This is a genomic window from uncultured Fibrobacter sp., assembly GCF_937877005.1.
Lineage (GTDB): Bacteria > Fibrobacterota > Fibrobacteria > Fibrobacterales > Fibrobacteraceae > Fibrobacter.
Window position 1 is genome coordinate 1 of sequence record NZ_CALEFV010000035.1, and the last position, 45,153, is coordinate 45,153.

General features: G+C 47.5%; 46 protein-coding genes. 14 read left to right on the forward strand and 32 right to left on the reverse strand.

Going from position 1 to position 45,153, the window contains the following annotated elements:
- From Q0628_RS01740 to Q0628_RS01850, 22 genes are all read right to left on the reverse strand, one after another.
- Window positions 1–619, reverse strand: a 619-nt coding sequence (locus tag Q0628_RS01740; RefSeq protein ID WP_298767855.1) for a hypothetical protein, incomplete at its 3' end; no start/stop codon positions are given.
- A gap of 261 nt (window positions 620–880) precedes the next feature.
- Complete coding sequence (locus Q0628_RS01745) at window positions 881–1,183, reverse strand: DDE-type integrase/transposase/recombinase (protein WP_366979019.1); 303 nt, start codon at window positions 1,181–1,183, stop codon at window positions 881–883.
- Window positions 1,180–1,401 (reverse strand): hypothetical protein, encoded by a 222-nt coding sequence (locus Q0628_RS01750; protein ID WP_298767856.1) that lies wholly within the window; start codon window positions 1,399–1,401, stop codon window positions 1,180–1,182. The genes Q0628_RS01745 and Q0628_RS01750 overlap by 4 nt, the downstream gene beginning before the upstream one ends.
- A 150-nt stretch (window positions 1,402–1,551) precedes the next feature.
- A complete protein-coding gene (locus tag Q0628_RS01755; RefSeq protein ID WP_298767857.1) occupies window positions 1,552–2,700 on the reverse strand; it encodes an acyltransferase in 1,149 nt (382 codons plus the stop codon).
- Between the two features lie 9 nt (window positions 2,701–2,709).
- Window positions 2,710–3,981, reverse strand: a complete 1,272-nt coding sequence (locus Q0628_RS01760; RefSeq protein ID WP_298767858.1) for a CotH kinase family protein — start codon at window positions 3,979–3,981, stop codon at window positions 2,710–2,712.
- 9 nt (window positions 3,982–3,990) lie between these two features.
- Window positions 3,991–5,274 (reverse strand): polysaccharide pyruvyl transferase family protein, encoded by a 1,284-nt coding sequence (locus tag Q0628_RS01765; protein WP_298767894.1) that lies wholly within the window; start codon window positions 5,272–5,274, stop codon window positions 3,991–3,993.
- Window positions 5,160–6,377: a Coenzyme F420 hydrogenase/dehydrogenase, beta subunit C-terminal domain gene (locus Q0628_RS01770; RefSeq protein WP_298767859.1), complete on the reverse strand. Its 1,218-nt coding sequence runs from the start codon at window positions 6,375–6,377 to the stop codon at window positions 5,160–5,162. The genes Q0628_RS01765 and Q0628_RS01770 overlap by 115 nt, the downstream gene beginning before the upstream one ends.
- A gap of 13 nt (window positions 6,378–6,390) precedes the next feature.
- A complete protein-coding gene (locus tag Q0628_RS01775) occupies window positions 6,391–7,464 on the reverse strand; it encodes an aminotransferase class V-fold PLP-dependent enzyme (protein ID WP_298767860.1) in 1,074 nt (357 codons plus the stop codon).
- A 14-nt stretch (window positions 7,465–7,478) separates the two neighbouring features.
- The gene (locus Q0628_RS01780) at window positions 7,479–8,822 is read right to left on the reverse strand and encodes a Gfo/Idh/MocA family oxidoreductase (protein WP_366979016.1); all 1,344 of its coding nucleotides are present in this window, start codon (window positions 8,820–8,822) and stop codon (window positions 7,479–7,481) included.
- Window positions 8,823–8,840: 18 nt separating this feature from the next.
- The gene (locus tag Q0628_RS01790; protein WP_298767861.1) at window positions 8,841–9,665 is read right to left on the reverse strand and encodes a phosphorylcholine transferase LicD; all 825 of its coding nucleotides are present in this window, start codon (window positions 9,663–9,665) and stop codon (window positions 8,841–8,843) included.
- A complete protein-coding gene (locus Q0628_RS01795) occupies window positions 9,665–10,615 on the reverse strand; it encodes a capsular polysaccharide synthesis protein (RefSeq protein ID WP_298767862.1) in 951 nt (316 codons plus the stop codon). The genes Q0628_RS01790 and Q0628_RS01795 overlap by 1 nt, the downstream gene beginning before the upstream one ends.
- A 46-nt stretch (window positions 10,616–10,661) precedes the next feature.
- On the reverse strand, window positions 10,662–12,188 hold the full coding sequence (locus Q0628_RS01800) for an oligosaccharide flippase family protein (protein WP_298767863.1): 1,527 nt from the start codon (window positions 12,186–12,188) through the stop codon (window positions 10,662–10,664).
- 6 nt (window positions 12,189–12,194) lie between these two features.
- Window positions 12,195–13,244 (reverse strand): polysaccharide pyruvyl transferase family protein, encoded by a 1,050-nt coding sequence (locus tag Q0628_RS01805; RefSeq protein WP_298767864.1) that lies wholly within the window; start codon window positions 13,242–13,244, stop codon window positions 12,195–12,197.
- Between the two features lie 15 nt (window positions 13,245–13,259).
- Window positions 13,260–14,330: an EpsG family protein gene (locus tag Q0628_RS01810; protein ID WP_366979017.1), complete on the reverse strand. Its 1,071-nt coding sequence runs from the start codon at window positions 14,328–14,330 to the stop codon at window positions 13,260–13,262.
- Complete coding sequence (locus Q0628_RS01815; protein WP_298767865.1) at window positions 14,324–15,331, reverse strand: glycosyltransferase family 2 protein; 1,008 nt, start codon at window positions 15,329–15,331, stop codon at window positions 14,324–14,326. The genes Q0628_RS01810 and Q0628_RS01815 overlap by 7 nt, the downstream gene beginning before the upstream one ends.
- 53 nt (window positions 15,332–15,384) lie before the next feature.
- A complete protein-coding gene (gene cps2T / locus Q0628_RS01820) occupies window positions 15,385–16,548 on the reverse strand; it encodes a beta 1-4 rhamnosyltransferase Cps2T (RefSeq protein ID WP_298767866.1) in 1,164 nt (387 codons plus the stop codon).
- Between the two features lie 267 nt (window positions 16,549–16,815).
- On the reverse strand, window positions 16,816–17,016 hold the full coding sequence (locus Q0628_RS01825; protein WP_298767867.1) for a hypothetical protein: 201 nt from the start codon (window positions 17,014–17,016) through the stop codon (window positions 16,816–16,818).
- Window positions 17,017–17,047: 31 nt separating this feature from the next.
- Window positions 17,048–17,845, reverse strand: a complete 798-nt coding sequence (locus tag Q0628_RS01830) for a PD-(D/E)XK nuclease family transposase (protein ID WP_298767868.1) — start codon at window positions 17,843–17,845, stop codon at window positions 17,048–17,050.
- 180 nt (window positions 17,846–18,025) lie between these two features.
- Window positions 18,026–19,525: an NADPH-dependent glutamate synthase gene (gene gltA, locus Q0628_RS01835; RefSeq protein WP_072809078.1), complete on the reverse strand. Its 1,500-nt coding sequence runs from the start codon at window positions 19,523–19,525 to the stop codon at window positions 18,026–18,028.
- Complete coding sequence (locus Q0628_RS01840) at window positions 19,525–20,412, reverse strand: sulfide/dihydroorotate dehydrogenase-like FAD/NAD-binding protein (protein ID WP_073113492.1); 888 nt, start codon at window positions 20,410–20,412, stop codon at window positions 19,525–19,527. Before Q0628_RS01840 ends, gltA begins: the two co-directional genes overlap by 1 nt.
- 95 nt (window positions 20,413–20,507) lie before the next feature.
- Window positions 20,508–21,632, reverse strand: a complete 1,125-nt coding sequence (locus tag Q0628_RS01845; protein ID WP_298767869.1) for an adenosylhomocysteinase — start codon at window positions 21,630–21,632, stop codon at window positions 20,508–20,510.
- A gap of 19 nt (window positions 21,633–21,651) precedes the next feature.
- Entirely contained in the window at window positions 21,652–22,500 is an 849-nt protein-coding gene (locus Q0628_RS01850; protein ID WP_298767870.1) for a flavodoxin, read from the reverse strand.
- Between the two features lie 148 nt (window positions 22,501–22,648).
- Between Q0628_RS01850 and cysS the strand changes: the two genes are divergently transcribed.
- The 3 genes from cysS to Q0628_RS01865 all read left to right on the forward strand — a co-directional run bounded on the left by cysS (window position 22,649) and on the right by Q0628_RS01865 (window position 26,130).
- Window positions 22,649–24,103, forward strand: a complete 1,455-nt coding sequence (cysS, locus tag Q0628_RS01855; protein WP_298767871.1) for a cysteine--tRNA ligase — start codon at window positions 22,649–22,651, stop codon at window positions 24,101–24,103.
- A 153-nt stretch (window positions 24,104–24,256) separates the two neighbouring features.
- The gene (locus tag Q0628_RS01860) at window positions 24,257–24,913 is read left to right on the forward strand and encodes an MBL fold metallo-hydrolase (protein WP_298767872.1); all 657 of its coding nucleotides are present in this window, start codon (window positions 24,257–24,259) and stop codon (window positions 24,911–24,913) included.
- 53 nt (window positions 24,914–24,966) lie between these two features.
- The gene (locus Q0628_RS01865) at window positions 24,967–26,130 is read left to right on the forward strand and encodes an acyltransferase (RefSeq protein ID WP_298767873.1); all 1,164 of its coding nucleotides are present in this window, start codon (window positions 24,967–24,969) and stop codon (window positions 26,128–26,130) included.
- On the opposite strand, the gene Q0628_RS01870 is transcribed toward Q0628_RS01865, so the two are convergent.
- The 8 genes from Q0628_RS01870 to Q0628_RS01905 all read right to left on the reverse strand — a co-directional run bounded on the left by Q0628_RS01870 (window position 26,127) and on the right by Q0628_RS01905 (window position 33,260).
- On the reverse strand, window positions 26,127–26,972 hold the full coding sequence (locus tag Q0628_RS01870) for a patatin family protein (RefSeq protein ID WP_298767874.1): 846 nt from the start codon (window positions 26,970–26,972) through the stop codon (window positions 26,127–26,129). The genes Q0628_RS01865 and Q0628_RS01870 overlap by 4 nt on opposite strands.
- Complete coding sequence (locus tag Q0628_RS01875; protein WP_298767875.1) at window positions 26,969–27,667, reverse strand: lysophospholipid acyltransferase family protein; 699 nt, start codon at window positions 27,665–27,667, stop codon at window positions 26,969–26,971. The genes Q0628_RS01870 and Q0628_RS01875 overlap by 4 nt, the downstream gene beginning before the upstream one ends.
- Window positions 27,667–28,113: a 3-hydroxyacyl-ACP dehydratase FabZ gene (gene fabZ, locus Q0628_RS01880; protein ID WP_073054460.1), complete on the reverse strand. Its 447-nt coding sequence runs from the start codon at window positions 28,111–28,113 to the stop codon at window positions 27,667–27,669. Before fabZ ends, Q0628_RS01875 begins: the two co-directional genes overlap by 1 nt.
- The gene (locus Q0628_RS01885) at window positions 28,110–28,841 is read right to left on the reverse strand and encodes a glucose 1-dehydrogenase (RefSeq protein ID WP_298767876.1); all 732 of its coding nucleotides are present in this window, start codon (window positions 28,839–28,841) and stop codon (window positions 28,110–28,112) included. The genes fabZ and Q0628_RS01885 overlap by 4 nt, the downstream gene beginning before the upstream one ends.
- Window positions 28,842–28,865: 24 nt before the next feature.
- On the reverse strand, window positions 28,866–31,262 hold the full coding sequence (locus tag Q0628_RS01890; RefSeq protein WP_298767877.1) for a beta-ketoacyl-[acyl-carrier-protein] synthase family protein: 2,397 nt from the start codon (window positions 31,260–31,262) through the stop codon (window positions 28,866–28,868).
- A 91-nt stretch (window positions 31,263–31,353) separates the two neighbouring features.
- The gene (locus tag Q0628_RS01895) at window positions 31,354–31,599 is read right to left on the reverse strand and encodes an acyl carrier protein (RefSeq protein ID WP_298767878.1); all 246 of its coding nucleotides are present in this window, start codon (window positions 31,597–31,599) and stop codon (window positions 31,354–31,356) included.
- Between the two features lie 114 nt (window positions 31,600–31,713).
- Window positions 31,714–32,127 carry a thioesterase family protein gene (locus tag Q0628_RS01900; protein ID WP_298767879.1) on the reverse strand — a complete coding sequence of 138 codons (414 nt, stop codon included), beginning with the start codon at window positions 32,125–32,127 and terminating at the stop codon, window positions 31,714–31,716.
- The gene (locus Q0628_RS01905) at window positions 32,127–33,260 is read right to left on the reverse strand and encodes a hypothetical protein (protein ID WP_298767880.1); all 1,134 of its coding nucleotides are present in this window, start codon (window positions 33,258–33,260) and stop codon (window positions 32,127–32,129) included. The genes Q0628_RS01900 and Q0628_RS01905 overlap by 1 nt, the downstream gene beginning before the upstream one ends.
- 146 nt (window positions 33,261–33,406) lie before the next feature.
- On the opposite strand from Q0628_RS01905, the gene Q0628_RS01910 reads away from it, so the two are divergent.
- From Q0628_RS01910 to Q0628_RS01950, 9 genes are all read left to right on the forward strand, one after another.
- Window positions 33,407–34,252, forward strand: coding sequence for a type II secretion system protein (locus tag Q0628_RS01910; protein ID WP_298767881.1), 846 nt, complete (start codon window positions 33,407–33,409; stop codon window positions 34,250–34,252).
- Between the two features lie 55 nt (window positions 34,253–34,307).
- Window positions 34,308–34,664: a histidine triad nucleotide-binding protein gene (locus Q0628_RS01915; RefSeq protein WP_298767882.1), complete on the forward strand. Its 357-nt coding sequence runs from the start codon at window positions 34,308–34,310 to the stop codon at window positions 34,662–34,664.
- Window position 34,665: 1 nt separating this feature from the next.
- The gene (gene recO, locus Q0628_RS01920; protein ID WP_298767883.1) at window positions 34,666–35,415 is read left to right on the forward strand and encodes a DNA repair protein RecO; all 750 of its coding nucleotides are present in this window, start codon (window positions 34,666–34,668) and stop codon (window positions 35,413–35,415) included.
- A complete protein-coding gene (gene panB, locus Q0628_RS01925; RefSeq protein ID WP_298767884.1) occupies window positions 35,394–36,143 on the forward strand; it encodes a 3-methyl-2-oxobutanoate hydroxymethyltransferase in 750 nt (249 codons plus the stop codon). The genes recO and panB overlap by 22 nt, the downstream gene beginning before the upstream one ends.
- Window positions 36,144–36,445: 302 nt before the next feature.
- On the forward strand, window positions 36,446–36,763 hold the full coding sequence (locus Q0628_RS01930) for a hypothetical protein (RefSeq protein WP_298767885.1): 318 nt from the start codon (window positions 36,446–36,448) through the stop codon (window positions 36,761–36,763).
- A gap of 67 nt (window positions 36,764–36,830) precedes the next feature.
- Window positions 36,831–37,193, forward strand: coding sequence for a hypothetical protein (locus tag Q0628_RS01935; protein ID WP_298767886.1), 363 nt, complete (start codon window positions 36,831–36,833; stop codon window positions 37,191–37,193).
- The gene (locus tag Q0628_RS01940) at window positions 37,186–38,088 is read left to right on the forward strand and encodes a phosphatase (protein WP_298767887.1); all 903 of its coding nucleotides are present in this window, start codon (window positions 37,186–37,188) and stop codon (window positions 38,086–38,088) included. The genes Q0628_RS01935 and Q0628_RS01940 overlap by 8 nt, the downstream gene beginning before the upstream one ends.
- Window positions 38,075–38,794, forward strand: coding sequence for a pseudouridine synthase (locus Q0628_RS01945; protein WP_298767888.1), 720 nt, complete (start codon window positions 38,075–38,077; stop codon window positions 38,792–38,794). Before Q0628_RS01940 ends, Q0628_RS01945 begins: the two co-directional genes overlap by 14 nt.
- A 7-nt stretch (window positions 38,795–38,801) precedes the next feature.
- On the forward strand, window positions 38,802–39,635 hold the full coding sequence (locus tag Q0628_RS01950) for a metallophosphoesterase (RefSeq protein ID WP_298767889.1): 834 nt from the start codon (window positions 38,802–38,804) through the stop codon (window positions 39,633–39,635).
- A 57-nt stretch (window positions 39,636–39,692) separates the two neighbouring features.
- On the opposite strand, the gene Q0628_RS01955 is transcribed toward Q0628_RS01950, so the two are convergent.
- Both Q0628_RS01955 and Q0628_RS01960 read right to left on the reverse strand, forming a co-directional pair.
- A complete protein-coding gene (locus Q0628_RS01955) occupies window positions 39,693–41,885 on the reverse strand; it encodes an NADP-dependent isocitrate dehydrogenase (RefSeq protein WP_298767890.1) in 2,193 nt (730 codons plus the stop codon).
- 87 nt (window positions 41,886–41,972) lie between these two features.
- Window positions 41,973–42,281 carry a hypothetical protein gene (locus Q0628_RS01960; RefSeq protein ID WP_294113549.1) on the reverse strand — a complete coding sequence of 103 codons (309 nt, stop codon included), beginning with the start codon at window positions 42,279–42,281 and terminating at the stop codon, window positions 41,973–41,975.
- A gap of 104 nt (window positions 42,282–42,385) precedes the next feature.
- Here Q0628_RS01960 and Q0628_RS01965 point away from each other — a divergent pair, with 104 nt between their 5' ends.
- Both Q0628_RS01965 and pelA read left to right on the forward strand, forming a co-directional pair.
- Complete coding sequence (locus Q0628_RS01965) at window positions 42,386–43,165, forward strand: hypothetical protein (RefSeq protein ID WP_298767891.1); 780 nt, start codon at window positions 42,386–42,388, stop codon at window positions 43,163–43,165.
- 258 nt (window positions 43,166–43,423) lie between these two features.
- A partial coding sequence (gene pelA / locus Q0628_RS01970) for a pectate lyase (protein WP_298767892.1) occupies window positions 43,424–45,153 on the forward strand: 1,730 nt, incomplete at its 3' end.

Sequence of the window (45,153 nt, forward strand, 5' to 3'; positions counted from 1 at the left end):
AATGGCATATAAATCCCTTTATCGGGATATCAAACTCCAAAGTCTGACGAGCCGATTCGCTCACGACCTTCGCCTTGAGCACCTTGGACTTGGGCCTCGCATAGATTGGCACAACCAGCAGGTTGGAAACGCCGCGAGTTTCACTTGCGGTCGCCTCGCTGTCGCGTACAGTCTTCGAGAAGATAGGAGTCTTGCCCTTGTCGTAAACGGAATAGGTCAATTCACGCACAAAGCCGGGCTTGATCTGCTTGGTCGGTACCTGGAAATAGATAATTCCACCCTTGGGAACCTTGCGCAGACTGTCTCGAATTTCCTCTTCCGTCGCAAAGTCGGCATCCATCGCCATGCGGACATCCTTCTTGATCTTGTCTACGCTTTCGTAATCAATCGTTATCTGGAACTTGGCATCTTCGGGAATGGCGCCCGGGCGCACATCGCGAATCTTGGCATTGTTCTGGTAGTATTCCCAGCGGCCATTGTCGTGCAAAATTACAGTCGAACCGTTCGAAGTCGTCGCAATGATGTCATCGGCAAAAGAATTCGTCGCAGACAGCAGCAAAACAACCGCCAGAAGCCACAAGACGCCAACCGAACCGCACACCCAAACATTCAATTTCATTAAAACCTCATCCGTTTTTTCCAAATATAAGCCATAATTGCCGAAAAGAAATCAAAAAAATGAAAATCTTAATAAATATTTTTGAAATTTTTGCCAAATTCTAGAATAGTCTATAAAAATCTATATTTGTATAAATGCGTCGTCACACTAATAGACCATTCCTCCTACTTCTAGGCGTAAGCTTCCCATTTTTAGGACTGGTTTAAAGTATACAAAATCACCCAGTTCTCATCAACCGATACTCCATTGGAGCGAGGTTGTTTAAGGAGTCGTGTCCTGAAAAATGTAGGCGTCAAGAACAGCCCTTCGGTACGATCCGTTAAATCGTTCGATGTAGCTGTTCTGAGTCGGACACCCGGGCTGCGTGTACAAAATTTTGATTCCGTTTCCATCGCACCAATCTTGAAATTCATGCGAAATGAATTCCGGACCGTTATCGCAGCGAATGTTGGTCGGCTTGCCTTTCTCCCAAATGATTTCCTCCATGAACCGAATCAAGCGGGATGCCGGTATGGAATGCGCAACAGCTTTCGCTTGTTGAAATGAATCGCCAATTCGCCTCAGTCATATTGGCTCATGCAAGCATGGCCAATACGACGTTCGTCTCTAGAGTTTTTTTCGATGACCTCGCGGAGAATCTCGTTGTCTAGGGCGAGATTGGCGTACATCTTCTTGAGCTTGGCGTTTTCTTCTTCGAGTTCCTTGAGCTTTTTTAGCTGGCTGGCATCAAGTTCGTTTACGCTTTTGACGATTTCCGATTCGGAATGAGTCAGTTTCTTCATGGCTGTTCCTTTGCTACCAAAGGTAGCATTTTGACGCAGGCAGAATTGCCTTTTGTCTAGTTATGAACAGTCCTAATTATGGGGAAGCTTACAGGCCCAATTGGCCACCAACACCTGTAACGAAGAATTTCATACGAAAATTACTCCTTCTTATTTACTAATACTCTTACATGCTTCTATAAGTTTTCCACATTTCGGGAAAATCATTTTTGTGACAACATAAGAAAATACAATTGCCATTAAAATGCCTAAAACGCAAGTTGTCCAATAAAATAAATGCGCATTATGCAGATATTTTTCCAAATGGACCTTTTCAACTATTCTAAACATAACCATATGACATAAATATATTTCCATGGAAAGTCCTCCCAAAAAAGAAGCAACTTTATTATCCAATAGTTTAAATCCTTTTATAGCAATTCCACCGGACATCGCATAAATTACCCAAAAAACAAAAATAACACCCACCCAAAGAATACTTTCTCCAAAGGGTTCTGGACAATAAGGAGTAAAATATACGCCAGTAACCACAAATGACGCTATCAACAAAACTATACGAGAAAGTATGTTTTCAAGCAATTTTGTGATATACTGGCGATACAAATAAAGCAATCCACCGACTACAAAGAAGGGAAAACTAAAAATTATATTATGTCGAAAATTACTAATCTGGCTTGCCGTACAAAATTCACTTGTTAAAAAATAACGGACCAGAATAACATGAAATAAAATTGACACTACAAATGCAAACCACGCTCTTCTTTTATTCTGTAGTAAATATGCGAACCAAGGAAAAATCATATAAAATAAAAACACCACCCCCAAAAACCAGCCTACCCCGATTACAGAAATATCTGGATTAGGCAGCAAATTGAAAGCAAGAGTAAGATCAGCAAAAGCCTGGTAGAGCTCACTAAGAGAAGGTTTCATTATAAAATCTATACAGACCAGCAAAGCAAAAAAAGGCCAAATACGAGCATAGCGTTTAGAATAAAATTTCTCCGTATCAAATTTTGAGTAGAGATTGGTTTGTTCTTCTTTCTCTATTCTAGTCATCGTAAACTTATCAAAATAGCCACAGCACATGGAAAATGCAGACACCGTAAAGAACATATATACGAACATTGTAAAAAACGGTATTATATTCCCATACAATATAGGAGCAGCATTTTTTAAAACATTAACCGTACTTGAATTAGTGTTGGCAAAATAATGCATCAATAAAATGCCTATGGCAGCATACCCTCGAAGGCCATTAAATGAGTCATATCGTTTTGATTTAGGGCGGGAAAATTGCATTTTTACTCCTTAAAAAAGGCGAAATAAAATATCAAGTTCATCGCAACGGCTAACCAATGCGGTTTTCAACATTTCAATAGCCACATTATAATCAACGTCTTCATCGCCAATAAGATCATAATTGAATGTTCTTGGCCATAAAAGACGATTCATTCTATTAGATTCTTCAAGATACACCGCCAGCGAATCAATATAAGGGATAACAAGTAACAAGGAATCTTTGTTTTTTTCCCAAACTTTTCTTACCTCTTTTTTAAAAGCACTATCTTTTTTTAAATCCTTATACAAGAAACCATACACATTTCGCAAGCCTTTCTTTTTTATATTGAATGTAGCATAATCATAATCCCAGACAGGGCCTGCCTTCAATTTTTCTTTACTATTTTTATAAGCAAAAAAGCTCTTCGGCGTTTGAATTTCAGAATTCTGTGTAACTTCATTTATAATAAAATACGTAGCAAAAGATTCCATATCAATATATTCATTCAATCGTTCAAACTCATATGACTGATGAACAATCCGGACAATTTCATTTATGTAATTGAAAATATAATTGAACAGACTATCCTCAGGCTCCTTCGGATATTTCAAATTTACCGGATAATCTCCCACAATTGTTTTAAACTTGTAGTTTGCATCAAAATGCGTGTCAAATTCAAGCAAAAAAGATTCCTCGTTCAATGCCAACCGATTTCTTTTTACTTCAATTTTTTCACAAAAAAAATAATTTCCAATAAAAGTCCCGTTAAGGAAAACATCAACAAATCTACCTTGTGGCGTCCACTCTTGGCCCATTTTTCTTGCTATTTCAAACGCAACCGCATTCCTAATCAATGTTCGATCTCTGTAATTTGCAAGCAACACCCATTTTTTTGATTCTGGCATCCCAAGGATAGACTGTTTTTTTTTGAATTCTATTGCATATGGTTTTTTGGGATACCCCCAAGTATTATTCCCCCTCCCCCTTATAGTCAAATTCATCACATCACTCTCAGGGGCATTTCGTCCCCATACTTGCAATTGCGCCGGAACATCAGTCTCTCTATCTTTTATTTTGCGAAAGTTATTCGTTTTAATTACAATTCTTGGTATCCCAGCATAAGGATATTCGGAGTCATCTAACGGAAGATAATCTTGTTGCATTTCAGAAGTATCTAGAACGCAATACATGCCGCTATCAGATGCGTCAGCAGAATCCACCATTTCCGCATACTCACTATTGCTGCACGCAACAATGATTAAAACAAAAAAGAATATAGCGAAAAGATAGTTCCTACTCATTTTATTTGGCTAAATGTTTAGCGATTGCTTTAGTAGACTTAACGATTTTTCCCTTTCTCGATTCAAGACCTCGTTTGTTTCTAAATAATCGATTTTTGTGATCATTTGAGGCAAGTTGCCTTTTTCCCAAAATACCCTATCCTGAAGATTACACAAGCTAATCAAAGTCAACATGCGACTATTTTCTTCGTCAGAATTATCTAAGTAAAGATAAAAATCCTTATTAAAGTTTATCGAGAAAAGCATTGCATGATAACTATTGGTAATGACACACTTTGCTTTTTTTATCAACCCCAAAAAACCTTCTGGCGACACAGCGTAAAATTCCTCTGCCCCAGGATATTTTTTTATTGATGGGGGACAAAAATATCTTTTCAAAACAATCATCTTGCAATTATTTCTTTTGGCAAACTTATATGCTTGATTATATATTTTATATGAAAAGTTCAACGAGTAAACCAATATATAATCACCATCCACTATATTTTTTTCTCCCAAAAACTGTTCATATTCATTTGATGGCAATAACAACGTCGGATCCAAAACAAACTCTGCATCTTTTCGCCCCAGCCGACAACACAATTCTAGTCCCTCTTTTTCTCGAATTAACAATGTCGAAAAATTATTGAGTCTTCGCTTGTAGTCTTCAAACATCTTTGGAGGAATCGAAGTCATCCCAAAACTTGCAGCATAAGACAGTCCCTTTTTCTTAAAATAATCTAACATATAAACATCTTGATGTCCAACCTTTATTCCATTCCAAACCTGGTCACTACCAACAATTATTTCATCATAATCATTCAAAGCGCCTTTACGAATATCATCAAAAGTCAGTTTTTGTTTTGCATAAGGTATTTTTGAATTGAAATTGAAAAAAGCCAAATCCCTTTTTTCTAAATCCCCAGAATGATCTTCCTTTTTTATTTTCCTCCTCTCCATTACCCAACGAAATATATTATACATATATCCGACGAAACGTATTCCATACGCACGAAAACTTCTATACGCAATATTTTTTATACCAAGAGCACGATGTGACCACTCTGTGTCAAGGTCAACAACCTCTACTGAAACATTATCACCAAGAATTTGCTTTAGCACGCGACACAGCGCATAAGATTGAAGTCTTGTGCCATAATTTTGAAGAACCAATGTCAAAATTCCATATTTTTTCATTTTTACCCCATTTTCATAAATTTGCGAAGCATCTTTTCGCCACATATTAACATCAGCAAATTTTTTATTTTTCTTTTCCTTGTTAAAGGAAAAAATTTCTGTTGTGTCGCATGCCAACCATGACATTCCAAATAGTTCTTCGCGACAGCATCATCAGCATTTTTTTTACTTGAATAGAGCCCTCCATTTGTAGAAAATTCATTCCACGATCTTTCAAGAGTTTCAATTTTGCCAACACACCGTTCTAACAAAAGACGCCCTTTTTCAGTATTAACAACAACAGCGGATATACCCCTTGTATAGTTCTTTTCAACTTCTTTGGGCAAGGGAATCTTATTGCCGATACGCCAAAAATCACCAAGTGTAATATCAGAACTATATCCCAAACTGTCTACTTTGAATTTACACTTATAACAGGAATCTCTCAAAAAAAACTCATTAAAAAACGCATTATAATACTCGTTTCGATCCAATATGCGACGAACATTCTTCCCGTTTTCAAGAGTCATATTCAAAGACAAACCGCATCTCCACCCCTTATCCTTGTGTCTAAAATTGCAATCAACAACTCTTGACGCAAATTCCTGCTCAATTTCATCCAAATAAGATCTAAACATAGCCGGAGAAGGAACTCCCTGACACAAGACATCGACAAGATACAGATTGTCAAAATCCTTACCTATAAAACTTCTTAACCCAGCAATTTGGCAATGTACACCACAGTATAAAACAGCTCTTCCCGTCTTTAGATACTGCAAAACCTGGTTAAATGTTTCTCCGACATCACTTTGGACATATTTAGACCTACGAATAGATTCTAAATCTTCAAGGCGTTCAACAGCCTTGTGTTTCAAAACCATATTAGAATCCCAAGCCGCACCAAAAACAACGCCCCCTTTTAGGAGAACTTGTTCCGCCAGCGCCGAAAAAACGCCCCCAGAGGAGCTCTTCATTCGCACATCAACAGATTTGTTCCAAGCAGCTAAACAAGTCTGCGTATTTTTATGGCATACTCCCTTCTGTCCCTTCAGATTCAAAACAGGACATACATTCATACATAATCCGCATGCCTTACAGACGCCCTTATTTATATCAGGATATAAAAAACCACCTATTTTTTTCGTCGAAATCGCTCCAACCTTGCAAATCTGCCTACAGGCCATGCATCCGGTACATAACGATTGATCGCAAAGATGTATTTCTTCAGGGGATAAAGCCATATTCACCTACGACTTAAATAAAGCCCTTGTTCTTCAAATCACTAAATGCGGCAATAAGTTTATCATAATCTTCCGTAGTCAGAGCCCCGATATGACCCACGCGAAAAACAGAATCTTTCATGTCACCGCCGTTGGGGCAAATCCACATACCATATTCATCCTTAATTTTGAGGAAGATATCGTAGGCAGATGCCGTGGTCGGGTGGAGCGGAGTCACCGCGTTCGAAAGCGATTCGGAAACGACTTCGAAGGGAAGTCCCTTGATGCGCTCGCGGAAGTAGTTGGCGAGCGCCGCCGTGCGAGTAATTTCCGCCTCTACGCCACCGTTCGCGTCAATTTCCTTGAGGCGCGCATTGATTTGGCGAAGAATGCCCACTGCAGGGGTCCACGGAGTCTGCCCACGCTCAGCATTCTTCAAGGCGAGTTTCAGATCTAGGTACTGGCACTTGCACTTGACTTTTTCGATACGGGTGAGCGCCTTGGGAGAAAGCACCATCACCGAAATGCCCGGCGGGCAGGCGAGCGCCTTCTGGGAGCCCGTAATCATCACATCGGCACCGAGAGCCGCCATGTCAAAGGGGTCGGCCAGAAAGGTACTGATGCTGTCAACGATTAGGAACAAGTTGTTACGCTTGCAAAAATCGCTGATGAGTTGCATGTCGTAATGCACGCCGGTAGAGGTCTCGTGCTTGTTCACGATAAAGGTGGTGTAGCCCTTACCTTCGTAATCTTTCAGGTGCTCAGCCTTGAGCGCCTTGCCCGGCTGAAGCTTGATTTCGGCGAAGGGGATCTCATGCAGTTCGCAGAGTTCCACGAAACGGTGACCGAAGCTTCCACCATTCACGATAATCGCCTTGTCGGCGGGGGTCAGGGTATTCATGATGGCGGTTTCCATGCCTGCCGAACCCGAGCCCGTAATGAAGACGACCCTGGAGTCGTCGGAGGCCTTTGCGAACTTCTTGACCAGACGTTCGTTCTCAAGCATCAGCTCAGAAAACTCTGCCGTGCGGAAATAAGGAACCTGTTCTGCGCCAATCGCGCGCACAGCGTCACTGGATTGTACCGGACCTACAGTAAAGTTGATCATAGATTTACCCTCAGTTAAATTTGATGAAAATTTTTTCTTTCCTTAAACTGCTGCATAACATAAGCCATTTGAATGCTTTCTCGGCGTCTCAGACGAGCCGAAGAAAACCTTTTGTTTAAAACGCAACTGATAAATTCTTGGATTTCATAGCGCAAACCATAACCATCCCATTTATAGAAGAATTTTTTATTCTCATTCTGGTCTTCATAACGCAACTCAAAGTAGTCAGTCTTCCACCAGGGAGCAGGAACATACGCATACCCCTTTGTCCCCGAAATAACAAGGTTTCCTTCTGTTTTAACCCCTAACCCAACCTTGAACGAACATGTAGCATTCGAATAACGGAAAACACCCCTCGAATATGTATCTACACCATTTTCCATTCTACTATAGATATTCAATTCATCATAATTGATTCCCATCAACTTAAAAATAGGAAGCAACGGATAGCTGCCCTGCTCGTAAAGAGCACCTCCGGCCTGATCCGGGTCAAACTCTCTACCATTTTTATCAAGCAATTGAGAAAGTGATACATCAATATCGACAACATCACCTATCAGACCAGATTTGACCAAAACCACCAAATGATTAAATGCAGGGCAATGAGCGGTTTTATTCGCTTCCATGAGAATAAGTCCATGAGACTCAGCATACCCGTATAATTCTTTAGCCTCATCCCCATTAAGGGCCATTGGGGTTTCACATAGCACATGTTTTCCCGCCTGCAAAGCGGATTTTATGCACCCGTAATGCGCCATATGGGGTGTAGCAATATAAACCGCATCAGAATCGGCATACAACTCATCAATGGATTTGCAAGCAACAACATTGTCGAGTTCCGAAACAAACTTGCTTGACTTTTGTTCGTCGATGTCAAAAGCCGCCGTTACCGACACCCCATTGACAATTCCCGCTTCCGATGGGAACCTATTCGCAACACGTCCACAGCCAATAATACCAACCTTTACAATCTCCTGGCTTTCCTCGCGGAGCATCGTGGATGATATTCCTTCAGTCCTCGGTAAATAAACAACCTTGCAAAATTCGTTCAAATAATCAAACTTGCCTTCCCAGTCAGAACCAATCGCAAATATATCAACATCATATTTTTGAATATCATCAATTTTTTGTCCGACATAATCCTCGATGATTATTTTGTCGGCAAGGCCAGTCGCCTTGACAGTCTCCACTCGTTCAAGAACATTGTTTCTAACATTTAATTTACCACGATCGCGATCAAAGTTGTCGTTAGTCACGCCAACAATAAGATAGTCGCCAAGAGCCTTAGCGCGCTTGAGTAAATTAATATGACCTTGATGCAAAAGGTCATATGTTCCATATGTGATAACGCGTGTCATTTTTCTATTTCCATATAATTATTTCAAATAGGCATCGTAATAATGATGCGCTATACGTTTATTTTCTGGAGGCAGTTCCATATATTTTCCATAGCCATGGGTAAGGACCTTATCAAACTCTTTGGGAGCTTTAAACAAGTAGCCTTCAAATTCGACATCAATCATTTCATCAAACCATTCTTTCGGGAAAATGCCCCTAACACCATCATCAGAAGCCCAAATCATACATCCTATATATTTGCTTTTTTCGTAATCGCATCCTTTTTCAATTTCATCAAGTTTGCGCATAAAGAAATCCCTACCAAGGAATTTTGCCAAACAAAAAGCAGGAAACTTAATTAGGTACTTAAAAAATGACGCAGTATTTTCTCTTTTTATTGTTTTTCGTGTCGACAAAAAGCACATCGACGCATATCGAGATGACCGATTCTTTCTTTTTGTATACTCTTCAACTGAATTTCCCGCCCCATCAAGAGGATAAACATCAACAAACAAGCCAATACCATAAGGTTCCTCGTTATCCACATCTAGCATATAACGGCTATCACTTATTCGGCTTATCATAAACGGGTAATTCTTGTTCGTCCCTTTGTTCAATATCTCAAAAGGCTTCAACTCTTCCTTGTGATCAATAAAATATTGGACCAAGCGATTATAATCATTCCTTGGCATCATAATATCAATATCGTCATCCCACGGAATAAAGCCCTTATGGCGAATTGCACCTATAAGTGTGCCATAAGCTAAGCAATACTTCAAATTTTGTTCTTTGCAAATCTCATCTATTTTTTTTAGAATTTCAAGCGCACCTTGTTGCACTTCTTTCATTGTCAATTTCTTCATTATTGTTCCCCATTGTTTTTTAAAATCCGCTCATAATATGTCCCACACAAAGATTCTGATTCCGCATCAAATTTATATGTAAGCTTATGAAAACAGGTTTGTTGCTTTATCGCATTCCAAGTTCGTTCATCATAAGAATCGAAAAGTCTCAATAAAAGCATATGCGGCAATGAATTGCAAAAGGGAATAACCTTTTTCCACTCATCAGGATATGCTTCTATAGCCAATTGTAGAAAATAGTGGATTAAGAAATAATCAATCATTGAATTATGCCCTTTCCAATAATTATAAAGCAACTCTTTTGTTAAGGAAATGATTGGATGGTTTGTCGTTGATGAAATGAACCAACTCGAGAAAGGAATGCAAGAGCCATTCTGTCCAGGCATTAAACACTGATAGATAAACAATTCTGAATCAAATATATAATCTGGATAATTGCTGCCTGAACAAAAAACTGTTGCATCAATCCATGTTCCCCCATAATGTTCTAGAAGTTCCAACCGAAGTAAATCTGAAAAATGTGTTTTCGAAATTACACCAGAATCTATCTTGTTTTGGATAAAATCTGGAAATGTCACATAATTATGAAAATTATTCTCTGTCAGTAAAACAATCTCTCTATCGCGAAGATGTTTTTTCAAAGACGCATAACATTTTTTCACAACAATCGGAGCAGAATCCAACCCCTGCAACCACAAGAACCACACTTTATTTGACTGCGCTCGTTCTTTCACATTACTTTTTAATAGATAGCTTGATATAAATTTTCTATTTCCCTTTCGCATCTTCTGAAGACGACGATTATTTATAGCTAATCTCACTATTTCTAGGGATTTCCGTTCAAAGCCCAAAAGAATTAAAGTAAAAAAAGAAAAGGAAAGCAAATGAGACGAAGCCAACCTCCTGACAAAGGAAAAACCTCCCATTTTTTTATATATAGTCACAAGCATAGCTGAGAACTCCTTTTTTACAAAAATATACAATGAAATATGTTCATCAAATTCGTCTCGTAATTTCTATAATTTTTTTTACCGGATTCACCACCAAACCCCGTTCATATGAATTCATTGAAAATACAAAAAACAAAGGTAAATACAAAATCAAATACAAACCAATTCCAACAACAAGTTCAGCAGGAGACTGAAAATTTACATTTCGCAAAATAGCATATGTCATCACTGTCATTGCTAATGGAACTACAGACATTTTTGCAATCTCAAACCAAAATTTCATAATATTGATTTTTTGCCGAACTTGGTAATAGACATTCATCGTTATAACCTGCCCTAACACAAGCGCACCAGAAATCGCACAAGCACATCCAATTCCACCATATTTTTTCGACAATGGAATTTGAAAGCCTAAACTTAGCAATGATATAAAAATATACAACAACGATCGAAATTTCATTTGGTTTCGAGCTTGCAAAATAGTGATCCCCAAGGTTTGAATCAAGGGTATCATTAACGGCACAAAGAAAATCATCGCAATGATATAAGATTCCGCATAATCAGGTCCCGCCCATATAGTCACAAACGAGCGGCCGAAAAGAAAGAACCCAGATAAAATCAGAGCCATTACACAATATTGTATTCGCCCTGTTTTTATAAACAGTTCGCTAACTTCATATTCACTATTAACATTCTTTGTCACAATAGACGTCACCTTTGGCAAGAAAACGCTTGTTACCGCCGTAGAAAAAGACATATACATATGTTCTAATTGTATAGAAACCGCAAAAATTGCCACAGAAGCGGTTCCCGCAACAGCTCCTAAAACGAATTGGCCCGTACTCCAATAAATACGATCGATAATCGCGTTCAAAAACATCCAAAAAGAATACATCACTATTTCTTTTATTACAGAGTATTCTATTCTAGCGAAATACAATTTTATTTTCAACTTCACAAAGCAATAAATACAATTAGAAACCAATGTTGCTATGTTAAAAATAGATGCAACAACAGCCAATGCAATAGCTTTATAGCCAAATTGTAAAAGAACAACCATTGTAAGCGTGTTTAGTAAAACTCTGACAATGATTATCACCTTCTGAAAAACAAATCGTTCGTACGCAGAAATAATTGAAGTAAAAAGGCTTAAAGGGAAGGTCACCGCCAAATTAGCTAACATCAAAAAAATAATAATCTTTAATCTGGAAACCTCCATCATCGTCATTGATTTGTCAAAGAAAACATTTGTGTGAAATGCGACACAAAGGCCCAGCACTAAAGCAATAACACCAATAGCACAATACAAAATGAAGAAAAAACCAAACGCTTTATATTGCTCCTTCTTTTTTCCTTCAGCCCTGTACTTCGCCGTATAGCGAACAATTGCGTTACCAAAACCAAAATCAAGAATTGTCAAATATGCAATTATGGAAGCGGATATTGAATACAATCCGTATTCCGACTTTCCTAGCATCCGCAACAAAAATGGAGTATACAGCAGTCCCACCAAATTATTTAACAGCAGAACTACGTAGGACAAAAATGCTCCCCATTTAAGTTCAGATTTCATAACAAGTCAACTACCCCAGAGAGTCGTTAAAAATGAAAATTGTTCTTGCGATGATAAAACCAATTTTTCTCTTTGCGGAACAAACAAATAGTTGCCCAATGAGATTTTTTTTAACGAAGCAATATTATAAAACGAAGCATCAAATCCCAAATCATCCAGAACATTAGAAAACTTTTCATTGTACGAGAGTGGATGAACCTTACAGCCACACAAAAAGCCTATAATCATCGCATGAAAACGAGATGCAACAACATATTTAGATTTCTCAAATAAGTCTAGGACAGCATTTACATTTCCGTCATAACTAAAAATCTGAACTTTCTGACTATTCCCTATTACTTGTCGCAACTCCTCACACACCTTACGATCACCTTGTTCAGCACAAAGAGACAACAACGTAACGTCCAGCCCCTCACGAAGAAACTCAGAAATCGCAGTTTTCAACATATCCATATATTGGCCTTCGTAGGAAAGCAAATCACGCTCTTTCTTTACATCAATAACCGAGACAATAACACCATTCCTTTTGTCCACATCCTTGTAGGCACACGATGCAGAGAACGCAATATCAAAAGCATATCTTGCATTTTTATTTCCAACGAAATCACGATATGATTTCATATCGCGAAAGCAGCAATCATCTATGGATCCCAAAAATTCTTGATAAGATTTAAGATATTCAGCATTGTAAAACGGTCCAAAATTACATCCCAATATACAGAAATGCTTCGACCATGATTTGATAACTTTTAATCGTTCTAGTTTTTTGCGCCAATTATCGCTCTGAATGAACATCGACCCACCAATTAGAACAGTTGCTGAACTTTTTTTTATTACGTCACCAAAAGGCACATAAGAAGAACAAATTTTTCTTTTTATTTTCTGAAAAAAAGACTCCTTCAAAGCAACTAAATTCGGAATTCTTGACAGGCCCTCTTCTTCCTGTGAGACTTCTACATAAAATTTTACCTGCGGAAACCGACTACACAAAAGATGAACAAAAAGATCATCACCAAAATTTTTATGGCAGTACGCAATCAAATACGCAGTTTTCACAATATTTTCCTTTTTTCACAATACGCTCTTATATGGGAACGTTTCTCCCACTCCAGCGACATAAAAATAATAAAACCAAAAACCAGCAAAAAAAATCACTAAACTCCACTTAAAAACATTTCGCATCAATCTATGTTTTATCCCTGCTATTACATTGGGAAGCAAAACAATCTCAACAGGAATAAACATAAAAGCAACCCTGTTGCCATTCGGCAAATTCAACAGCAAAAAATACAGAGCGAAAAAAATAAAATACATCATAAATATATTCTGTTTAAAATCCTTTGCCGACGGCGAGGAAAAGATAAATGAAAAGATAAGCACAGCTAAAGTTGTCACTATAACAATCCGGCTGGAGCCCGTATCTCTAATTGACCCATAATAATTAATGTACTTTATCCCCAAAAAAAACATAACCGAATACGCATATTTATAAGCAACTCCTGACAAGCAAATACACACCGCAAAAAACAATCCAGTCCATTTCTTTTTAAATATGGAACTCCGCTTATACAAAAAATACATCGGCAAGAAAATCGCACTCATACTATGAAAGAGTGAAGCGACAACAACATAAAACAAATACCTCTTAAAATCACTAGTGTATACATATTTTAAAGCATATAAACAAATTGCAACACCAAGCATTTGCCTCATCAAATTTTCAGACAAAGAAAAAAATCCAGAAAAAAGAAAAAGAAGGCAACTCATCCCCACATCCTTAGAATTTTCAACAATAAAACGATACGAAAAAAACGAAAAAATAGCCGCGATGATAAAAAAGACCATCTGTTCAGATGAAAAGAAACGGCCTATTTCCGCAACTACACGAAACAGAGGTTCCATTTTTACAGGTTGCCCTGCAAAAACACTACCTATATAGTGATACCTTCCTAAGTATACCAAATAATCGGTGCCAACCTGGAATCGTAAGCCAGATATAAGTACAGAGGGCAGTATCAAAAAAAGAAAAATAATATTTTTTTTCTTTAGGGTAAATATGGGGTAAACACTAAAACACGGCCGATCCTTTATGAAGCTCGCCATCAAAAAAGTCAATAACGCCATCCCTAAATAAACTAGCATTTATTTCTTTTTTTCCTTGAGTATAGCAAAGGATACACATTTGGAGCATACATAGACAAAAAGCACAATAGCATATATTTCAAAGATAATTTGGACACAATTTTTTTATTGTTCCGGAGTTCATTCCTTAACGCGTCAATCCTTTTCATATATTTAATATGCGGATCCAAGTAAAACGCCTTAATCACCTTGGCATTTGCAGTTGCACAATTCATTTTTGCATACTCAACCATATTCTTTGTAGCAGACACATCCCGATCTAGCCAAGAAACGGCTTCTTTTGCCAAGTCTGGAGTATTAAAAAAAGAACTATCAAAAGCCTCTTTTTGAGTTACAGAATCTTTTCGTCGAAAATAGTTGTATTTTTTTTGCGGAATATAATACAAAGCAGTCATCTTTTGAAAGAACGAAAAACAGTAAAAAAAATCCTCCGCCCTTATATAGCCTACTTTAAATTGAATCGTCTTTGCAATATCAGCTTTGAATAATTTATCGAAAGGACTCCAAAATATAAATTGATTCGAAAGTACAAAAAAGTGACGATATACTTCTTCACGTTCCATTAATTTGGATTTAGTCGGATATAGAGACTCTTTCCTAGAAAAATGAGGAACCTCATTCCCGTTTTCTTCTATCTCTCGAGTTCTACAACAAACCACATCTGCGTTACTTTCTTTGACTCCTTGAAGCAATGTTTCATAAAAATCCAAGTCTAAAAAATCATCCGAATCTACAAAACTAATCCATTCTCCTTTTGCTATTCTCAGCCCATCATTTCTTGCAGCAGAAACCCCTTCATTTTTTTTATCAACAAGAACAATCCTTCCATCTCGCGCCTCATATACTTTACATACTTCTAAACTTTCATCGGTTGACCCATCATTAACAAGAATTATTTCTAATTCACGATAAGTCTGATTAACAATACTATCTATACACCGCTTTAAATACGACGAAGTATTATAAATGGGGACAATCACACTAATCAGCATTTTATCCATAACAAACCTTTTTTTCCACGACCAAATACAAAAAAACTTCTTCTATAGCATCTCTACTTCTTCCACACCCCAGCATACTCATTGCAAATAAAAGCCCAACTATATGCATTGGCAATCCTTCCGGTGCTCGCATTCGCAAGAGCCTTGATCTCTTCTGCAGGGAGGGCATCGGCGCGTTCGATGGTTGCTGCGAGGTTGCCCTTTTCCTTGTTCCAGTAGATGGCGGTATCTTCACCGACTTCCCTGTTGAAGCCCACATCAAGGAGCAGGTTCAGGTCGCTGCTGGCAAGCGCTTCCAAAAGGCTCGGGTTCGTGCCTCCGACTTCGTGCCCGTGGAAGTATCCGTAAGCCTGCTCGCGGATTTTCATGAGCAGTTCCTGGTCGTAAACGGTGCCCACGAACTTAATTCGCGGATCCTTGTCGAACCCGGTCTTTTTCTTGAGTTCGTCGAGGAACGACTCGTTTACGTTGGTTATGAGCGCGAAGTTCTTGGGCGTCTTGCTCAGCATGAGCTCGCGGATCATGGTCTCGTAGTTGTTCTCGGGCACAAAGCGGCCCACCACCAGGTAGTATTCCTTGGGCTTCAGGCCCTTTTCGGCGAGCCAGTTCGTGAACTTTTCGTCGTTGTCGGCCAGGCGGCTACGACGGATTTCGGCACCATAGGCGATGAACGTCGTCTGCGGGTTATACTTGGCGTAGCTTTCGCGGATATACTTCTCAATATTCTTGCTGTCGCAAACGAGCAGGTCTGCATACTTGACCATGCGTTTTTCGGAATACTTCCAGTACTTGCGTACGGGCAGGGGCCACTTGGCACGGAGCCATTCATGACCATCGGGGTTCACATAGAACTTGCCACCCAGCTTGTGGATTTGACTCTGGAACTTCCGCGCAAACGGCCCGATTCGGCAAGCCAGGCAATAAACGATAGGGTGCGGAATCTCGTATTTCTTGATATAGGCTATACACCGCCTAATTGACAGAACATCGTAAACGATAGCTGCTGCCGCACCGATTTTCGGGACCTTCACCTTGAAACAGCGGGCGTTGTGATACTCGAATTCGCTGTTTTCGTCGGCCTTGCATGCCACATGGTATTTGAAGCGGGCATCGTCCTGGTGATATTCCGTCAATTTGTCGACAAAGGTTTCGTATCCACCATACGCCCCGGGGATACCCTTACTACCAACTATGAAAATATGTTGAATATCTGCCATAGAAAGAAGCCAGGCCCCTACGCAAGAACTCCGCACCGAGGTCCGTTCAAGTCAAAAAAACGATTACAAAACATCATTGCATGCACACCAAATCTCAAATAAATTTAAAAAACAATTTAACAAATTACATATATCTTACAAGGTATTGTCAGAAGAAATACATGGATATATTGTATAGACTACAGATTGCGGTCTAGGGAGCTTTTTGAAGACTTCGGTCTTTTTAACAAAAAAGCCTCTTTCGAGGCTAGAAATCGAGTAACTTACTTAAGAAACCAATGCTTCGGCAATAATCTCTTCCGAAACACCTTTTGAGCGAAAAAAAGCCGTCAATTTTTCTCGTTCTTTTTCCATGCCTTGTGCCATGCCCTGCGCCAAGCCTTTTTCCATGCCACTGGCAAGGCCCCTCGCTTCACCCTTCAGGTAGGCTTCGGCCTCTAGAGCTTCGTATTCATGATGGTCGAACATGTTTGCCTCCAAAGCTTTCAATACAGATATTTTACCTCTGAATTCGGCGTTTCTGGATTTCTTCTAGCGGCATACCCGAGATAACAGAGATGTCTTCGTCCGTTAATTTTGGATTAGCAATCATGGCGTCAACCATTTCTAGTCTAGCCTCCGCTTTTCCCTCTTCCTTGCTTTCATAAAGGTCATATTCGTAAGTCATATATTTGTTCCTTATGAGAGTGTCGGCTTTGTAATAAGACACCTGGTTGTTGATGTTTACGGTTTCACGAGAATCCGCATTCTGGGTCGCAAAATACTTCATGTAAGCCCTGACAACCGGGTCCGGAAAATCCTCGTACCTTGTAAATATATAATAATTCTTATAAGTGAGGTCGTTCAATCTGACGCTAGAGTCCTCACTTGCTCTGTTTTCAAAATGATAAGCAGGAAATCCGCGCCCAAAAATATCCATGGGACAAAGAAAGATAATGTATTGCTCCTTAAGTCTGATATAGTGGTCGCCCTTCGAAAGAGCCATGCCATCGCCCACACTCTGGTAGTATCTAGCACGCTGCGGTAGTTCCTTGGTATCGACCATCTGCATTTCTAGATCAAAGGAACGGATTGTTTCACCATTTTCATTGGTCTCCCGCGCAAATACATCATAGCGAACGCCTTTATGCTCAGCGTCGTAGCTCAAGACCGCCTCCGGAACCGGAGTTTCCAGGTGGTCAATTTCGACGCCCAGCAAGTGCTCTATGAAGGGCTTCGCGATATGCTTGTTGCTGAAAACGAGCCCAAACATAATCGGATCAGTAATGTCAAGGTCGTCAAAAGACTTGATATTCATTTGCATTTTCCTTTCGTGTTTAGTTGGAATTCACTCTATTACTTAACACGCTTATCTCTTGGAATTAGCGCCTATTCGTTTCGTAAAATTTTTACAAAAAAAACACCCCGGCTCTTGCGAGTCGGGGTTGTTTTAGATCCTTCGACTTCGGCGTTTCACGCCTCCGCTCAGGATGACACCTTACTTCTTCAAGAACTCGTTGATGCCAGCGGCTGCGCGGCGCCCCTCACCCATAGCGAGGATCACGGTTGCAGCGCCGAGCACGATGTCACCACCGGCGTAGACCTTCTCCATGAAGGTCTTGTTGGCAGCAGCATCTTCAAGAAGGATGTGACCCTTCTTGTCGACAGAGAGTTCCGGCGTGGTGTTGCTGATAAGCGGGTTGGAACCGTTACCGATAGCAACGAGCACGGTGTCGCATTCGATTTCGAAGCTTGCACCTTCGACCTTGACCGGACGCGGACGGCCCTTTTCGTCGGGTTCGCCGAGTTCGTACTTGTCGACGAGCATGCCGCGCACGTGGCCGGCTTCGTCGCCAAGAATCTTGGCCGGGTTCTGCAGAACGCAGAATTCGACACCCTCTTCCTGGGCATGGAGAACTTCTTCCTTACGGGCCGGGAGTTCGTTCATGCTGCGGCGGTAAACGATGCGGACCTTTTCGGCACCCAAGCGGAGAGCCATACGGGCAGCGTCCATAGCGACGTTACCGCCACCGAGAACGACCACGTTCTTGCCGGGCCACATCGGAGTATCGGCATGTTCCTTGTCGTAGGCGCGCATGAGGTTGGCGCGGGTCAGGTATTCGTTAGCGGCGAACACACCGACGAGGTTTTCACCTTCGATGTTCATGAAGAGCGGGAGGCCAGCACCGGTACCGACGAACACGGCATCGAAGCCATCCTTTTCAATCAAGTCCTTGAGCTTGCGGGTACGGCCGATGACAAAATTTGTCTCGAACTTCACGCCCATGGCTGCGAGAGATTCGATTTCGTTGTCAACGATCTTCTTGGGCAGACGGAATTCAGGAATGCCGTAGCGGACCACGCCACCGAGCTTGTGGAAAGCTTCGAAGATGGTCACGTCATGGCCTTCGCGGCGCACGTCGGCAGCGACGACCAAGCCAGCAGGACCGGAACCGATCACGGCAACCTTCTTGCCGGTAGCAGGCTTCACGGCCGGCACCGAGGCGCCACCGTTGTTGCGTTCGTAGTCGGCAGCAAAGCGTTCCAGGCGGCCGATAGCCACAGCCTGGTTCACGTCCTTGTGCATCTTGCCCATGGTGCAGTTCATCTGGCACTGGCGTTCCTGCGGGCAAACGCGGCCGCAGATTGCCGGGAGCAAGCTGGTTTCCTTAATCTTTGCGATAGCGGCCTTGAAGTCACCTTCGGCAATCTTTGCGATGAAGGCCGGAATGTCGATGTGCACCGGGCAGCTTTCGACGCAAGGCTGGTTCTTACAAGCGAGGCAGCGGTTAGCTTCCACGATAGCCTGAGCTTCGGTGTAACCCTGGGCCACTTCTTCCATCACGCGGGCACGGTAGGAGGGTTCGAGCTGCGGCATCGGCTGTGCCGGAATGGCAGTCTTGTCCTTCGGCTTGAGCGGCTTCGGGAGGGCGTTAATCTTTTCAAGTTCCACCTTGGCGGCGGCGTCCAACTGTTCACGAGTCAAATGTTCAGACATTACTTGCTCTCCTTGGCCTTTGCGTCAGCCATCTTATCAATGTTGCACTTGTGGCCGTCGTTGGCACCGAAGCGGTGCAAGGCTTCCTGTTCCTGGGGCTTGAAGGCGCCCATACGCTGGAGCATGTTGTTCCAATCCACTTCGTGGCCGTCGAATTCCGGGCCGTCAACGCAGACGAACTTGGTCTTGCCGCCAATAGTCACGCGGCAGCCACCGCACATGCCGGTCCCGTCCACCATGATGCTGTTGAGGCTCACGACGGTCTTCACGCCGTAGGGCTTGGTGGTGAGAGCGCAGAACTTCATCATGATCGGAGGACCGATGGCGAGCACCATGTCGGGCTTGCCCTTCGTGTCTTCGCAGAGTTCCTTCAGCGGTTCGGTCACGAGACCCTTGCGGCCGTAGGAGCCGTCGTCGGTCATGAAAATGATTTCGTCGGCGAGGGCGGTCATTTCTTCCTTCATGAGGAAGAGGCTCTCGTTACGGGCACCCATGATGATGGTGACCTTGTTGCCGGCCTTCTTCATGGCCTGGACAATCGGGTGCATCGGGGCAATGCCCACGCCACCGCACACGCAAACCACGTGGCCAAAATTCTCGATGTGGGTCGGGGAACCCAGCGGGCCCACGAGCACCGGGATATCGTCACCGACTTCGAACTTGGAGAGTTCGGTGGTGGTCTTACCGACGGTCTGGAAAATCAGGGTGATGGAGCCTTCAGTCGTGTCGGCATCGGCGATGGTGAGGGGCACGCGTTCGCCGTTGTCCTTGTTCGTCTGGAGGATGATGAACTGGCCGGCCTTACGCTCTTGGGCGATCAGCGGGGCCTCGACGCGGAATTGGAATACCGCAGGAGATAACTGTTTTTTAAAGAGAATTTTTGCCATAGTGGCCCAAAATTAGAAAAAAGGCACCCCACAAGAGGTACCTTCATACAAAAAAGCTCCAAATAGTGGGGTCAAGCCCAAGTGGACAGGCTATCCTAGCGCAGCATGTCGCAGATTTCGGAACCGATGGCGCCATTCTGGATAGTCGTCATCAAGAGCCGTTGCTCTATTTCGAACGGAGGATCCTGAGGACCAACGAACGGATATGTTCCCTGCGCAAAGCTACGGGACTCTTCCGCCAGTTTCGCCGCCAGGGCTGCATGCAAGGCGAGGCTTGCATCAATATACTTGAGGTGAGTCGGTTCCTTCAGTATAAAATTCAAAGGAGCCTTCTGGTTCAGGACTCTTTGTTTCGGAACAAATTCACCAAATTCGTCCTCGACGCCCATATTCGCCGCAATTATTCTTTCATTAGAAAGCAATGCCGACACCGCAGGCCACGAAAGAGCATTCTTCACGCCCGTCGCCGTCACCAGATAGTCACCGTCCTCGATGATCTCGCTCACGATCTTGTCGTCCTGATAATCTTCGATACGAACATTATTATTAGTCAGCACACCCGTGAAGTTGCTAGCCGTATTTAGATTGTGCGTGTCGGTCACCACACAGACGTTCATGCCGCGACGCACGCCCTGCAGGGCAATGCCGCAGCCGACCTTTCCGCTACCGAACACGATCAGATTCTTTTCTTCAAAAGCCGAAAAGCCCAACTGTTCCAAGCCGCGGAAGTAGCCGTCACCCGTACCGAGGATAGTTTCGATGCGCTTCACGATTCCGCTATCGGCAACATAAACTGGCAACTGGGAATCTTTGAAGAACTGTACGCCACTACGGGTCAGTTCAACAAAGCCCTTTCGGGGATGGCAAAAGGCGAATTGTCCTGCACAGTCCAGGACCAAGTCAAAATCATCGGCTACGGTTCCATGACGAACATCCTCGTCAGTCACCACAGGAATACCACTTTCTTTCAGGAACTCGACAATCGCCTTGTCACATGGCATGGCCGTGTTGCCGCTCCCCAGGGAGCGTCCTACATACAGTTCGGCACCGCCCGCCAACAAGGCGCGATACTGCACTAGCGTATTCCTAAAGATGGGGGTCGCAGCGAGGACCTTGAGACCGGCAAAAGGCCTTTTCTCGATCCAGTAATCTGCCAGATACGCGAGGGCGGGATATTCCCTCGGTTCGTAAGCTTCGTTAATGGCGTCCGAAAAAATCATGGCGCCAAATTTAAAAAAATTATTTTTCTACGGCAAGCAGCTCGGGCGCACCCCTATCCGGAAGGGGCCTAAAGATCTTCACGTTGGTCTGCGACGCGGGGCCGCCAAACGCCTTCATTTCGCATACGAACAGGAAATTCATTCCAGCCACCACCTGGGTTGCAACACTCAGCGGCTTTAGGTTCAAGTAGGCGTAATCCTTAGTGGCAGCGACAAACACAGCCGAATCCTCGGCCGTAAGCGGGCGCTGTTCCGAGAATCCACCCATAAGCATCTCGTCGGTCTTGCCCACCGCAAGATCCGCAAAGAAAGCCTCGATTTCCTTCGCAGCCACTTCCACGCCATTCTCGGCAGAAATCCTCTTGTTCGAAATTCCGTAGGCCAGAGTCACGTTGGCGCCTGGTTCCAATGTTTTGAGTTCGGCGGCACTGGCCTTGCGTCCGCCACTACCGTAGGTACAGAACGGAACCACCACCTTGCCACTCAGGTCATTGGAATCGAGGAAAGTGTATATCGGCGGAGCGAACGATCCGAACATGATAGGATAGCCTAGATAAATAGTGTCGTACTTGGCGAGATTCACCTTCGCATTTAGCAAAGCAGGCCACTGTTTAGATTCACGCTGGACCCTCACTGCGGCGACGGTGCTGTCGTAGGTAGAGGGGTAAGGGGTGGCGGTCTTGATTTCAAAGATGTCGGCGTTCCGGGCTTTCTGGAAAACATCGGCAACCTTCTTAGTGGAGCCCGTCTGGGAGTAGAACACCACCAGGGACTTAGTCACCTGCTGCGGGACCTGGGCGGATTCTTCTTTACAACCAACGAGAAATGCTAAAAGAAATGCCAGGGCGATACCGAAATACTTTTTCATGTTGATACCTCGTTTGAGAAAGTAAAAAAATAAAGGAGAAACGGCTTGCAACCCTTTTTTCTAGAGGCAAATAACTCGTAGCAGAGACTCATTTTTCTATATTTGCCCCCGCTTGGCGCATGTTGCGCCGCATTTAACGGAGGCTAAAATGGCTCTACAGTTCTACAACACCGCATCGCGCAAGAAAGAAGTATTCACTCTCCCCGAAGGCGTTCCCGCCGTGCGCATGTACTGTTGTGGCCCGACGGTGTACCATTTCGCCCACATCGGCAACCTCCGCACCTACATTTTTGAAGACTTCCTGGTCCGTACGCTCAAGTACTACGGCTACAAGGTGAACCACATCGTGAACATCACCGACGTGGGCCACCTCACCAGCGACGCCGACTCCGGCGACGACAAGATGGAAAAGGGCGCCGCCCGCGAAGGCAAGTCCGTCTGGGACATCGCGAAGTTCTACACCGACGCCTTCATGGCCGACTGGCACCGCCTCAACATCCAGGAACCGACCCGCTGGACGCCTGCCACGCAGCACATCCAGGAACAGATTAAACTGGTGAAGACCCTCGAAGAGAAGGGCTACACCTACCGCACGAGCGACGGCATCTACTTCGATAGCCTCAAGTTCCCGCGCTACGCCGACTTTGCCCGCCTCGACGTGGAAAACCTCCGCAAGGGTAGCCGCATCGACATGGGCGAAAAGCACCACGCTACCGACTTTGCATTGTGGAAGTTCAGCCCGAAGGACAAGAAGCGTGCCATGGAATGGGACAGCCCGTGGGGCGTCGGTTTCCCCGGCTGGCACATCGAATGCTCCGCCATGGCCATGAAGTACAACGGTCCGACGCTTGACATCCACTGCGGCGGCACGGACCACATCCGCGTGCACCACACCAACGAAATCGCCCAGAGTGAATGCGCTAACGGCGTGCCATTTGCACGTTTCTGGATGCACGGCGAATTCCTCCGCACCGCTAGCGAAGAAAAATTGGAAGACGGCACCACCGAGCAGAAGTTCGGCAAGATGAGCAAGTCCAGCGGCGAATTCCTGACGGTTTCCCTGTTGATGGACCGCGGCTTCAACCCGCTGGATTACCGTTTCTTCGCGATTGGCAGCCACTACCGCAACTACCTGAACTTCACGTGGGAAGCTCTGGAAGGCGCCAAGGAAGGCCTCAAGAGCTTGCACAAGAAGACGGATCCGCTGATCGGCAAGGCAACCGCTATAACGAGCGAAGCCGCTAAGGCATTCCAGCAGGAATTCAAGGACGCTATCGGCGACGACTTGAACATGCCGCGTGCCCTCGGCATCATGAACACGATGCTCAAGAGCGATATCGATGACGGCGAAAAGGCTGCGCTGGTGGCCGACTTCGACCAGATTTTCGGTTTGAAGCTCGACGAGCCCCGTGAAGAATACGCCAAGAAGGGTGCGAATGACGGCGTAGATGTCGCAAAGATCGAAGCGCTGATTGCCGCCCGTAAGGAAGCACGTGCCAACAAGAACTGGGCCGAAAGTGACCGCATCCGCGACGAGCTCGCCGCGATGAACGTGGTCATCAAGGACTCCAAGGAAGGCACGACCTGGGAAATCAAGGGTTAGTAATTAGTCAATAGTCATTGGTCATTAGTAAATTTGCCCGCTGTCGTGCGGGCATTTTTTCATTGTCATCCTGAGCGGCCCCTGGAGCGCAAAGCGCGATAGGGGAAGTCGAAGGATCCAGACCTGATTTTTCCTTTTTTTATATTAGGCATCATGAACATCAAGCAATTTGTCGTGAATCCCTTCGGTGTGAACGGTTTCGTTTTAAGCAACGATGCCGGCGATGCGATTCTGATTGACCCGAGCGTTTCTAGCGAGCAGGAGGAACAGGCCCTCGCCCGCTACATCGAGCAGAATAAGCTTACGGTAAAGCGACTCCTGAACACGCACCTGCACCTGGACCACGTGCTGGGCAACGCGTTTGTTGCAAACAAGTACGGGGTGCAACCCGAAGCGCACGAAGAAGACGCGTTCCTTTTGGATTTGCAAGAAGAACAGAGCCAGATGTTCGGACTCCCGATGCGCACCCATTCGCCCGGACTCGGCAACTACCTTGCCGAGGGCGATGCCGTCGAGGTGCCCGGCATCAAGCTGCAGGTTTTCCACATCGCAGGGCACTCCCCCGGCGGCATCGCGTTTTTCTGTGAAAACCCGGGCGAAGTCAACGGCCAGAAGAATGTTCCTCCCCTGCTGTTTCCCGGCGACATTCTGTTTGCGGGTAGCAGAGGCCGAAGCGACCTCTTCGGCGGAGACGACGATGCACTTGTCAGCGGAATCAAAAGCAAGTTGATGACTCTCCCGAAAGAAACCGTCGTATTCCCCGGACACGGACCCATGACGACTATCGGGGATGAGAGAAGGTGGTATTGACCTCAACTTGATCTCAGCAATAGATTGCCACGCCTTCGGCTCGCAATGACGTTATGACGAACGAACAGAAAAGAATTGGGTGGATTGACGAATTCAAGGGATTCGTCCTGCTGCTCGTGTGCCTGTACCATGTGGAGCAATCCTTCCCGCAGGCGCAAATGGGAATGCTGCACCTGAGCGCACTCCGCATGTCGGCCTTCTTCTTCATTTCGGGAATGCTCTTTAGCACGCGCCGTTTCGGCAATTTCAAAAGCTACTTCATTCACAAGACCCGCGTTCTGCTCGTTCCCTACATTCTGCTTTCACTGCTGTTCTTAGCGCTGGACCCGGTGCTCTACAATTTTGACTTGTTCCCGAAGGCGCCCCGCATGACGGTCATGAACATCAAGCCCGAAATCGCGACCGTATGGGATTATATCTACTGGAACCTTGCAAAAATCTTTGTGGCGGGCAAGTCTTCCATCGGATCGGGCCCGCTGTGGTTCGTGTTCACGCTGTATTCCGTAAGTTTGATATTCTATGGGGTGCAGAAAATTGCGAATCACATAAAGGCTCCGCGGGCAGCGACCATAATCATCGCCATCGCAAGTCTCGCAGGCGGTTGGCTCCTGTATGTCAATCACATCCGCCTGCCGCTCGGGATAGAGCGCGACTTGACCGTGCTTTTCTTCTTTGCGAACGGATGGCTGTGCAAAACCGCAGTAAACAAATTCTCTATGGATTGCTTCGCCACATGGGCTCGCAATGACGTGGGTGCTTTGCGTAACGGCACCATTCTCGCGGCTGCAGCAATCATCTCGTTTGTCACTTACGCCTACATCGAAGTTCCTGACCCGAACTTCAGCATCATGAACAACGACCTCGGGAAATCCCTCCCCGTATTCCTCACCAGTTCCTTCTTTGGAATTGCGGGTCTTGTCGCCACATTCATGTTTGCAGACAAACTACCAAGCATCGCACCCATCCGCATTATCAAGGGAATTCTCCGCAATATTTCACGCAACGCGCTCGTGATTCTCGCGGTGCATTGGTACATACTGTTTGTCATGCGGTTACTTTTCCGCGAAGCCTTCAACAAGCCGGGCATCGCCTATCTCACCATCCCCGTGGTTGCAACCATGGTTATCGGGGCAATTCCGCTATTCCGCTGCAAACTCTACAAATTGCTCGGTAAGCAGCCTGCCAGCGTACGCGAAAGTTTGAACATTCGCGACTAGATTTCCAAGAAAGCCTTTAAATCGTCCATGCGACGTTTTGCCATTTCAACGCCATGTTCATAGGACTCATTCATCTTATCCATATTGGTGTCAAACTGGTCGCACAAATCAATCACCGGGCGAATCAAGAATAGTTTGCCTTTCTGTTCCAGTTTTTCCATATGCACAAACATTTTCTCATAGCGCTTAAGTCTTATCATGAGCGCACGAAAAAGTTCCGGATACTTTCGCTTGTACATCGGATTCAAAATCGCACGGTACTTGCGGAAATCCGTTACGGCCTCACCCGGATAGTGAGTCGAAATGGCAACCACCTTATCGCAACCCTTCTCAAAAGCGCGTTCATAAGGAATCGGCACTGTGATGCAGCCATCGGCATAATGTTTGCCGTCAAGTTCCGCCATCGGGAAAATCATAGGCAGGGCGCAACTGGCGCTAATCAAATCCAGCAAGCGCTTCTTGTCGTTCTTTTCGCTCTTGAACTCGGCACGGCCCGTTTCGCAACAGGTAAGCCCAATTTCACACTCAATTTTTGAATGACTGTACGCATCAAAATCAAGCGGCATCTCGCCATCGGCAGCAAGATAGTTCAAAGCATGGAATTCCTTCTGAATTCCGATAAACTTGCTCGCCCACTTCTTGCCCTTCTGCAGACGCGTCGGGAGCACGATAAATCGCAAGCGGCCCTGCTGGCGCGTAATAAAATTCACCGCTGCATGGGCTCCGGCAGAAACTCCTGCCACGTAATTAAAATCAATACCTTCGTCAAGCCAGGTGTCAATCACACCTGCACTGAACATCGTCTGACGGGAACCACCTTCTAGTACAAGTCCCGTCTTCATGCCACAACCTCTTCGGGAGTTTCAGCTGCATCCGGCAACACCGGCGGTTCGGCGACGCCAAGCGCCTGCTGCTTGAGGCTCCAGACTTTCTGCCTAAAGTATTCGCTGCGTTCAGCCAAGTGTTTCGAAGATGGAATACCCTTTACGCGTTCAATCTTTTCCGAGTCGCCCACTACGACCTGAGTCCGATGGCCAAACTTGTAAATGCCATCAAGGCCTACCGAAAGCACCGGAGCCCCGGTACTGCGGGCAAGAAACGCAAAACCCGTCTTGAATTCATTCAGCAAGCCGTCGTAGCGGCACTTTCCCTCGGGGAAAATAATCACCGAATTGCCTTTTTCCAGTTCACGCTTCGCAAGCAGAGCCCATTCGGTGTCCAGATTAAAGCGGTCGCAAGGAATCACGCACTTCACGCGAGTCAGTGCCCAGCTAAAATGAGGATCTTCAATCTGGTCCTTGGCCACCACAATGCTTCTATTGTGGAAAAAGACCGCGAGCATCATGAGAGGATCCCACATGCTCGTATGATTCGCAATAATTACAGAAGGAGTCTTGAGCCGCGTAGACTTCACCGATTCCCCGACAAAGGTGACCTTCGTACGGTACCACACAAGCAAATAAACTCGCACGGTGTAGATGACTATCACCATGACGAACTGCATGAAGAGTTCAAACAGCGAGTTCTTCTTTTTCATTATTTTCCGAGAGATTCCTTCGGGATGCTAGTAAAGGTGAGGGCGCCCTTGGCATGAACGTTGCCGTTCACTTTCACGATGCAGTCAAAGCCGACCAGCACGCCGCCTTCCTTCGTCTTCTTCACAGAGATTTCGAGCTGGTCGCCCGGAATCACCGGCTTCACGAACTTGAATCCGTCAATCTTCAAAAGCACGTAGAGATTCTTTTCTAAATCTTCGGCGGGCTTTTCGATCACGAGCGAGCAAAGCTGAGCACAACTTTCCACAATGAGCACGCCCGGCATAATCGGGGTTCCCGGAAAGTGACCCGTAAAGTACGGTTCGTTCACGCTCACGTTCTTGATGCCCACGGCAGATTCGTTCGGCGTAAGTTCCGTGACACGCTCGATCATCTGGAACGGCGGACGCTGCGCAATCTTTTCGCTGATTTCGTAAATATTCATCATAGAGAAAGTCCTCCGTCGAGCACGAACACCTGGCCGGTCACGTAGGCAAACTGGTCAGAAGCCAAGGCAGACACGATGTTCGCGACTTCGTCGGCAGAGCCAAAGCGCTTCAGAGGAATCTTTTCGAGGTAGCCCTTACGGGTTTCTTCGGGAATCGCTTCGATCATATCTGTTGCGATAAAGCCCGGAGCCACGGCATTCACGCGAATACCGAAACCGCCGAGTTCCTTGGCAAGCGTCTGGGTCAAGGAATTCACGGCACCCTTCGTGGCGCTGTAAACAGCCTGGCCTGCAAGAGCGAACTTCGAAGACACGGAGCTCATGTTGATGATCACGCCGGACTTCTGCTTGTACATCTTCACAGCCACCTGCTGTGCGCAGTAGAAGTAACCCTTCACGTTCAGGTCGAAGCACTTGTCCAAGGTTTCGGGATTCATCATCATCAGGTATTCGTCGCGGACGATGCCGGCATTGTTCACCAGCACGTCGATACGGCCGTAAGCCTTGAAGACTTCGCGAACCATGACCTTTACCTGGGAAAGGTCAGCGACATTGGCCTTGTAAATCATGCCATCGCCACCTTCGGCCAAGATCTGATCCAAAGTCTGCTGGGCAGCCTCGTCGGAACTGGAGTAGTTCACCACGACCGTGTAGCCATCGCGAGCAAGGCGCAAGGCGCAAGCCTTGCCGATTCCCTTAGAAGCACCTGTTACCAAAGCTACTTTCATATTCAAGCTCCTTCTACCTAAACATTATTTTCCGAACACGACTGCGCTGTAAGAACCGCCCGTCGCATAAGAAATCACCAAAATTTTCTTGAGGTTTGCCGAGTCTACATTCTTTGCAGAAACAGAACCATCTGCCGCCACAAAGTAGGCGTTGTCGTTTGCAAGTTCACCGCTCAAAAGGAGAGCAGCTTCGGCGGCGGCAAGGGCTGCAGACCCCGCACGGCCTTCACCGGTGCGTTCCTTGACTTCAAAGAGCGGCATCGCGGCAAGCTTTTCGCCAAACACGCGCTTGAGCGCGCCCTTCTCGATATCGTCGATTCGCTTGCAGCCGTTGGCAAAACCGCAGACAGCATCCACGTCGGCTGCCGTAATGCCGGCATCGGCCAGGGCATCGGCAATTGCCTTGTCCAAGGCTTCGTCAGAACCGGCGAGCTTACCGAACTTCACGTTCTTGCGGCCATGGCCGAATCCGAGAGCGTAGCAGTAAACCTTGGCACCGCGGGCCTTGGCATATTCTTCTTCTTCGAGCAAAATCGACACGGAGCCGTCGCCCACCACAAAGCCGTCGGCATTTGCGAAAGGTGCGACCACATTGTTTGCTGCCACGCCGAGCTTCTGGGCAAATTCCGTGATAATCGGCAGGTTTTCGTCGGTACCGGTAGCCATCATGGCCTGTTCCTGACCGTCGTGAATCACGTTCATGGAGTAACCGATGCTATCGAGGCCCGAAAGCGGACCGGTGGTAATGGTTACCCCGTAACCCTTGATGCCCGAACAAATAGAGAGGTAACCGCCAGCCGCATTGTAAACGGTGTGCGGGAACTTGAAGGCGGAACCGCCGGCATTGCCGAGTTCAGCAATCAGTTCTTCAAAATCGTAAGTGGCGCCGAGACCGCCTTCGCTGGTACCCACGATAATGCCGATATCCATGGCATTTTCGTCAGACACTTTGAAGTTCGCATCTTGCAGCGCACGCATGCCCGAAACAGTCTGGAGCTGACCCAGGTTGTCGAGCTTGCGGTAGAAGGCCATCTTGATGCCAAGTTCCTTGTAGTCATCAAGAGCGATTGTCGAACGCACCGAGGCAGACTCGGGCTTCTTGCCTGCCTTCACGGCTTCGACGTAAGCGGTCTTGCTGTTGCCGAGCGGCGATACAATTCCAAGACCCGTCACGGCAATCTTCTTGCCTGCCGCACTCTGGGCAGACACGTTACCCGCTTCCTTCGAGAAGACGATTGCGGCATTGGTACCGCCGAAGGCAACATTGTTGCTGAGTACGCATTTCAAGTCCTTGTGGCGGGCCTTGTTCTGCACAAAGTCCATGTCGCCGACTTTTTCCTTGAGGGCGGCTGACTGTTCTTCGCTATACGGGAAGGTGGGAAGCACGGTGTCGGTCGTAAGAGCCTTGATACTGAACACAGCCTCGATTGCACCAGCGGCACCTAGGCAATGGCCTGTAAGCACCTTGGTAGAACTAACACTCACAGTCGGGTTTTCTTCGCCAAAGTAGGCCTTGAAAGCGGTCATTTCGGCGTTATCGTTCTTGCCTGTACCGGTACCATGAGCATTGATATAGCCGATGTCGGTTTTGGTAATGCCGGAATTCTTGACGGAGCGGTTGATCGCTTCCTTAAGGCAAAGGCCATCTTCGCGCGGAGCGGTAATGTGGTTTGCATCGCTCGTGACGCCGGAACCGAGCACTTCGCAGTATTGCTTGGCAGCACGCTTTTGCGCATGCTCGTAAGATTCCACAATCACGATGCCAGCGCCTTCGCCAAGCGTAATGCCATTACAACGATTGAACGGAGAGCATCCGTTTTCGTCAAGGGCATGCAAAGAAAGGAATCCGGAATAAGGCACCGAGGCAAAAGAATCGGCTCCGCCCGCAATGACAACATCTGCCTTGCCGGCGCGAATCAAGTCGCAAGCCACCGCAATCGAAATCGTGCCCGCGGCACAAGCGTTCGCCACATTCGTCACAATGCCGCCGGCGCCACAAGTTTCGGCTACCTGGGAGGCAATCGAGGCGATAGGCATCTTGGCAATTTCAGAAGCGTCGCGACCATGTTGATGATACTGTTCAATCGAAAGGACGCCGCCCACGCAACTTCCGATAACCACGCTCACACGCTGGTCGTCGTTAAAGTTCTTGAGGCCTGCATCGGCCAAGGCTTCGTTTGCAGCCTTGATGCAAAGTTTCGAGACGCGGTCCTTTTCATTGGGAGCGTCAATTTCATCGAGGGTATCGCACTTGACTTCGGCAGCCAAGTCCGCATAGCAGTTTACTGTATCAACAGAAGTAGTCTTATGAATGCCGGAAACCGATTCCAGGGCACTCTTCCAAGTTTCTTCGACATTGTTACCGACGGCACAAATGACGCCTAAACCTGTAACTACACAACGCTTGTCATTGGGGGTCATAGTTATTCCAAAGAGAGATGCATCCTATTGCCAAGCTCCAGGATGCGAGAAAAACAAAAAAAAGCCGAGAACGGATCCCCGGCTAAATTCTTTAGGCCTTGTGAGCTTCGATGTAAGCGGCGATTGTATCGATGCTCTGGAAGTTTTCCTTGGCAACGCCCGTCATGGAAACACCAAAGTTGGAGTCCACAAAGGAAATAATTTCAAGGGAATCAACAGAATCAAGGCCTATTTCTTCGCCAAAAAGCGGAGTATCAAACTGGAGAACGTCGCCATCGACGCCGAGGTCGGACATAAAGAAAGCCTTGAGCTTGTTTTTCATTTCGTCAGAATTCATAGTTGTACCTCACTAATTTTCTAGTGTAAAGATAGAAAAAAACACGCCCTTGTCTTTTTGAAAACTTTACAATTCCGACATATTGCACATATAAGAAGACAAAATGACAAAAAATTAGCCATTCTTGGGGAAAAAGAGCTCCACCTGCTTCGGCAATTCCGTCGTAGGCTTTCCATCCTTCAGAAAGCAATGAAGGCTGCTACCCGTAGCGCACAACACGCCCTCGACAAATAGTTTGTACTTAAACCGGAAGTGGTAGACACCCGTACGCTCCAGAACCGATTCGATATCCACAAAATCGCCATAATGCGTCGCTCGCTTGTACTGCACTTCGAGTTTAAGAACGGGCCCCGTAAAGCCATCGGCTTCAATATCCACGTAGCTCGCTCCTGCCGACTTGAAAAAGTCCAGACGGGCCTGTTCAAACCAGACCGGATAAACGGCATGATGAACGACCCCCATCTTATCCGTCTCGGCATAGCGGACTTCGATCCTTGTCGTATGGATATGTTTGCAGATTTCCAGCATTAAAACGCCTGCCTCACGTAAAAGGACAACCCAAGATGGTCAAAATCCACCCACGAAAAATCGGCGCGGGCAAAAAGGCTTTCTTTCAGGTTTAACGCGACCAAGGCTCCCATACCGAGTGACTTATGCCATTCATTGCGGAGCAATTCACTGAAATAGCCACCCGACTTGCCTCCTTCAAAGAACACGTGGGTCGCAAAGCGCCAGAAGAGGAACCTACGGGCCTCGGCCTGCACAATGACAGCCTGGTTATCATTAAAATAGAGACTTTCTACTCCGCGGAACCGGCAAATGCCGTCGGGACCGGCCAACATATCGAAGGGAACGTCCCCCTCGGCACGCTGCCACAGAAAACCGAGGGCCAAGGATGTTCCGAACAGGAGCTCCGTATATCCGCGCAAGTCAAGACTTTCAACATTGAAGGTATAATCACCGAACTTGTCCATGTAGAACATCTGCTGCCACTGGGCCAAATAACCGTGACGAGTCCAATTAGTATTGTCGCGCGTATCGAGACCGAACAGGTAACCAATTCCATTGCGCCAACCGGAATGGTCGTCAGGCAGTGCCTGTTCTCCGCCCTCCTCAAATTCGATGTCGGAGAACTCGACATGAATCTCCGTCCCGTACTTGAACATTTCCGGAAGTCCTACTCTCGACTCGATCCTGGTTCCGTACAGGAACTTTTTCCGGTCAAAATTCACGAAACGATCGATATCGGGATCATTTCCGCGGCCATAATAACCCGCCACCCAATCCTGATACTTGAGCAGTGACCACACAGTCACCCGGTCATGGAACAGATAGAAGTAAGGTTCCAGGGTCAGGTTCAGCTGGTCGCGAGTCGAACCATAAGCTGTAACGCCTATTTCGGGAACCTTGCCTCCCCTTTCGTCCGGTTTCAGGAAAAAAAGAGCCATGAATCCGTACTGGAATTCAGTTTCCTCCGTATACCCCAGGACCGGAACAATGGAATAACGCTGAAAAACATCCTCCTGTGTCAGATCGACATCGAGCTCTCTCGAAGAGGGGGCCTCCTGAACCGGTTTTACCGGAATTGCCACTGTTGCGTGTACAGAAATGGCGGAAAACACCAGGACAGCAACAACAGCTATATTAGATATGAGGCTCATGGCAAGCCAAATATAGAAATCAGGCAGGATTATTCCAATTAGGAATGGTATTAGCACAGCCCTCAATATTTTTTTTGTTACGTAAAAGTCCGTTTCGGGAAAAAATATTTATTTTTCTTTACGCAATTCCCTTTCAGCGAGATTCTATGCAAAAAAAACGGCTCGGCACATTTTTCGGTACCAAGGCATGCGATTCCGGATCGGAATCGGTCTGTTCCGCATGTAGGCGCCGCAAGAGTGGTTTCACGATTATAGAATTGGCTGTCGTCATCATCATCATCAATCTGCTTGCCGGCGTTGCAATTCCGCAACTGACGGACTATATCGAGCGTACAAAACAGAAGCTCGACGTCCTAAAGCTATTCGAACTCCGCGACGCTCTCAATCGAGCACTGTACGAAACAGACGCCGTAGAAAGCGTCACAGAAGGGAATTATCAGGGATGCAATACAGTCAGCAAAGACGCTCTGAGAAAAGCCCTTGCCAGCGACAAGGGGGTCGCCCTATTCATCATTCAGCGCAGTAGCTACATGCCCGCCAACTACCAAGGAACGCATGGTTCCGCAAGCACAAACAATATGTGCGGTCTCACATTTTCTGGCGGCGTCTGGACCAATGCTTTAAAAGAGGCCGGTTTCGGAGCCGTCGCCGACATCATTGCAGACAGAGCTAACGGTGACAAAATCAACACCAACTCCAAGACCTATACTGCAGTAAAGAACGCTGGCAACAACAGCTGGTGGCGCACGTATCCCACAAAGCCGATTTTCCAGAGCAGGATGCTCCAGAGCAATCCCACCGAAAAAACGGCATCCAACACCGCCATCGCGCTGAAGATCCGCTGGGTTAACGGGGATGCCAAAAGCAATGCCATTGACGTTTTCTTCGGCAAGGACGCGAGCACCTACGAATCAGCCTTACTAAGCAGGCAAATGGTATGTTTCTCTACGCGAGGAGCTGCAGGATGCAAGAAATCCCAGCCCTCCTACTAACGAATTCACGAAAGGCTGCCCCAGCGGGCAGCTTTTTTACTACCTTATAATTACTATGAGTGAAAACTGCCTTTTCTGCAAAATCATCAAGGGAGAGATCCCCTCCAAGAAAATCTACGAAGACGACGACGTTTTTGCCTTCTACGACATCGCCCCGCAGGCACCGGTGCATTTCCTGGTAGTGCCCAAGCGCCATATCGCGACCATCATGGACATGAAACCCGAAGACTGCGAGCTCGTGGGCAAGATGCTCTACCGCGCCCAGCTAATCGCGAAAGACCTCGGCCTCGAAGAGGGCGGCGCACGCTTCGTGTTCAACTGCAAGGCCGACGCCGGCCAGACTGTTTTCCACATCCACCTGCATGTGGTCGGCGGACAGGTCATGGGCTGGCCCCCGTTCCCGGTAAAATAAGTTGATCAAGACACGCTGCATCCCGCTACACCGTTTCGCCTACAGCGACTCGAGCCTGATCGTGAAGGCCCTGACGGAAGAATGCGGCGTCGTGAGCTTCATAGTAAAGGGAGGCAAGCGCAAGGAGTCCCCCTTCAAGGGAGCCCTGGATCCGCTAGCCCTCTCGGAAGTGGTTTTTAGGCAAAATCCCTCTACCGAGCTACAGTTCATCAAGGAAGCCACCATTATAAATTGGCACGAAAACCTTCGCGCCAGCCTACTCAACCTTGCCACAGCACAGGTCATGGCCGAAATCGTACTTAGGTACGCTCCGCAAGGAGTTCCGCTCCCCGATGAATTCAACCTACTTGGCAACTCCCTTGCCGAACTAAATTCCACGACAACATGCGAAAGCACATTCGCCCAGTGGCTCCTCGACACCTGCGATTTATGGGGATACCACCTGGATCTCGGTATATGCAGCCGCTGCGAAAGCGAACTTTCGGAACCTGCGGCAGACTTTTTTCCTGAATCGGGCAGTCTCATCTGCAAAAATTGCCAGGGAATCGTCTCGGCGAGGGCAAGAAACGAAACATTGCAGGGGCTCTGGGATTTGCATCTATCCCGTAAAGTTCCTATATTGCGAGGCCGGGAATATGTCGAGAACGCACTTCTCGCCTACCTGAGGAGTCATATCGGGTTCATGAAAGATCTTCATTCGCTTTCCTTTCTACAGGAGGTTCGAAAGTTATGCTCAGTCCAGTCGAAATAAAGAATAAGAAGAACAGCGGAAAAAAAGTATCGATGATCACCGCCTATGACTACGCCTTTGCCCAGATGGCCGAAGCGGCAGGCATCGACCAGATTCTGGTAGGAGACAGCCTCGCAAACACCATGCTTGGCTACAAGAAGACTAGCGAAATCGGCATGAACGAAATGCTCGTGTTCGTGGCAGCGGTATGCCGCGGCGCCCCCAACACGCACGTAGTAGCCGACATGCCCTACCTGAGCGACAAGGATCCCCAGACAGCATACGATAACGCAAGGCGCTTTATGGACTTGGGAGCATCGAGCATCAAGCTCGAAGGAACCCCAGCAGGCGTCATTGAATTCCTGAGGAGCAAGGACATTCCCGTATGCGCCCACCACGGACTTCTGCCGCAGACCGCCGAAAACTTCAAACAGAAAGGCCGTACCGAAGAGGAAGCCACCGCCATTATGAAGGCAGCCAAGTTCACCGACGATCTGGGATGCTTCGAAATGGTGCTGGAACACATTCCCGAAGAACTCGGAACCAGAATCACCCAGATGGTGAACGCGGTCACCATCGGAATTGGCGGAGGAAAGTTTACAGACGGCCAGGTTCTAGTGATGCACGATGCGCTCGGCATGCATCTTGGCAAGAATCCACCGTTCGCACCGAAGTTTGTCGACATGTTCAGTCTCGGTGTAGAAGGCTTCAGAAAGTATATAGAGCATGTCAACGATCCATCCAAATAGTACCATGCTCCGTATCTGCTTGACTTGCTTATAGTTACAGAGATGTCTAGAAAAAAAATTTGTTCCCGATTCTTTCGGGAACTTTTATTTCTTTGCGAGAGAAGCCCAGCAAATACAAGCATTCCAGAATTACATACAAACTATTTTTCTTCGAATTAGGACGCGAAGTAATCTTTGTATAATGAATTTTTTTGTAAAAAATGAAAAAAAATTAATTTTTTTTAAAAAAAGTGTTGATTATTTGTGAAAAAATATTATTTTATAAACATCTAATTCACAACATCACCATAAGGAAGAAAAAAATGGCTGAAAAGAAAGTTGCAAAGAAGGCTGCCGCCCCTAAGGCTGCTGCAAAGAAGACCGCTCCGAAGGCTGCTGCTAAGAAGGCTGCCCCGAAGGCCGCTGCTAAGAAGGCTGCTCCGAAGGCTGCTGCTAAGAAGGCTGCTCCGAAGGCCGCTGCTAAGAAGGCTGCTCCGAAGGCCGCTGCTAAGAAGGCTGCTCCGAAGGCTGCTGCCAAGAAGGCTGCTCCGAAGGCCGCTGCTAAGAAGGCTGCTCCGAAGGCTGCTGCTAAGAAGGTTGCCGCTAAGAAGCCCGCTGCCAAGAAGGCTGCCAAGAAGTAATCGCAACGATTTCTCCTTTGTTGACGAGTTCCGGACAAGTCCGGGACTCGTTTTCTATCTTTATGGTATGATTTCAGAAGAAAAACTCGCCGAACTAGAAAATATCCCTTACGAACAGCGCATCGAGCGCATCGAAAAGTTGCTCCAGGACAAAAAGGAACCGCGCGCATTCGAACTCGGACTTCTGCTAGCCCTCAAGATGGGACAGGAAATTCGCGAAGGCAAGGAACTCGGCTCCGAATCGGGCGATCTAGTCGCCAGCTGGAACGGGAAATACCCCGATTCCATTGTCGAAGAAGCGATCGCGAGCGCAAGGGAATTCTTGACGAACCCCGCGAAGCTCGCCGAGAAGATCAAGGCAGGATTTCTGAAAAAAGCCGAAGAAGGCAAGACAGAAGACAAGAACACCGATGAGGCCGAAAATGGATAACAAGCTTATCGCGACCGTCGATATCGGAAGCCACAGCTGCATTTTGCTAATCGCGGCCTTCGAAAAGACCCCCGGCGCAGAAAACGAAGAGCCTAAGAAAGTCCTTGTCCCTAAACTGCAAAAGGTCGAAGTCTGCCGCCTCGGTGAAGACATCTACGAGCACGGCGAAATTACCGAAAAACGCATGAAGGAACTCGAAGTCATCATGACGAAGTTCCGCATGGACCTGCATGCCCTGGGCGCAAACCTCAAGGGCGCTGTGATGACGGAAGCGATGCGCAAAGCCAGCAATCCCGATGCGGTTATCGAAGTCGTGGAAAAGGCGCTCTGGATGCGTCCCAGAATCATTTCGGGCGAAGAAGAAGGCAAGCTCACCTACCGCTCGGTGCAGGAATGGCATGGTGAAGGTATCGTGACAGTGGATATCGGCGGAGGCTCCACGGAACTATCGAACGGAACGACAACCTTTTCGATTCCAGTTGGCGCCCTCAAGATGTTCAAGGCGATGGGACCGATCCCGGGGCCCGAATACAAGAAATTCGTCAAGGAAACCTTCAAGGAAGTTTCATTCAAGGGCATGACGAAGAAGCCCGTGTACCTCATCGGTGGTACCGGAACGGCTCTTGCGATGGTGTACCTAAATAAACAGCAGTTCGACTACAAGACTATCGAGGGTCTCGAACTGTCGATTAGCGACCTGGACGCCGTCACGACACGCATATCAAACTTGTCCAAGGAACTACGCGCAATGCTCCCGGGACTTGAAAACGGACGTCACGAAGTCATCATCTGCGGCCTTTTCTGGCTGAAGTCGATTCTGGAAAAACTCCGCGTCGAAACATTCAAGATTAGCACCGCAGGATTGCGCTTTGGGTTATTGTATGAGAATCAATAAGTTTATATCTCTCTGCGGAATCGCGAGCCGCCGCGCAGCCGACTCCCTAATCGCCGAAGGACGCGTGCAGGTGAATGGCACCGTCATCACCGACCTCGGACACCAGGTGGACGAAACGAAGGACAAAGTCGAGGTCGACGGGAAGCGAGCTTCGTTACCGAAAAAGACGACAACAATCATGTTTCACAAGCCCGCTGGCTGCGTCTGCACCAAGACAGATCCGCAGGGACGCCGCACCGTATACGACTACCTGCCTCCAGCCTACCAGAGCCTCAAATATGTGGGCAGGCTTGACCTGCAAAGTCGCGGGCTGTTGCTTTTTACCGATGACGGCGAACTTTTGCACCGTCTGACGCACCCGAGTTTCGAAGTTCCTCGTAGCTATTATGTCTGGACGGACCGTCCGCTTTCCGAGCGAGCGGCCCAGAAGCTAGTTGACGGCGTAGACATCCGCGAAGAAGGCGCCGAAGACGAAGAAATCGCCTTCGCTACCGACATCTACCTGGAAAACGGCTTTGCCGAACTAGTGCTTGTCGAAGGCAAGAACCGCGAAATCCGTCGCATGATGCGCGCCGTGGGTTACGAAATCCGCGACCTAAAACGCGTGAGCTACTGCAAGCTTTCGCTCGGCGATCTACCCGCCGGAGAATTCCGCGACCTCACCGCCGACGAGATGAACAAGCTGCGCCAGGCCGTTCACGTATAGGTTCACGATGACCAAAAGGACCTTATACATAGGCGATGTCCACGGTTGTGCCGACGAACTGGAACGCATCGTGGATGCGTTCGGTTTCGTGCGCGGAACCGACACGCTTTACCAGACCGGAGACATCATCAACAAGGGGCCAGACATGCTTCGGGCACTGCAGTTCGTAAAACAGAACGGCATCCTGACCGTACGCGGCAATCACGAGGAACACCTGATCCGCATGATGGATCAACCCGAAAGCGAATGGACCGAGAAACAGCGAGGCCGATTCGCGAAGCTCGCTCTAGAAGACTGGAAATACATTCTGGAAGAAGTCAAGACATGGCCCCTGTGGCGGGACACACCGCACGCACTCCTGGTGCACGCGGGCCTCGAGCCCGGCAAGGCCAAACTCGAAGACATGGACCCTAAGGTAATCCTGTCCATAAGACTATGGAATGAAAAGCCCTGGTTCGAACAGGTGCAATGGCCGAAGACGGTGGTGTTCGGCCACTGGGCCAAGATGGGATTCGTGAACCGTCCCGGATTCATCGGACTCGATGCCGGATGCGTCTATGGCAAGAAACTGATGGCATGGTGCCCCGAAGAAGACAAGTTCTACGAAATACCCGCCGCACGGGAATACACTCCCGTCAAGGACAAGGCCAAGACAGCCATTGACGCGCCATGTATGGTTCCAGGAGACAAGCTACCCGAAAATGAACGTCCCAGATCATTCGACGACATCAAGAGAAAAATTGCGAACGGCGATATTGCTCCTGCAGACAATAGTGAAGAAGCCAAGAAAATCCGCAAGGCAAGTCCAAGCATCGCTGCGGAATGGGCTGGATACCCTTAAAAAAGAGCCGCCTGTCAGGCGGCCTTTTTGTATCACGGGAATCCCCACTAACATTGACTACAACGCGTCAATCACGGCGTTGAATTCCGCTACCGGGCGCATCCACTTTTTCAGGAGTTCGGCCTTGGGCAGGTAGTAGCCGCCGATGTCGGCGGGTTTGCCCTGCTGGTTGGCAAACGCGGCGACAATCTTCTGCTCGTTTTCAGCGAGGGCCTTCGCGACTGGGGCGAACTTCTTGGCAAGTTCCGCGTCGTCCTTCTGGGCGGCGAGAGCTTCGGACCAGTAGAGGGCCAGGTAGAAGTGTGAGCCGCGGTTGTCGAGTTCGCCGATTTTGCGGGCGGGCGTGCGGTTGAATTCAAGAATCTTGCCGTTCGCTTCGTCCAGCGTGTCAGCGAGAACTTTCGCTTTTTTATTGCCGTCTTTGAGTGCAACCTGTTCGAAGGCGGGCACCAGTGCGAAGTATTCGCCGAGGGAATCCCAGCGGAGGTAGTTTTCGGCGAGGAACTGCTGCACCTGCTTGGGAGCAGAACCGCCTGCGCCCGTTTCGTAGAGGCCACCACCCGCCATAAGCGGCACGATGCTGAGCATTTTGGCAGATGTTCCGACTTCGAGAATCGGGAAGAGGTCGGTGAGGTAGTCGCGCATCACGTTGCCCGTGACGCCGATGGTATCGAGGCCGGCCTTCGCGCGCTTCATGGTTTCCACAATCGCCTTGCGCGGGCTCATAATCTTGATGTCGAGGCCGTTCAAATCGTGTTCCGGCAAGTAGGCTTCCACCTTCTTCTGGATTTCGCGGTCGTGAGCGCGCTCCGGATCGAGCCAGAAAATCGCGGGCGTGTTGCTAAGGCGGGCGCGCGTCACAGCGAGCTTCACCCAGTCGCGCACCGGAGCGTCCTTCGCCTGGCACATGCGGAAAATGTCACCTGCTTCTACATTCTGCTGCAAAAGCACTTCGCCCTTGCTGTTGACGGCACGAATGACGCCCTTGCCCTTTGCAACGAAAGTCTTGTCGTGGCTGCCGTATTCTTCGGCGCCCTGGGCCATGAGGCCCACGTTCGGCACGGTGCCCATCGTCTTCGGATCGAATGCGCCGTTCTGCTTGCAGAATTCAATCGTTTCGTCGTAGATTCCAGCGTAGCAGCGGTCCGGGATGCAAGCAATCGTCTCTTGCAGCTTGCCTTCCTTGTTCCACATGCAGCCAGAATTGCGGATCATTGCAGGCATCGAGGCGTCGATAATCACGTCGCTCGGCACATGCAAATTGGTGATGCCCTTCGCGGAATCCACCATGGCAAGATCCGGACCCGCAGCGAGAGCGGCGTCAATAGCGGCCTTGACTTCGGCTTCCTTAGCATTACCTTCCAGGCGCTTGTACAAATCACCCAAACCGTTGTTGGCATCGATGCCGAGTTCCTTGAACAGGTCGGCGTACTTCGTAAACACGTCCTTGAAAAACACGCGCACGAACGCACCGAACAGCACCGGGTCAGAGACCTTCATCATGGTAGCCTTCAGGTGCACGGAGAACAGCAGACCCTTTGCCTTCGCTTCGGCCATCGCATTGGCGATAAACTTTTCGAGCGATGCCATGCGCATCACGGTGGCGTCGATGATTTCGCCCTTCAGGAGTGGCTTTGCGGCACGGAGTTCCGTGACTTCGCCCGCTTCGTTGACAAATTCAATCTTGTACGTATCGGCATCGGCCATGGTGATGGACTTTTCGTTGCCGTAAAAGTCGTCGGCCTGCATGCTTGCCACATGCGTCTTTACCGATGTGTTCCAGTTGCCGTTGCTGTGCGGGTTGTTGCGGGCAAAGTTCTTCACTGCCTTGGGGGCGCGACGGTCAGAGTTGCCCTGGCGAAGCACCGGGTTCACGGCGGAACCCTTCACCTTGTCGTACTTGGCACGGATTGCCTTCTCTTCGTCATTTGCCGGAGCGTCCGGGTAGTCGGGCACGTCAAAGCCGTTCTTCTGGAGTTCGGCGATGGCGGCCTTGAGCTGCGGCACAGAAGCCGAAATGTTCGGGAGCTTGATGATGTTTGCATCCGGTTCAAGCGTAAGCTTGCCGAGGAATTCCAGGTCGTCGCTCGCCTTGCCGAAGGCGGCCAGAATGCGGCCCGGCAGGGAGATGTTCTTGGTTTCCACATCGATATCGGCGGCCTTTGCAAAACCGCGCACGATGGGGAGCAGGGATTGAGTCGCCAAGAACGGCGACTCGTCAGTCAGAGTATAGTAAATCTTCGTGTTCATACGAGCCCAAAGATAGAAAATACCAAAAAATGAAAATGATTTCTCACCTTCATTCTCGTTTGAATGGCCGCGATTGGACTACAGAGACTAATGCTCGATGTTCAACAAGCGGTTGTAGGCATCGTAGCTGCACGAGCCGCCCACGATGTCGTGGTTCAGAATGACTCCCTGGGCATCCATGTTGAATGTCGCCGTGCAGTCGTCACCGGCGCGGAAAATGGCGGTCGTAGATCCGTCGTCGTTCTGTCTGGTCTCCGTGGGTGCGCCCCAATGGCTTTCCAGAATGCTGAATTTTTTACCATCCCAGTAGCTGGCGGCGGCTTTGCCCATGCAGCCAGTTAAAAGGGCTATGGAGCCAAGTACTATAGCGATTGCCGTGAATTTCTGTATTTTCATAAGAACCTCTTGGTTGTGTTTGATAAAATATAAGAAAAAAAACACTTTGTTGATAGTTATTGTTTAATATTTATATATATTTAACAAAGATAAGGAACCCGATTATGAAGAAAATCGTTGCCGTAATATCCTTGGCAGTGCTGTGCTGCATAATGGCCGCATGTGGCGAAAGCTCCTCCACTGGGTCCGATGAGGAACGCTGTTCCCTTGCTGATATTTTGCCTGAATCGAATATCAGGTGGTCTGACATGCTCACCTACGAGACTGGAGCGCAATATTGCGATGCGGATAACCTTACCTCCATGACGGCGGCAACCCTAAACGAATTCACGGAGGCTATGGCTCAGCGCGGATTTGAATATAAAATAGACGAAAAATCGATGAACTACTATTCCTACGAATTTACGAGATCATCCGCCGATACGACCGTCACGCTTACTTTTGATTATGACCTAACTGATGGAGCGCTGGTTCTTGTTTCTCTGAAAAAAGATGTGCAGCAGTTCGTGCGCGGCGATATAGATCGTCTCGTAAAGGAACACCTCTATCCGTATCTCGATAAGATCACCGGCCATCCATCGCTCATTTCGTGGACCGGTGATATCCGAGCCATTAGTACAGTCGAACCAGCAAGCTACATAGGGAAAAACTCGGCGGCTCTGGACCAATTTGTAATTCAGATTGCATCGGATGGATGGGAAAACATTGTAATCGGATTTAGTTCGGGAATTTGGTCTCTGGGGGCATCCAGGGCGTTCAACGGGACAGTCTATAATATGGTCGTAGAGGTCTATGCTGTGGACGGATATTCAGGAACGACATGGGATGATGCCGTGTCCTTCGCTAGTACGAATAAATTTACAATCAAAATCTCGAAAATGTAAAATTTTGCTGGAATATTCCCTTTCCGAAACGACAACGCCCTTGAGCTTAGATTGTCGTTTTTTTTGTTTTGTTGACATTTTTTTGTAAAATTTTAAAAAAAAACACTTAAAGCGCCTTTTTTTGCTTAAAATGTGGACTAAAATACGCGAAAAAGTTGTCCACAGACTACGAGAAAATGCTTTTATTTGACCATAATTTCTATAAATAAGGTAGATTCAAAACAAATGCGCGGATAGGTTCTGCAAAAAGAGGATGCTATGAGTGTTTGGAAGTTGCCTGCGCCGGTCATGGGCGCGTTCGGTTTGATGTTTGCGGTGTCGTCGTATGCGGCGGATTATGTTCCCCCTTCGACGGCGGTTTCGAGGGTTAATTCTTACCGCGGCTATTCGGAACTCACCGACGCGGCTAAAGGCATGGATATCGACCAGTACACCTACAACATGACCACGTGGCAGATTGCAAACGGCGGTTTTTACAAGGCGATGGCCGACAAGTACAAGAGTGCCTACTCCGGCGGACAAAAGTCGGAATGGCGCGCCAAGGATGGCGGCGACCTCGGCACGATCGACAACAACGCGACTATTCAAGAAATGCGCTTGCTGGCAGTGCGTTACAAGGAGACGACTAACAATAATTACAAGGTCGCTTTTAAGACAAGCTTTAACAAGGCTCTGAACTTTATTCTCACCATGCAACGCTCCACGGGCGGGCTTCCGCAGGTGTGGCCCAAGCGCGGTAACTACAGCGACCACGTGACGCTCAACGATAATGCCATGGTGCGCGCTATGGTCACTATGATGGATATCGCTAACAAGACTTCGCCTTTTGATTCCGATATCATTGACGATGCGACACGAAGCAAGATGAAGTCTGCACTCGACAAGGCTATTCAATACTTGCTCAAGGCGCAGATTGTGAACAATGGAAATTTGACGGTTTGGTGCGCCCAGCATGATACCGCAAATTACGCACCGCGCCCGGCCCGCGCCTATGAACTGGAATCTAAGTCGGGGAGCGAATCTGCCGGCGTTGTGTGGTTCCTGATGAATTGGCCCGAACAGACCGAAGAAATCCAGAAGGCGGTCAAGGGGGCTATTGCTTGGTACAAGAAGACTAAGGTTACGGGGCTTTACTTTAACAAGAAAGCGGGTACATTTGACAAGCGCGATGGTAATGTTTTGTGGTATCGCTTTTACGAAGTGAACAACGACAACTATTTCTTCTGCGACCGCGACGGGGCTAGCACCAAGACGCAGGACTTTACCAAAATTAGCGAAGAACGCCGAACGGGTTACCAGTGGGCAGGCGACTACGGCAGTGCAATCCTTTCGACGGAAGCCGCTTATTTGGAAGCGCTCGAAAAGGCCGCGGGCTCGTATGTTCCGCCTCCGCCGCCGGCCGCATTTTGCGGAAACGATTCCTGCAAGACGTTCATCGATGGCGTGAATTTCGTAGACATCAAGGGCGCCAAGGAAACGACGAACACGGGCTTTGTGGGCGAGGGCTATGCGAATGTAGACAACGAAACGGGTAGCTACGTGACCTACGGTGTAACTGCTGCGAAGGCGGACAAGTACACGCTCTACATCAGCTTTGCAAATGGCGGTGGCTCCGCCCGCGGCTACAGCATCAGTGTAGGCGACAAGACGCTTTTGGACGGCGGCAGCATGGAATCGACCAGCGCCTGGACGACTTGGAAAACCCAGCCGGTGGAAATCGAATTGGATACGGGTTACAGCGAACTCCAGTTTACAAGTACGGGTAGCGAAGGCATGGCGAACATCGATTACATCGGCTGGATGAGCGCTGACTTGTATGCAGGGGAAAAAGATCTCGCCGAGATTGGCGGAACGGATGCCGTCGGGGCCCGCGCGGTGCAGGCTGTTCCGGCAAATGCTGCCGCCCGCTACTATGTAGACTTTGGTAGCCGCGACCATGCCGCCGGCGTTTACCTGAAAAAAGCGAACGGGAAAGTGTTTAAAGTGAA

Excerpts from the sequence above, each read along its gene's own strand:
- Q0628_RS01955 (WP_298767890.1), bottom strand. The coding sequence starts at position 41,885 with ATGAACACGAAGATTTACTATACTCTGACTGACGAGTCGCCGTTCTTG.
- Q0628_RS01830 (WP_298767868.1), bottom strand. The coding sequence starts at position 17,845 with ATGAATATCAAGTCTTTTGACGACCTTGACATTACTGATCCGATTATG.
- Q0628_RS01945 (WP_298767888.1), top strand. The coding sequence starts at position 38,075 with ATGAGAATCAATAAGTTTATATCTCTCTGCGGAATCGCGAGCCGCCGC.
- Q0628_RS01815 (WP_298767865.1), bottom strand. The coding sequence starts at position 15,331 with ATGGATAAAATGCTGATTAGTGTGATTGTCCCCATTTATAATACTTCG.
- Q0628_RS01760 (WP_298767858.1), bottom strand. The coding sequence starts at position 3,981 with ATGAGTAGGAACTATCTTTTCGCTATATTCTTTTTTGTTTTAATCATT.
- Q0628_RS01965 (WP_298767891.1), top strand. The coding sequence starts at position 42,386 with ATGAAGAAAATCGTTGCCGTAATATCCTTGGCAGTGCTGTGCTGCATA.
- Q0628_RS01795 (WP_298767862.1), bottom strand. The coding sequence starts at position 10,615 with ATGCTTGTGACTATATATAAAAAAATGGGAGGTTTTTCCTTTGTCAGG.
- Q0628_RS01905 (WP_298767880.1), bottom strand. The coding sequence starts at position 33,260 with ATGAGCCTCATATCTAATATAGCTGTTGTTGCTGTCCTGGTGTTTTCC.
- gltA (WP_072809078.1), bottom strand. The coding sequence starts at position 19,525 with ATGTCTGAACATTTGACTCGTGAACAGTTGGACGCCGCCGCCAAGGTG.
- Q0628_RS01780 (WP_366979016.1), bottom strand. The coding sequence starts at position 8,822 with ATGACACGCGTTATCACATATGGAACATATGACCTTTTGCATCAAGGT.
- Q0628_RS01900 (WP_298767879.1), bottom strand. The coding sequence starts at position 32,127 with ATGCTGGAAATCTGCAAACATATCCATACGACAAGGATCGAAGTCCGC.
- Q0628_RS01825 (WP_298767867.1), bottom strand. The coding sequence starts at position 17,016 with ATGTTCGACCATCATGAATACGAAGCTCTAGAGGCCGAAGCCTACCTG.
- Q0628_RS01755 (WP_298767857.1), bottom strand. The coding sequence starts at position 2,700 with ATGCAATTTTCCCGCCCTAAATCAAAACGATATGACTCATTTAATGGC.
- Q0628_RS01790 (WP_298767861.1), bottom strand. The coding sequence starts at position 9,665 with ATGAAGAAATTGACAATGAAAGAAGTGCAACAAGGTGCGCTTGAAATT.
- Q0628_RS01930 (WP_298767885.1), top strand. The coding sequence starts at position 36,446 with ATGGCTGAAAAGAAAGTTGCAAAGAAGGCTGCCGCCCCTAAGGCTGCT.
- Q0628_RS01840 (WP_073113492.1), bottom strand. The coding sequence starts at position 20,412 with ATGGCAAAAATTCTCTTTAAAAAACAGTTATCTCCTGCGGTATTCCAA.
- Q0628_RS01750 (WP_298767856.1), bottom strand. The coding sequence starts at position 1,401 with ATGAAGAAACTGACTCATTCCGAATCGGAAATCGTCAAAAGCGTAAAC.
- cysS (WP_298767871.1), top strand. The coding sequence starts at position 22,649 with ATGGCTCTACAGTTCTACAACACCGCATCGCGCAAGAAAGAAGTATTC.
- Q0628_RS01865 (WP_298767873.1), top strand. The coding sequence starts at position 24,967 with ATGACGAACGAACAGAAAAGAATTGGGTGGATTGACGAATTCAAGGGA.
- Q0628_RS01850 (WP_298767870.1), bottom strand. The coding sequence starts at position 22,500 with ATGAAAAAGTATTTCGGTATCGCCCTGGCATTTCTTTTAGCATTTCTC.
- Q0628_RS01845 (WP_298767869.1), bottom strand. The coding sequence starts at position 21,632 with ATGATTTTTTCGGACGCCATTAACGAAGCTTACGAACCGAGGGAATAT.
- Q0628_RS01915 (WP_298767882.1), top strand. The coding sequence starts at position 34,308 with ATGAGTGAAAACTGCCTTTTCTGCAAAATCATCAAGGGAGAGATCCCC.
- Q0628_RS01775 (WP_298767860.1), bottom strand. The coding sequence starts at position 7,464 with ATGATCAACTTTACTGTAGGTCCGGTACAATCCAGTGACGCTGTGCGC.
- Q0628_RS01960 (WP_294113549.1), bottom strand. The coding sequence starts at position 42,281 with ATGAAAATACAGAAATTCACGGCAATCGCTATAGTACTTGGCTCCATA.
- Q0628_RS01870 (WP_298767874.1), bottom strand. The coding sequence starts at position 26,972 with ATGAAGACGGGACTTGTACTAGAAGGTGGTTCCCGTCAGACGATGTTC.
- Q0628_RS01800 (WP_298767863.1), bottom strand. The coding sequence starts at position 12,188 with ATGAAATCTGAACTTAAATGGGGAGCATTTTTGTCCTACGTAGTTCTG.
- Q0628_RS01885 (WP_298767876.1), bottom strand. The coding sequence starts at position 28,841 with ATGAAAGTAGCTTTGGTAACAGGTGCTTCTAAGGGAATCGGCAAGGCT.
- Q0628_RS01935 (WP_298767886.1), top strand. The coding sequence starts at position 36,831 with ATGATTTCAGAAGAAAAACTCGCCGAACTAGAAAATATCCCTTACGAA.
- Q0628_RS01890 (WP_298767877.1), bottom strand. The coding sequence starts at position 31,262 with ATGACCCCCAATGACAAGCGTTGTGTAGTTACAGGTTTAGGCGTCATT.
- Q0628_RS01810 (WP_366979017.1), bottom strand. The coding sequence starts at position 14,330 with ATGCTAGTTTATTTAGGGATGGCGTTATTGACTTTTTTGATGGCGAGC.
- Q0628_RS01940 (WP_298767887.1), top strand. The coding sequence starts at position 37,186 with ATGGATAACAAGCTTATCGCGACCGTCGATATCGGAAGCCACAGCTGC.
- Q0628_RS01950 (WP_298767889.1), top strand. The coding sequence starts at position 38,802 with ATGACCAAAAGGACCTTATACATAGGCGATGTCCACGGTTGTGCCGAC.
- fabZ (WP_073054460.1), bottom strand. The coding sequence starts at position 28,113 with ATGATGAATATTTACGAAATCAGCGAAAAGATTGCGCAGCGTCCGCCG.
- cps2T (WP_298767866.1), bottom strand. The coding sequence starts at position 16,548 with ATGGCAGATATTCAACATATTTTCATAGTTGGTAGTAAGGGTATCCCC.
- Q0628_RS01895 (WP_298767878.1), bottom strand. The coding sequence starts at position 31,599 with ATGAATTCTGACGAAATGAAAAACAAGCTCAAGGCTTTCTTTATGTCC.
- Q0628_RS01860 (WP_298767872.1), top strand. The coding sequence starts at position 24,257 with ATGAACATCAAGCAATTTGTCGTGAATCCCTTCGGTGTGAACGGTTTC.
- Q0628_RS01770 (WP_298767859.1), bottom strand. The coding sequence starts at position 6,377 with ATGGCTTTATCCCCTGAAGAAATACATCTTTGCGATCAATCGTTATGT.
- panB (WP_298767884.1), top strand. The coding sequence starts at position 35,394 with ATGCTCAGTCCAGTCGAAATAAAGAATAAGAAGAACAGCGGAAAAAAA.
- Q0628_RS01910 (WP_298767881.1), top strand. The coding sequence starts at position 33,407 with ATGCAAAAAAAACGGCTCGGCACATTTTTCGGTACCAAGGCATGCGAT.
- Q0628_RS01875 (WP_298767875.1), bottom strand. The coding sequence starts at position 27,667 with ATGAAAAAGAAGAACTCGCTGTTTGAACTCTTCATGCAGTTCGTCATG.